56 protein-coding genes, 3 tRNA genes and 1 pseudogene (1 of these 60 running past the window's edge) are annotated in these 55232 nt (G+C 59.6%); 33 read left to right on the plus strand and 27 right to left on the minus strand.

What is annotated here, in order from left to right; all coding sequences use genetic code 11:
• Positions 1-30: 30 nt before the first annotated feature.
• Positions 31-528: pseudogene (locus GGQ66_RS23350) on the plus strand (recombinase family protein); the annotation flags it as partial.
• Positions 529-1047: 519 nt separating this feature from the next.
• On the opposite strand, the gene GGQ66_RS04000 reads toward GGQ66_RS23350, so the two are convergent.
• The 3 genes from GGQ66_RS04000 to GGQ66_RS04010 form a co-directional block, all read right to left on the minus strand.
• A tRNA-Glu gene (locus GGQ66_RS04000) sits at positions 1048-1122 on the minus strand.
• A gap of 128 nt (positions 1123-1250) precedes the next feature.
• The gene (locus GGQ66_RS04005; protein WP_183789672.1) at positions 1251-1778 is read right to left on the minus strand and encodes a hypothetical protein; all 528 of its coding nucleotides are present in this window, start codon (positions 1776-1778) and stop codon (positions 1251-1253) included.
• 98 nt (positions 1779-1876) lie between these two features.
• The gene (locus GGQ66_RS04010) at positions 1877-2317 is read right to left on the minus strand and encodes a VOC family protein (RefSeq protein ID WP_183789674.1); all 441 of its coding nucleotides are present in this window, start codon (positions 2315-2317) and stop codon (positions 1877-1879) included.
• Positions 2318-2517: 200 nt separating this feature from the next.
• On the opposite strand from GGQ66_RS04010, the gene GGQ66_RS04015 reads away from it, so the two are divergent.
• From GGQ66_RS04015 to GGQ66_RS04035, 5 genes are all read left to right on the plus strand, one after another.
• The gene (locus GGQ66_RS04015; protein ID WP_183789676.1) at positions 2518-3096 is read left to right on the plus strand and encodes a cold-shock protein; all 579 of its coding nucleotides are present in this window, start codon (positions 2518-2520) and stop codon (positions 3094-3096) included.
• A gap of 20 nt (positions 3097-3116) precedes the next feature.
• Positions 3117-3605, plus strand: coding sequence for a DUF192 domain-containing protein (locus GGQ66_RS04020; protein ID WP_183789678.1), 489 nt, complete (start codon positions 3117-3119; stop codon positions 3603-3605).
• Positions 3606-3698: 93 nt separating this feature from the next.
• Positions 3699-3775 (plus strand) — tRNA-Pro (locus GGQ66_RS04025).
• Positions 3776-3860: 85 nt separating this feature from the next.
• Complete coding sequence (locus GGQ66_RS04030; protein WP_183789680.1) at positions 3861-4166, plus strand: ETC complex I subunit; 306 nt, start codon at positions 3861-3863, stop codon at positions 4164-4166.
• 59 nt (positions 4167-4225) lie between these two features.
• A tRNA-Arg gene (locus GGQ66_RS04035) sits at positions 4226-4302 on the plus strand.
• A 40-nt stretch (positions 4303-4342) separates the two neighbouring features.
• Here the strand turns inward: GGQ66_RS04035 and GGQ66_RS04040 are convergent.
• The 7 genes from GGQ66_RS04040 to GGQ66_RS04070 form a co-directional block, all read right to left on the minus strand.
• On the minus strand, positions 4343-5284 hold the full coding sequence (locus tag GGQ66_RS04040) for a LysR family transcriptional regulator (RefSeq protein WP_183789682.1): 942 nt from the start codon (positions 5282-5284) through the stop codon (positions 4343-4345).
• 33 nt (positions 5285-5317) lie between these two features.
• Positions 5318-6562 carry an NAD(P)/FAD-dependent oxidoreductase gene (locus tag GGQ66_RS04045; protein WP_183789684.1) on the minus strand — a complete coding sequence of 415 codons (1245 nt, stop codon included), beginning with the start codon at positions 6560-6562 and terminating at the stop codon, positions 5318-5320.
• A gap of 72 nt (positions 6563-6634) precedes the next feature.
• The gene (locus GGQ66_RS04050; protein ID WP_183789686.1) at positions 6635-7423 is read right to left on the minus strand and encodes a lysine/arginine/ornithine ABC transporter substrate-binding protein; all 789 of its coding nucleotides are present in this window, start codon (positions 7421-7423) and stop codon (positions 6635-6637) included.
• 176 nt (positions 7424-7599) lie between these two features.
• Entirely contained in the window at positions 7600-8373 is a 774-nt protein-coding gene (locus tag GGQ66_RS04055; protein WP_183789688.1) for an amino acid ABC transporter ATP-binding protein, read from the minus strand.
• Positions 8374-8388: 15 nt separating this feature from the next.
• Complete coding sequence (locus tag GGQ66_RS04060; RefSeq protein WP_183789690.1) at positions 8389-9546, minus strand: amino acid ABC transporter permease; 1158 nt, start codon at positions 9544-9546, stop codon at positions 8389-8391.
• Between the two features lie 4 nt (positions 9547-9550).
• Entirely contained in the window at positions 9551-10747 is a 1197-nt protein-coding gene (locus tag GGQ66_RS04065; protein WP_183789692.1) for an amino acid ABC transporter permease, read from the minus strand.
• A 100-nt stretch (positions 10748-10847) separates the two neighbouring features.
• Positions 10848-11876, minus strand: coding sequence for an amino acid ABC transporter substrate-binding protein (locus GGQ66_RS04070; RefSeq protein WP_183789694.1), 1029 nt, complete (start codon positions 11874-11876; stop codon positions 10848-10850).
• Positions 11877-12221: 345 nt separating this feature from the next.
• On the opposite strand from GGQ66_RS04070, the gene GGQ66_RS04075 reads away from it, so the two are divergent.
• Entirely contained in the window at positions 12222-13412 is a 1191-nt protein-coding gene (locus tag GGQ66_RS04075) for a cystathionine beta-lyase (protein WP_183789696.1), read from the plus strand.
• Positions 13413-13460: 48 nt separating this feature from the next.
• On the opposite strand, the gene GGQ66_RS04080 is transcribed toward GGQ66_RS04075, so the two are convergent.
• The gene (locus tag GGQ66_RS04080) at positions 13461-14615 is read right to left on the minus strand and encodes an FAD-dependent monooxygenase (protein WP_183789698.1); all 1155 of its coding nucleotides are present in this window, start codon (positions 14613-14615) and stop codon (positions 13461-13463) included.
• A gap of 66 nt (positions 14616-14681) precedes the next feature.
• A complete protein-coding gene (locus tag GGQ66_RS04085; RefSeq protein WP_183789700.1) occupies positions 14682-14927 on the minus strand; it encodes a zinc-finger domain-containing protein in 246 nt (81 codons plus the stop codon).
• Between the two features lie 162 nt (positions 14928-15089).
• On the opposite strand from GGQ66_RS04085, the gene GGQ66_RS04090 reads away from it, so the two are divergent.
• A complete protein-coding gene (locus tag GGQ66_RS04090) occupies positions 15090-15872 on the plus strand; it encodes an alpha/beta fold hydrolase (RefSeq protein ID WP_183789702.1) in 783 nt (260 codons plus the stop codon).
• 9 nt (positions 15873-15881) lie between these two features.
• On the opposite strand, the gene GGQ66_RS04095 is transcribed toward GGQ66_RS04090, so the two are convergent.
• Positions 15882-16688, minus strand: coding sequence for an enoyl-CoA hydratase-related protein (locus GGQ66_RS04095; RefSeq protein WP_183789703.1), 807 nt, complete (start codon positions 16686-16688; stop codon positions 15882-15884).
• A 76-nt stretch (positions 16689-16764) separates the two neighbouring features.
• Between GGQ66_RS04095 and cysE the strand changes: the two genes are divergently transcribed.
• The 6 genes from cysE to GGQ66_RS04125 all read left to right on the plus strand — a co-directional run bounded on the left by cysE (position 16765) and on the right by GGQ66_RS04125 (position 22324).
• Positions 16765-17586: a serine O-acetyltransferase gene (cysE, locus tag GGQ66_RS04100; protein WP_183789705.1), complete on the plus strand. Its 822-nt coding sequence runs from the start codon at positions 16765-16767 to the stop codon at positions 17584-17586.
• Between the two features lie 242 nt (positions 17587-17828).
• Positions 17829-18032, plus strand: a complete 204-nt coding sequence (locus GGQ66_RS04105; protein WP_183789707.1) for a DUF3126 family protein — start codon at positions 17829-17831, stop codon at positions 18030-18032.
• Between the two features lie 287 nt (positions 18033-18319).
• The gene (gene clpS / locus GGQ66_RS04110) at positions 18320-18673 is read left to right on the plus strand and encodes an ATP-dependent Clp protease adapter ClpS (protein ID WP_183789709.1); all 354 of its coding nucleotides are present in this window, start codon (positions 18320-18322) and stop codon (positions 18671-18673) included.
• 10 nt (positions 18674-18683) lie between these two features.
• The gene (gene clpA / locus GGQ66_RS04115; protein WP_183789711.1) at positions 18684-21185 is read left to right on the plus strand and encodes an ATP-dependent Clp protease ATP-binding subunit ClpA; all 2502 of its coding nucleotides are present in this window, start codon (positions 18684-18686) and stop codon (positions 21183-21185) included.
• 87 nt (positions 21186-21272) lie between these two features.
• Positions 21273-21995 (plus strand): AzlC family ABC transporter permease, encoded by a 723-nt coding sequence (locus tag GGQ66_RS04120; protein ID WP_237358788.1) that lies wholly within the window; start codon positions 21273-21275, stop codon positions 21993-21995.
• On the plus strand, positions 21992-22324 hold the full coding sequence (locus GGQ66_RS04125; protein ID WP_183789715.1) for an AzlD domain-containing protein: 333 nt from the start codon (positions 21992-21994) through the stop codon (positions 22322-22324). The genes GGQ66_RS04120 and GGQ66_RS04125 overlap by 4 nt, the downstream gene beginning before the upstream one ends.
• Positions 22325-22334: 10 nt before the next feature.
• On the opposite strand, the gene GGQ66_RS04130 is transcribed toward GGQ66_RS04125, so the two are convergent.
• From GGQ66_RS04130 to GGQ66_RS04145, 4 genes are all read right to left on the minus strand, one after another.
• Entirely contained in the window at positions 22335-22769 is a 435-nt protein-coding gene (locus tag GGQ66_RS04130) for an HIT family protein (protein WP_183789717.1), read from the minus strand.
• A gap of 103 nt (positions 22770-22872) precedes the next feature.
• Positions 22873-24054 (minus strand): GNAT family N-acetyltransferase, encoded by a 1182-nt coding sequence (locus GGQ66_RS04135; protein ID WP_183789719.1) that lies wholly within the window; start codon positions 24052-24054, stop codon positions 22873-22875.
• Positions 24051-24782, minus strand: coding sequence for a glycerophosphodiester phosphodiesterase (locus GGQ66_RS04140; RefSeq protein WP_370686285.1), 732 nt, complete (start codon positions 24780-24782; stop codon positions 24051-24053). Before GGQ66_RS04140 ends, GGQ66_RS04135 begins: the two co-directional genes overlap by 4 nt.
• The gene (locus GGQ66_RS04145; RefSeq protein ID WP_183789721.1) at positions 24782-25243 is read right to left on the minus strand and encodes a RidA family protein; all 462 of its coding nucleotides are present in this window, start codon (positions 25241-25243) and stop codon (positions 24782-24784) included. Before GGQ66_RS04145 ends, GGQ66_RS04140 begins: the two co-directional genes overlap by 1 nt.
• Positions 25244-25375: 132 nt before the next feature.
• Between GGQ66_RS04145 and GGQ66_RS04150 the strand changes: the two genes are divergently transcribed.
• From GGQ66_RS04150 to lpxB, 14 genes are all read left to right on the plus strand, one after another.
• Positions 25376-26215, plus strand: a complete 840-nt coding sequence (locus tag GGQ66_RS04150; protein WP_183789723.1) for a cell envelope integrity EipB family protein — start codon at positions 25376-25378, stop codon at positions 26213-26215.
• A gap of 187 nt (positions 26216-26402) precedes the next feature.
• The gene (rpsB, locus tag GGQ66_RS04155; protein ID WP_183789725.1) at positions 26403-27170 is read left to right on the plus strand and encodes a 30S ribosomal protein S2; all 768 of its coding nucleotides are present in this window, start codon (positions 26403-26405) and stop codon (positions 27168-27170) included.
• 254 nt (positions 27171-27424) lie between these two features.
• Positions 27425-28354 (plus strand): translation elongation factor Ts, encoded by a 930-nt coding sequence (gene tsf / locus GGQ66_RS04160; protein ID WP_183789727.1) that lies wholly within the window; start codon positions 27425-27427, stop codon positions 28352-28354.
• A gap of 99 nt (positions 28355-28453) precedes the next feature.
• Positions 28454-29176 (plus strand): UMP kinase, encoded by a 723-nt coding sequence (gene pyrH / locus GGQ66_RS04165; protein WP_183789729.1) that lies wholly within the window; start codon positions 28454-28456, stop codon positions 29174-29176.
• Between the two features lie 48 nt (positions 29177-29224).
• Positions 29225-29785 (plus strand): ribosome recycling factor, encoded by a 561-nt coding sequence (gene frr / locus GGQ66_RS04170; protein WP_183789731.1) that lies wholly within the window; start codon positions 29225-29227, stop codon positions 29783-29785.
• A gap of 237 nt (positions 29786-30022) precedes the next feature.
• Positions 30023-30766, plus strand: a complete 744-nt coding sequence (locus tag GGQ66_RS04175) for an isoprenyl transferase (protein WP_183789733.1) — start codon at positions 30023-30025, stop codon at positions 30764-30766.
• A complete protein-coding gene (locus GGQ66_RS04180; RefSeq protein ID WP_183789735.1) occupies positions 30766-31593 on the plus strand; it encodes a phosphatidate cytidylyltransferase in 828 nt (275 codons plus the stop codon). The genes GGQ66_RS04175 and GGQ66_RS04180 overlap by 1 nt, the downstream gene beginning before the upstream one ends.
• Positions 31594-31681: 88 nt before the next feature.
• The gene (gene rseP / locus GGQ66_RS04185) at positions 31682-32803 is read left to right on the plus strand and encodes an RIP metalloprotease RseP (RefSeq protein ID WP_183789738.1); all 1122 of its coding nucleotides are present in this window, start codon (positions 31682-31684) and stop codon (positions 32801-32803) included.
• A gap of 195 nt (positions 32804-32998) precedes the next feature.
• A complete protein-coding gene (gene bamA, locus GGQ66_RS04190) occupies positions 32999-35335 on the plus strand; it encodes an outer membrane protein assembly factor BamA (protein ID WP_183789740.1) in 2337 nt (778 codons plus the stop codon).
• Positions 35336-35382: 47 nt separating this feature from the next.
• Entirely contained in the window at positions 35383-36447 is a 1065-nt protein-coding gene (lpxD, locus tag GGQ66_RS04195; protein WP_183789742.1) for a UDP-3-O-(3-hydroxymyristoyl)glucosamine N-acyltransferase, read from the plus strand.
• Positions 36440-36904 (plus strand): 3-hydroxyacyl-ACP dehydratase FabZ, encoded by a 465-nt coding sequence (gene fabZ / locus GGQ66_RS04200; protein ID WP_183789744.1) that lies wholly within the window; start codon positions 36440-36442, stop codon positions 36902-36904. Before lpxD ends, fabZ begins: the two co-directional genes overlap by 8 nt.
• Positions 36901-37716, plus strand: coding sequence for an acyl-ACP--UDP-N-acetylglucosamine O-acyltransferase (lpxA, locus tag GGQ66_RS04205; protein WP_183789746.1), 816 nt, complete (start codon positions 36901-36903; stop codon positions 37714-37716). The genes fabZ and lpxA overlap by 4 nt, the downstream gene beginning before the upstream one ends.
• Before the next feature lie 37 nt (positions 37717-37753).
• Positions 37754-38596, plus strand: a complete 843-nt coding sequence (locus GGQ66_RS04210) for an LpxI family protein (RefSeq protein WP_237358789.1) — start codon at positions 37754-37756, stop codon at positions 38594-38596.
• The gene (gene lpxB / locus GGQ66_RS04215) at positions 38596-39765 is read left to right on the plus strand and encodes a lipid-A-disaccharide synthase (RefSeq protein WP_183789750.1); all 1170 of its coding nucleotides are present in this window, start codon (positions 38596-38598) and stop codon (positions 39763-39765) included. Before GGQ66_RS04210 ends, lpxB begins: the two co-directional genes overlap by 1 nt.
• A 52-nt stretch (positions 39766-39817) precedes the next feature.
• On the opposite strand, the gene hspQ is transcribed toward lpxB, so the two are convergent.
• The 4 genes from hspQ to GGQ66_RS04235 all read right to left on the minus strand — a co-directional run bounded on the left by hspQ (position 39818) and on the right by GGQ66_RS04235 (position 43124).
• Positions 39818-40147 carry a heat shock protein HspQ gene (gene hspQ / locus GGQ66_RS04220; RefSeq protein WP_183789752.1) on the minus strand — a complete coding sequence of 110 codons (330 nt, stop codon included), beginning with the start codon at positions 40145-40147 and terminating at the stop codon, positions 39818-39820.
• 72 nt (positions 40148-40219) lie between these two features.
• Positions 40220-41161 carry a DMT family transporter gene (locus GGQ66_RS04225; RefSeq protein WP_183789754.1) on the minus strand — a complete coding sequence of 314 codons (942 nt, stop codon included), beginning with the start codon at positions 41159-41161 and terminating at the stop codon, positions 40220-40222.
• Between the two features lie 135 nt (positions 41162-41296).
• Positions 41297-42706, minus strand: coding sequence for a type I glutamate--ammonia ligase (gene glnA / locus GGQ66_RS04230; RefSeq protein ID WP_183789756.1), 1410 nt, complete (start codon positions 42704-42706; stop codon positions 41297-41299).
• A 79-nt stretch (positions 42707-42785) separates the two neighbouring features.
• Positions 42786-43124 carry a P-II family nitrogen regulator gene (locus GGQ66_RS04235; RefSeq protein WP_183789758.1) on the minus strand — a complete coding sequence of 113 codons (339 nt, stop codon included), beginning with the start codon at positions 43122-43124 and terminating at the stop codon, positions 42786-42788.
• Between the two features lie 344 nt (positions 43125-43468).
• Here GGQ66_RS04235 and GGQ66_RS04240 point away from each other — a divergent pair, with 344 nt between their 5' ends.
• Positions 43469-44944, plus strand: a complete 1476-nt coding sequence (locus tag GGQ66_RS04240) for an NAD(P)H-hydrate dehydratase (RefSeq protein WP_183789760.1) — start codon at positions 43469-43471, stop codon at positions 44942-44944.
• A 4-nt stretch (positions 44945-44948) separates the two neighbouring features.
• Here GGQ66_RS04240 and GGQ66_RS04245 read toward each other — a convergent pair whose 3' ends face one another.
• Both GGQ66_RS04245 and uvrA read right to left on the minus strand, forming a co-directional pair.
• On the minus strand, positions 44949-45752 hold the full coding sequence (locus GGQ66_RS04245; protein ID WP_183789762.1) for a DUF72 domain-containing protein: 804 nt from the start codon (positions 45750-45752) through the stop codon (positions 44949-44951).
• 19 nt (positions 45753-45771) lie between these two features.
• The gene (gene uvrA / locus GGQ66_RS04250) at positions 45772-48693 is read right to left on the minus strand and encodes an excinuclease ABC subunit UvrA (RefSeq protein WP_183789764.1); all 2922 of its coding nucleotides are present in this window, start codon (positions 48691-48693) and stop codon (positions 45772-45774) included.
• 291 nt (positions 48694-48984) lie between these two features.
• Here uvrA and GGQ66_RS04255 point away from each other — a divergent pair, with 291 nt between their 5' ends.
• The gene (locus tag GGQ66_RS04255; protein ID WP_183789766.1) at positions 48985-49536 is read left to right on the plus strand and encodes a single-stranded DNA-binding protein; all 552 of its coding nucleotides are present in this window, start codon (positions 48985-48987) and stop codon (positions 49534-49536) included.
• Positions 49537-49624: 88 nt separating this feature from the next.
• Here the strand turns inward: GGQ66_RS04255 and GGQ66_RS04260 are convergent, their stop codons facing one another.
• Positions 49625-50251, minus strand: a complete 627-nt coding sequence (locus GGQ66_RS04260; protein ID WP_183789769.1) for a MarC family protein — start codon at positions 50249-50251, stop codon at positions 49625-49627.
• A gap of 192 nt (positions 50252-50443) precedes the next feature.
• On the opposite strand from GGQ66_RS04260, the gene gyrA reads away from it, so the two are divergent.
• Positions 50444-53230, plus strand: a complete 2787-nt coding sequence (gene gyrA, locus GGQ66_RS04265) for a DNA gyrase subunit A (protein WP_183789771.1) — start codon at positions 50444-50446, stop codon at positions 53228-53230.
• A 179-nt stretch (positions 53231-53409) separates the two neighbouring features.
• On the opposite strand, the gene GGQ66_RS23255 is transcribed toward gyrA, so the two are convergent.
• From GGQ66_RS23255 to GGQ66_RS04275, 3 genes are all read right to left on the minus strand, one after another.
• Complete coding sequence (locus GGQ66_RS23255) at positions 53410-53544, minus strand: hypothetical protein (protein WP_272872522.1); 135 nt, start codon at positions 53542-53544, stop codon at positions 53410-53412.
• A gap of 46 nt (positions 53545-53590) precedes the next feature.
• On the minus strand, positions 53591-53800 hold the full coding sequence (locus GGQ66_RS04270) for a hypothetical protein (protein WP_183789773.1): 210 nt from the start codon (positions 53798-53800) through the stop codon (positions 53591-53593).
• 68 nt (positions 53801-53868) lie between these two features.
• On the minus strand, positions 53869-54027 hold the full coding sequence (locus GGQ66_RS04275) for a hypothetical protein (protein WP_183789775.1): 159 nt from the start codon (positions 54025-54027) through the stop codon (positions 53869-53871).
• A 195-nt stretch (positions 54028-54222) separates the two neighbouring features.
• Between GGQ66_RS04275 and coaD the strand changes: the two genes are divergently transcribed.
• Positions 54223-54717, plus strand: a complete 495-nt coding sequence (coaD, locus tag GGQ66_RS04280) for a pantetheine-phosphate adenylyltransferase (RefSeq protein ID WP_183789777.1) — start codon at positions 54223-54225, stop codon at positions 54715-54717.
• Positions 54718-54739: 22 nt separating this feature from the next.
• Positions 54740-55232, plus strand: partial view of a peptidylprolyl isomerase gene (locus tag GGQ66_RS04285; protein WP_183789779.1) — the 5' portion only. The gene runs 68 nt beyond the window's last position; the window shows 493 of its 561 coding nt (coding positions 1-493); its start codon is at positions 54740-54742; its stop codon lies beyond the right edge, outside the window.

A 55232-nucleotide genomic window follows, 5' to 3' on the forward strand; every position in this document is an offset into this window, starting at 1 on the left:
GGAACTTGACCACGACCGCAGACCCGAAACATACCTAACACGCGGGTCAATTCTCGGTGGAAACGCCGGGTCAGTTCTCAGTGGCAATCAACAGCTACCCATCTGAACGAACGCACCATCAAGCGCCGCGGTGTTCGCTTCTCGACCGGCAGCATCCACGACATTCTCACCTCGACCACCTATGTCGGACGGCACTATTTCAACAGATACGACACTCGTAACAAAAAGCCTCGTCCGCCATCGCAATGGATCGAGCTTTCCGTCCCCGCGATCATTAGCGAACAGACGTTTACATCAGTTCAGGGGCTTCTGCAGAGCCGCAGTCCGATGCGTGTGGCGCCAAGGGTTGTGAATGGTCCCACACTGCTGGCCGGTGTCGCGCGCTGTGGCTATTGTGGGGCGGCCCTGATCAAGAATACCGGAAAAGGCGGCACATACGCCTATTACTGCTGCTCCCGTAAGCTCAAGGAAGGTGCCTTGTCCTGCCGGGGCATCCGGATGCGGATGGACCGCCTTGATGACATCGTCATCGGCGAAATCCTGGAGCATGTTCTAAAACCGGAGCGCCTGATCACGCTGCTCGACGCCTATCTGAAATCTGCTGATGAGCGGGCCGACAGGAACAAGCACGAGATTGATCGTCTGCGACAGAAGCACCGTGATGCCCAGGCGGCACTGGCGAGATTGCTCTCGCTGGTCGAGAGCGGTTTGATGGAGGCGGAAGACCCCACGCTGAAAGAGCGCCTGCTTGGATTAAAGCTCCAGCGTGACGAATTGTCGGTGGAGATAACGGAGATTCAGCAGCGCCTGTCGTCCAGCGAACCGGAGATCAACTCGGAGAAAATTGAACGGATCGTCAGACTGCTTCGCGAAAAACTTACCAGTGGCACGCCGGAGTTTCGGCAAGCTTATGCCAGGATGATCATGCGGGAAGTTAGCGTGAAGGACGATGAGATCAGGATCAGCGGATCGAAATCGATCATTGCAAAGGCCACATCGCAAGGCCTCGGCAAAACGCCGCCTGCGGTTCTCTCTTTTGTTCGGGAGTGGCACGCCCTAGGGGAGTCGAACCCCTCTTTTCAGAATGAAAATCTGACGTCCTAACCGATAGACGAAGGGCGCGTGTGAGCGGCCTTATAGTCAGCCCCATGGGAGAGCGCAAGCGGCAATTTGCATCTTTCAAGAAAAAATCGCCGTCTGTGTATGGACGGCGATCAGGTGAGAACGTTCTTGGAAAACATAAGGATAGGTTAATCCAGCGGCGGCGGTGGTGCGCCGGTCGGTGCGTTCCCCTTGCCATAAACGCTGTAGAGCGTTGCGTTGACGCCGGGTGCCGGGCCATAGGCCGATGCGGGCAGAACGGCACCGTCAGGCCCATGGGGCGCGGCCTCAGGGGCTGCGATCGTGCCCGATGAAAAGATGCTGGCACGGTTGGCATTGATACCCGTCGGCTGCGTAGTCAAGCCACCGATATTGGCCGGCTCTTCCGAGCCCGGCAGCGTTTGGGGCGGCGTATCGGCGGCGACCTGCGCGCCATTGGTGGACACGTAGGGATCGACATAGGCCGTTCCGCTGCGGGGCGCTCCTTTCGGCGGTGCCTTTGCCTTGCTGTCGTCCATAGCCACGTCGACCATCGATTCCGGATCGTCGGTCTCGATCGCCGCGGTCTTGTCATTTTTGAAAGAAATTGTCTTGCAGCCGGTCAGTGGCATTCCAGCGAGCATCACCATCAGGGACAAGCGGGTGAGGGCGCGGCCTGTCGATGTCATATCGAACATGATTTTCCCCATAACGTTCCACCGCTCCGATGGACCGGAACGATTGCGGGGAAAATAGCCGGGCGTCCTTGCGCGTGGCATTCGCCCGGCGAGTGTCTTTACCAGGTGCCGGTGTTGGTCATGGAGGCCCAGGGTTCGCTCGGTGCCAGTGCCTCGCCCTGCTGTAAAATTTCAATGGAAATGCCGTCGGGAGAGCGCACAAAAGCCATGTAGCCGTCCCGTGGCGGGCGGTTGATAATGACGCCGTTCCCCTGAAGGCGGGTACAGAAGGCGTAGATGTCCTCAACCTCATAGGCGAGATGACCGAAGTTGCGTCCGCCTGTATAATCTTCCGTGTCCCAGTTATAGGTGAGTTCGAGGCAGGGTGCCTTTTCGGCCGCGGCCCGGTTCGAATCGCCGGGAGCGGCGAGGAAGACGAGCGTGAAGCGACCTTTCTCGTTTTCCACTCGCCGGACTTCCACAAGGCCGAAAACGGTGACGTAAAAGTGCAAGGCGGCGTCGAGGTCTTTGACGCGAACCATCGTGTGCAGGTAGCGCATGGCTGTTTCCCTTTGGTTTTGGGCAGTGATGGCGGAATTTATGCCCTCGACGCTAGGTCGGTGCAAGCCACGGCTGAAACCATGCGAATCGGTAAAACGGAAACTAGGGCTTGCGCTGCTCCATTAACCCGATGTTAATCTAGCGCTCAGGAATCAGTTGACCGTGTGAATGTGAAGCGTAATCGAGGGGCTGACAGGATATGGCGGATAGAATGTCATCGAAGGGGGTCGACAGTTTCGAGGATTTCGTGAGCGATCCGGTTGAACTGATCGAAATCACCGGCGTCGTGAAGTGGTTTGATGTCGCGAAGGGTTTCGGCTTCATCATTCCCGATAACGGCATGCAGGATGTGCTGCTTCATGTGAGCTGCCTGCGCCGCGACGGTTACCAGACCATTCTCGAGGGAACGCGCATCGTGGCGCTTGTCCAGCGGCGTGACCGGGGTTTCCAGGCTTTCCGCATACTCTCGATGGATCAATCGACGGCCGTTCATCCTTCTCAGCTTCCGCCAGTTCGCACGCATGTTCAGGTTACGCCGACGAGCGGCCTCGAGCGGGTGATCGTGAAGTGGTTCAACCGTACCAAGGGCTTCGGCTTCCTGACGCGCGGCGAGGGCACGGAAGACATTTTCATCCATATGGAAACGCTCCGCCGTTTTGGCCTTGCCGAATTGCGTCCTGGCCAGGTGGTTCTTGTGCGCTATGGCGATGGCGACAAAGGACTGATGGCTGCGGAAATCCATCCGGATAATCCGGCACCGATCAGCCGGGCCCACTGATCCATTCGGAGATGCCGCTTATGTTCGGCTTGTTGGTAGAGATTTATCGAAAAAGCGCCCTCGTGGCGCTTTTTTCATTGTTGTGTGCAGGCGCGTTTGCCGCCGATGATGTCACATTTGGCAAGGGCCATCTGTCGATTCGCACGAACGATGGTCGGCACGTTTCCTTTTCCGTTGAACTGGCTATCGATGATTCGCAGCGCATGCGCGGTCTGATGCACAGGAAGTCCATGCCGGTCGATCACGGCATGTTGTTCGACTTCGGCGAATCGCGATTGGTGACCATGTGGATGAAAAACACGGTCCTGCCGCTCGATATGCTGTTTATTGATGAGGCGGGGATGACGCGGCAAGTCCGGGAAAATGCCGTTCCCTTTTCTGAAGACCTGATCTCGTCCGGCGGTGAGGTTCGCTATGTGCTGGAACTCAACGCAGGCACCGCGCGACGCCTTGGAATCGGGGTCGGAAGCCGTGTTGATTTGGCCCAATTGAAAAAAGCGACTGACTGAATGTTGGATGGGGTTGAAATTCACTGCTGCAAACGGGATGTTAGGAGTTGAAGTCAAGGATCGAAGCGTGTATCTCCGCGTCATCGTCAGTGACGGAGTGTAGCGCAGTCTGGTAGCGCATCTGGTTTGGGACCAGAGGGTCGGGAGTTCGAATCTCTCCACTCCGACCACGTCGATGAAAAGGCGGTTTCGCCTGGAGAGGCAGCGAAGTCGCACGGGCGAGGTTCGCCCTTTTTGGGGTATTACGGAGCAAGAATGTCCGCCAAGATTTACAGACCCGCCAAGACAGCCATGCAGTCCGGCAAGGCGAAAACGAATCTCTGGGTTCTCGAGTTCGACCAGTCCGCACCGCGCAAGGTTGATCCGGTGTTTGGTTATACGTCGTCCAGTGACATGCTACAGCAGGTGAAGCTGACCTTCGAATCCCAGGAGCAGGCAGAAGAATATGCCAAGCGAAAGGGCATCGAATACCGCGTTATCCTGCCGAAGGAAACGACGCCGAAAAGCCTGTCTTACACCGACAACTTTCGCTTTACCCGCACGCAGCCCTGGACGCATTGAACGTTGCCGCTGCGTCTGGTTTCCGGGGCGGGGCGCAAACGCTCCGCTCGCTTCTGTTTGGCCCCTTAGCTCAGCTGGATAGAGCACCTGCCTTCTAAGCAGGTTGTCGAAGGTTCGAGTCCTTCAGGGGTCGCCAGCGCTCAAGTGTTTGATTTTAATACTCTATTTTCTTTGTTTCAGGCGCCTTCATCATCCTGTGTCTCCGATTCGCGCAGGCTTTCCAGTACTTCAATGAAGGTGGCATCCTCGCGGGTGAGTAGTTGAGTCGGGTTTGTCAGCACATAGTTTCTGACCGTCGGGAGGTCGTCGTAGGGCGGCAGGGACCAGAGACGTCCGGCTTGGACATACAGCGTGCCCATGGAGACGTTGAGCGGGCCAAAGCCGATGCCTGCCTCGATCAGGCGCAGAATTTCCTCATCATTGGCGGAGCTGGCAATGCGGTTGTCGCGAAAGCGATTACCGATACCGACGCGTGCGACTGCGTCGAGCCCGGCTTCCAGATGGTCGCTCTCGAACGAGATGTAGTTGTGGGCATCAAGATCATCGAGTGTCAGCCCTTCGCGACCGAAGAGCGGGTGGCGACGGCCACAATAGAACCCCATGCGGGTTGAGCCGAGATAGCGACATGCGAGATCGGGCAGGGCGCGATTGAGAATGCAGATACCGATCGCCACCTCGCCGCCGCGCACACGCTCGACGACGATGCCGGAGGGGGCGACCTCGATTTCGATTTTCACGCCGGGATGGCGCGCGTGAAAGGTTGCCAGTGCCTTGTCGAACAGGGGGCTATCGATCTGATTGGCCAGTAGAAGGTGCAGATAGCGATTGGGTTCGGCGGAATCGCCGGCCATCTGCGCAATCCGTTCGACACCGTGCACGACCCGCAGTGTTTCCTCACGGAAGAGTTGACCATATTCCGTGAGACGGAAGGTGCCGCGCGCGCGATGAATCAGCCGGTGGCCCACCGACGTCTCGAGACGGCTTAGCGCATTCGACACACTCGGCTGCGTGCGCAGCAGACGTTCCGCCGCTGCGGTGATGCCGCCAGCCTCAACGATTACCTGAAAGATGAAGATCAGGTTCCAGTCGAGATCTCTCAAAAATCGCTCGTTGCGCATGCCGTTCGCCCGATGGAGCCCGGCTTTGCTTTATCAGAGAAAGCGGCGGATGTCGAAAGGCCGGGGATCGGCGAAAGGCTTGCCGCCGGTCATCATTTCGGCGAGCAGACGACCCGTGGCAGGGCCGAGCGTCAGGCCGTGATGGGCATGGCCGAAGGCAAGCCAGAGACCGGGATGGCCGGGGGCATCGCCGATGACCGGTTTCATGTCCGGCATGGCCGGGCGCAACCCGAGCCACGGTTCGGATTCAACCGGTTCACCGAGTGGGAATAATTCTCTCGCGCGCGCCTCGCAGCGGTTGATCTGCACACGGTTCGCCGGCGCATCGGGCGGGGCGAGTTCAACGCCGGTCGTCAGTCGGATGCCGTCAGTCATGGGCGCAAGCACATAGCCGATCTGTTCATCCAGTATGGCGTGATTGAGCGTCGCGCCCGTATCGCTGCGATAATGAAGATGGTGACCGCGCTTCGCCACCAGCGGCACCCGCAGGCCAAGCGGCGCGAGAAGGTCGTTGGAGCGTGCGCCCAGCGCTATCACAATCCGTTCGGCGTTATGGCTGCTCTGTGCGGTGGTGACACGCCACCTCTTGCCTGACGGGGCTACAGACTTCACGGCTTCCCGCAGGATTGTGCCGCCTCGTCGTTCGAAGAGGGCGGCATAGCCTTTCGTCAGGGCCCCGGGATCGGAAACGGTGAATGGATCACGCCAGTGGATGGCACCGATGGCTGCGGCCATCAGAGCGGGTTCCAGGCGATGCAGGGCGGGACGATCCAGAAGGTCCGCGCTCAGGCCGTAGTCCGTGCCAAGGGTCGACACCCGTCGGGTTGCGTCCTCCATACCAGCGATGCTGCGAATGACCTCCACCCAGCCATCGCGCTTGAGGAGATGATTGAGCCCGGCCGCCTCCACCAGTCGTTCGTGCTCGGTAAGGCAGGCTTCGAGCAGTGGCAGGAGTTCACCGGCGATCTTCGTCAGCCGTTCGCTGCGCGACGATTGCCAGTAGGCCCAGAGCCATGGCGCAATTCTTGGGAGGAAGGAGGGTGCGTAATGCACGGCGGCGTTGCGGTTCGAGGCATGGGCGAGCAGCGAGCGCCAGTCCCGCGGAATGGCATAGGGAATGACGCTGCAGCGCTCGATCAGCCCGGCATTGCCGAAGCTTGCACCCTCACCGGGTTCGCTGCGATCAATCAGCGTCACGGTCTCGCCGCGTTCCTGCAGATGGAGAGCAATGCTGACGCCGACAATGCCCGCGCCGAGCACAAGGATATGGGATGTCATGGATGGTCGCCGTCGGGGAGGGCTGAGCAAGGTCCCGGACGGCGCGAAAACGCCGCCCGGAAGCGAATGCGGTTACTGCATCTTGTAGATGTCGAGGGAGAAGTACTTGTCGTTGATCGACTTGTAGACGCCGTTGGCGACAATGGCATCCAGCGCGGCATTCAGTTTGGCCTGAAGGGCGGTGTCTTCCTTGCGGATCGCCATGCCGACGCCTTCGCCGACATACTTCGGATCGGTGATCGGCTTGCCGACGAGTTCGCAGCAGGCGCCATCCTTGGTCTTTTCGGTCCATTCCAGCATCGGCACGAGATCGCCAACCTGAATGTCGAGACGACCGCCCGCGAGGTCGAGGTTCACTTCGTCCTGGGTCGGATATTGTTTGAGGTCGGCCTTTGCGTGCGCGGCCTCGACATAGCTGGCCTGGGTGGTCCCGGCCTGAACGCCGACTGATTTGCCGCCGAGATCCGGCTTGTCGAGCACGGAGGTATCGGCGCCCTTCTTCATGACATAGGTCATGGCCGCCTTGTAATAGGGCTTGGTGAAGGCGACCTTTTCCTTGCGTTCCTCCGTGATGAACATGGAAGCGACGATAACGTCGTATTTCTTGGCGAGCAGGCCCGGAATGATGCCGTCCCATTCCTGCGCCACGAGTTCGCATTCGGCTTTCATTTCGGCGCACAGCGCCTTTGCAATGTCGACGTCGAAGCCGATCAACTGGCCGGAGGCATCGACGGCGTTGAAGGGCGGGTAGGCGCCTTCGGTGGCAATTTTGAGCTTGAGTGTGTCTGCCTGCGCCGGCGAAACCGCCACGACGGCCGCAAAAAGGAGGTTGGCGGCAATGGCCGCAATCTTGAACGACATTATGATTTTTCCTCTGGAGCGTTGTCTTCAACGTTGCCAGATTACGCGCGTCATTCTGTCGCGCAAATTTATATAACGTATCAATTTCATAATTCTGGTGAATGTAGGCGTTGCCTTACGCGCAACGTAAAAAAGGGGGCTCTCGCCCCCTTTTCCTCGAATTATCCAGCGTTGGATCAGTGCAGGATCTGGCTGAGGAACAGTCGAGTGCGTTCATGCTGCGGATTGTCGAAGAATTCGGCCGGCGAGTTCTGTTCGACGATCTGGCCCTGGTCCATGAAGATAACGCGGTTGGCGACCTGACGGGCAAAGCCCATTTCATGCGTGACGCACAGCATGGTCATGCCCTCTTCTGCAAGGCTCACCATGGTATCCAGAACTTCCTTGACCATTTCCGGGTCGAGTGCCGAGGTCGGCTCGTCGAAGAGCATGATCTTCGGCTTCATGCACAGCGAGCGGGCGATGGCCACGCGCTGTTGCTGACCACCGGAAAGCTGGCCGGGATATTTGTGTGCCTGCTCCGGAATCTTGACGCGCTTGAGGTAGTGCATCGCGATTTCCTCAGCTTCCTTCTTCGGCATCTTGCGGACCCATATGGGCGCAAGCGTGCAGTTTTCCAGAATGGTGAGGTGCGGGAAGAGGTTGAAATGCTGGAACACCATGCCGACTTCCCGGCGCACTTCATCAATCTTCTTGAGGTCGTTCGTCAGTTCCGTGCCTTCAACGAAGATGTTGCCCGACTGGTGCTCTTCCAGACGGTTGATGCAACGGATCATGGTTGACTTGCCGGAGCCGGACGGGCCGGCAATGACGATACGCTCGCCGCGCATGACCTTCAGGTTGATATCGCGGAGGACGTGGAATTCGCCGTACCACTTGTTCATACCGATGATCTCGACAGCGACATCCGTGGATGAGACGGTCAGGTTTGCGGGTTGGACTTCTGCCATGTTTTTCCCCTTACTTTATCGTTTGTGCCCGGTGTCGAGATGGCGCTCCATGAAACCGGAATAGCGCGACATGCCGAAGCAGAAAATCCAGAAAATGAAGCCAGCGAAGATCAGGCCGGTGATCGGTGTCACGGGCGTGATCCAGCTTGGATCGCGGAAGTTGAGCTGCACGATGCCCAGCAGGTCGAACATGCCGATGATCGAAACCAGAGACGTGTCCTTGAACAGGCCGATGAAGGTGTTCACGATGCCAGGGATAACCAGCTTGATGGCCTGCGGCATGACGACCAGCCAGATTTTTTGCCAGTAGCTGAGACCAAGCGAATCGGCGCCTTCGGACTGGCCCTTCGGGATGGCCTGAAGACCGCCGCGGATTACTTCCGCCATGTAGGCAGAAGCGAAGAGGGCGACACCGACCAGTGCGCGAAAGAAGTTGTCGATCGTCCAGCCGGTAGGCAGGAAGAGCGGCAGCATGACATTCGCCATGAAGAGAACCGTAATCAGCGGGACGCCGCGGATGATTTCAATGAAGCCGATGCAGAGCATTCTCACAACGGGCATGTGCGACCGGCGCCCGAGCGCCAGAACGATGCCCAGCGGCAGCGAAACGGCAATCCCGACGAAGGACAGGATCAGCGTGACCATGAGGCCACCCCAGAGCGGGGTTTCGACATGGGCAAGACCGAAGTAATTGCCGCTCAGCAGGAAGAAGGCCACGATCGGGAATACAACGAACAGAAGAAGCGCGTTGAGACCCTTGCGCGGTGCCTTCGGAATGAGGATCGGGATCAGCAGCGCGATGAGCATGATGCCAACCAGAAGCGGGCGCCAGCGTTCTTCGAGCGGATAACGACCGAAAATGAACTGCTGGAAGCGATCGCCGACGAAGGCCCAGCAGGCGCCGGTCCATCCGTCCGGCTGGGCTCCGCCCTGGGCGATCGTGGCGCAGACGGAGCGGTCCGAACCGACCCAGGAGGCCTGCACGAACAGCCAGTTCAGCGCACCGGGGATAATCATGAACAGCAGCGCGAGGCCGACAAGCGACAGGATCGTATCCTTCGGCGACGCAAAGAGATTCTTCCTGATCCAGGCAGCGGTGCTGGTGTCATTCGTGGGCGGTGGCGAGGCCACGATCATCTGATCACGAACGAAAGCGGGTGAATGTGTGCTCATGACCTTACCTTTCCACCAATGCCATCTTGGCGTTGAACCAGTTCATGAACATCGATGACGCGATGCTGATGGACAGGTATACGACCATCCAGATGGCAACCACCTCGACGGCCTGACCGGTCTGATTCAGCGTCGTGCCACCGGTGGCGACAAGATCGGGGAAGCCGATGGCAATACCCAGCGACGAGTTCTTCGTCAGGTTGAGGTACTGGCTGGTCAGCGGCGGGATGATGATGCGCATGGCCTGCGGCACCACCACAAGGCGGGTCGTGGTTGCAGGCTGGATGCCCAGCGCCGTTGCCGCTTCCGTCTGGCCCTTCGGCACGCCGCGGATACCGGCACGGATGATTTCGGCTATGAATGACCCGGTGTAGAGCGACAGAGCGACATAGAGCGCGAAGAACTCCGGCAGGACTGTCGCACCGCCCGTCAGGTTGAAGCGGCCCGCCTGGGGAACGTCGAAGCTCAGCGGTGCGCCGAGGATCGCGAAAACCAGCAGCGGCAGGCCGATAATGAGCGCAAGCCCGGCCTTGAAGGTCGGGAACTGCTGCCCCGTTGCCATCTGTCGCTTGGTCGCCCATTTCGCGATGACGATCGTTGCGACGATGGCAAGAACCAGTGCGAGCGCTACGAACTCGGCACCCGTGCCCCAGATGGGTTTCGGGAAGACGAGACCGCGATTGTTGAGGAAGATGTGGACGCCGGGAATCTCGAGGGAATCGCGTACGTTCGGAAGTGCACGCAACACGCCAGCATACAGAAAGAAGATGACCAGTAGCGGCGGAATATTGCGGAAGATTTCCACATAGACCGTGCAGATCTTGGCAATCAGCCAATTGTGCGAAAGGCGACCGATACCAACGACGAAGCCGATAATCGTGGCAGTAATGATGCCGACGAAAGCAATCAGCAGGGTGTTGAGAAAGCCTACGAAGATTGCCCGCCCGTAGGTCGAGTCAGCCGTGTAGGGAATGAGAGAATCGCCGATGTCGAAGCCGGCGCGACTGCTCAGGAAGCCGAAACCCGATGCCGTGTTGCTGCGGGCCAGGTTGGTGGCCACGTTGTTGGAAATCATCCAGACGAGAATGATGAAGACGGCAGCGGTGAATATCTGGAAGAAAATCGATCGAACTTTGGGATCGTAAACCAGCGAACCGAACGTTCGTCCGTTCGACGGCGCATTTTTAGCGCTTTCTGTCATATTTTGCCATTTCCCCATGTGGCGGCATGTGCCGCTCTTTGTTGTTCTTATGAGGCAGAGTGCAAGGCGGCGTCATGCCGCCTTGCACCATAAGGCGTTATTAGCGAATTGGCGGTGCGTACTGGAGACCACCCTTCGACCACAGGGCGTTGATGCCGCGCTGGATCTTCAGCGGGCTGCCTTCGCCGATGTTGCGTTCGAAGACTTCGCCGTAGTTACCGACGGCCTTGATGATGTTGTAGGCCCAGTCGTTGGTCAGGCCGAGGTCGGTGCCGATCTTGGAGTCCTTCTCGATGCCGAGGAAGCGCTTGATGTCCGGGTTGGTCGTGGAACCCTTGATCTCGTCGATATTGGCCTTGGTGATGCCGAACTCTTCAGCCTGAACGAGTGCGTAGTGCGTCCAGGACACGATGTCGAACCACTGGTCGTCGCCCTGACGGACGGCCGGGCCAAGCGGTTCCTTGGAGATGATTTCCGGCAGAACGACGTGTTCGTCGGGGTTTGCCAGGCCGAGGCGGATGGAATAGAGGCCGGACTGGTCGGTCGTGTAGACATCGCAACGGCCAGCGGCGTAAGCGGCATTCACTTCTTCAACCTTTTCGAAGACGACCGGGTTGTACTGCAGGTTGTTGGCCTTGAAGTAGTCGGCAAGGTTCAGTTCGGTCGTGGTGCCGGACTGGACGCAGACGGCAGCGCCGGAAAGTTCAAGAGCCGACTTCACGTTGAGCTTCTTCGAGACCATGAAGCCCTGACCGTCGTAGTAGTTGACGGCGCGGAAGTTGAAACCGAGCGCCGTGTCGCGGCTGATGGTCCAGGTCGTGTTGCGGAAAAGCACATCACCTTCGCCCGACTGCAAAGCCGGGAAGCGGGTCTGGGCGGTCGTGGGGGTGAACTTGACCTTGGAGGCGTCACCGAAAACGGCGGCGGCCACTGCACGGCAGTAATCGACGTCGAAGCCGTTCCAGTTGCCGGCGGCATCAGGCTGGGCGAAGCCAGCAAGACCGGAGTTGACGACGCACTGGAGGAAGCCCTTCGACTTGACAGTATCCAGCGTGGCAGCGGAAGCGGCAGGCGCCATTGCGCCAAGTGCTGCTGCGCCAATCGCTGCGGACAGAAGCGTCTTCTTCATTTTTTTCCCAACCTTTATCTATTGTTTTGTTCTTAAATACGACCGCTCCCCTGCATCCAAAGCGATTGCGGTCGGCCCGCAGCCCTCCCGGCGCGAACGTTGGCTATCTCATTCACAATTTGCGGGATGGTCAAGTGTCGGCGTTTCAAATTGCCTGACTGACCTGGAAAAATAAAAATCATCGGTGAAAATTTGGGCAAAAATCTGGAAATCGTGCAGCGACTGATTATTATTCCATCCGTTCATCGAAGGTACTTTCGGGTACGCCGAGGGGCTTGACCCAGGCACCGCCGCGTCTCACAACATTAGCCGAACGGTCATAGTCTCAAAGGTTTGACACACATCATGACGGATAAACATGCCCTGCTCGATGGCGCCGGAACGGATACGCGCCTGGCTCATCTCGGTTCCGACCCTGCTGGCTTTCACGGTTTCGTGAACCCGCCGATCGTGCGCGCCTCGACGGTGCTTTTTCCCGATTGCGAGACGATGGCGACGGGAAACCAGAAATATACGTATGGCACACACGGCACGCCGACCACGGATGCGCTGTGCGATGCGCTAAACGAGTTGGAAGGGGCTGCGGGCACCCTTATCCTGTCGTCGGGACTTGCGGCGGTGACGGTACCGTTCCTGACCTTCCTGTCGCCGGGTGATCACGCTCTGGTTGTCGATTCTGTCTATTGGCCCACGCGTCGCTTCTGCAACACGGTGCTGAAGCGCATGGGGGTGACCGTCGAGTATTACGAACCGGCGATCGGGGCAGGGATCGCGGCGCTGATAAAGCCGAATACGCGGCTCGTCCATCTGGAAGCTCCGGGTTCCAATACGATGGAGATGCAGGATGTCGGGGCAATTTCGGCTGTCGCCCACCAGCAGGGCGCGGTGGTGACGATGGACAATACATGGGCCACACCGCTTTATTTCAGGCCGTTGGATCATGGCGTCGACATTTCCATCCACGCGGCAACGAAGTATCCCGCCGGTCATTCCGACATCCTCATGGGAACGGTGTCCGCCAATGAGGCGCACTGGTCAGCGCTGGAAGAGATGAACACCAATATGGGCCTTTGTGGCGCGGCGGAAGATTCCTACCTCGTTTTACGTGGCTTGCGAACGATGGGCGTGAGGCTGGAGCATCACCAGAAGAGCGCGCTTTCGATTGCCCGATGGCTGGAAAGCCATGAGGATGTCGCGCGCGTTCTCCATCCGGCGTTGCCGAGCTTTCCGGGCCACGCGATTTGGAAACGGGATTTCAAAGGCTCGAGCGGCGTGTTCTCCTTTGTGTTGAAGACGGACAAGCCTGCGGACTTCACGCCGCGTGCTCATGCCTTCCTGAACGCCCTTCGGCTGTTCGGCCTCGGCTATTCCTGGGGCGGGTACGAAAGCCTTGCCGTTCCGGTGAACCTTGCCGATCGCACCATTGCCAAGGGGCCGACCGAAGGGCCGGTCATCCGCCTCCAGATCGGTCTCGAGAATGTCGAGGATCTGCAAAGGGATCTCGAGCGCGGCTTTGCTGCGGTGAAGGCGCTCTGATCAGGCAAAAGGGCCGCCCGGTGGGCGGCCCTTTTTCAACGCGTCTTATTATGCCGCTCGGTAGCCAAAGAGCCAGTCGAAGCTCTGGCCGAGCGATTGCGGCGAACGCAACGACAGGACGATATCGCGGGCAATGCGAACCGGGCCGGTGGCATGATAGGCGAAGCGGTTGAACGCCGCCTGGTTGCGGGCACGGGCGATGCGCGGTTTGCGCCTGGCTTCGAACGTCTTCAGGGCGTCCGGAACGGTTCCCGGAACACGCACGGCCGCCGCAAGTTCAAAGGCATCTTCAATGGCCATGGCGGCACCCTGCGCGGCAAACGGCATCATGGCATGGGCTGCATCGCCGATCAGTACCGTATCGACGCCGTTGTGCCAGTAACCATCGCTAGCCTGATAGAGCGGCCAGAAGCGCGGTTCATGCGCGGCCTCCAGCATTTTACGGATATCCGGGCTCCAACCCGCGAAACGTCGCAGCAGAAGGTCGAGGCGGATGTCGCCGGGGGCGGCGTCCCATGTCTCGCCGGGTGAGTTGCCAGCGGTGATCGCGACGACATTGAAGCCGCCGATTTCCGAAAGCGGGTAGGCGACGATATGGGCATCCGGGCCGAGAAAAGCCGAGACTGCGGAAAGATCGAGGAAGGAGGGGGCATTGCCGCCGGGCACGGTGAAGCGCCAGGCGATATTGCCCGAGAAGGCGGGAATGGGGCAGGAGGGAATGACCGAGCGCATACGCGACCAGACGCCATCCGCGCCGATCACCAGTTCCGGCTTGCCGCTGCCGGGCAGAGCTTCTGCAACCGGATCGACAGTCGTGCCGAGATGTAGTTTGCACAGCGGTTCCCGCAGCACGGCGGAGAGAAGGGCCTGCTGCAATGTTGACCGGTGAAGAACGCCATAGGGCGCACCCCAGCGGGTGCGGGCATAGGCGCCGACCGGAACGCTCGCCAACCGTTTCAACGACGTGCCGGACAGAAGATCGATTCGCTCCGGCTCGTTCCAAACGGATTCGAGATCGGCCAGAACGCCAAGCGTCGAAAGGATGCGCGATGCGTTGGGGGCAATCTGCAGACCCGCGCCCACTTCCAGCAATTGCGGCGCCTTTTCATAGACGTCACAACGGATGCCGGATTGGGCGAGGGAAAGGGCGGCGCTCAAGCCGGCAATGCCGGCACCTGAAATAATGGCGTGTTCAACGGCCATAGGTCTTGCCTGTTCTGTGACGCGGCCCGCCCTGGATGCCGCGACACCTTGCATGCACGATCTGGATCAGGCGGCGTCGAAAAGGAAGGTGCAGCCGGGCGGAACGGTTTCGTCCGCCTTCAGGGCCGGGTTATAGCGATAGAGCGTCGAACAGTAGGAACAGACCTTCTCGTTCTCGTCGCCCATATCGATGAAGATGTGCGGGTGATCATAGGGAACGGAAGCGCCCGTGCACATGAATTCCTTCACGCCGATCTCGATCACGCGATGCCCGCCGTCGTTCTGGAAATGGGGAATGCTGTGGCCTGCCATTCTGGTCTCCGCAAGGTGGTGATGTCCTGAAGATTCTGTTTAGCCTCCTTCTCTGCAAATGTGTAGGGCCGTTTCGACCGGAATTTGCGATCATCGCAAAGCTTCCCGCTTGGCCCCGAATGGTGAAAGCGTTTATGGTCCGCGGCAAAAAGGACTGCATTGATGAATCTCAATCCCCCCGCCTTCAACAGCTTTCAAAATGACGGACTGACGCTTGCCTATTTCGATGAGGGCGATCCGTCCGGCCCGCCGGTACTGCTCATTCACGGGTTTGCCTCGTCCGCGACCGTCAACTGGGTTCATACCGGATGGCTGAAGACGCTCGGCGATGCCGGCTACCGCGTGATCGCGCTCGACAATCGTGGCCATGGCGCCAGTGAGAAGCCGCATGATCCGGCGGTCTACCACCCCGATATGATGGCGGGCGATGCGGTGGCTTTGCTCGATCATCTCGGCATTCCGTCCGCACACATCATGGGCTATTCGATGGGCGCGCGGATTTCGGCGTTCCTCGCCATTTCCGATCCGGAACGGGTGCTTTCGCTGGTGTTCGGCGGGCTCGGTATCGGCATGTGCGACGGGGTGGGCGACTGGGACCCGATTGCCGAGGCGCTTCTTGCGCCGTCTCTGGCCGATGTGACCCATGCGCGTGGCCGCATGTTCCGGGCCTTTGCCGAACAGACGAAAAGTGACCGCTTTGCGCTCGCCGCCTGCATCTCGACCTCGCGCGATCTGGTGAGCCGTGAGGATATCGCGAAGATCGAAGCGCCGACGCTGGTGGCGGTCGGTAGTAAGGACGATATTGCCGGTTCCGGTGAGGCACTGGCGGTACTGATGCCGAACGCCAAGGCGCTCGACATCCCCAACCGCGATCACATGCTGGCGACGGGAGATCGGGTGTTCAAGGCCGGTGTCGTGGACTTTTACGCCGGCCTTTCGAACTAGAAACAGCGATCATGCACCCTTGAAAACAGGCTTGCGGCGCTCGGCAAAGGCGGCGCGGCCTTCGGCATAATCAGCACTTTCGAAGGTCGAGGCGCCCAGAACCTCCGCCTCGCTCATCAGCACGTTGTCGTTTTCGGTCACGGCGCGAACGGCGAGCTTGGAGGCGGCGAGCGAGATTGGCGCGTTGGCGGCGATTGCTCTGGCGATGGTGAAGACCTCCTTTTCAAGTCCCTCGACGCCATCGGCAATTTGGAGCAGGAACCCGGATGGCTCCAGTTCGCGGGCGGTCAGCGGGAGGCCGGTATAGAGCAGCTTTCGGGTCGTCTGGTTGCCAAGCGCCAGCAATATGTCTTGAACGGCATCTGCCGGGTAGGCCAGGCCAAGGCGGGCGGCGGGGATGGCGAAACGCGCGGTTTCATCCGCAAGGCGCATGTCACAGGCCGCGGCAATGCCGAAGCCCCCGCCATAGCAGATGCCGCGGATCGCCGCGATTGTCGGCACGCGGGCGGCGCGGATGGCGCGGAAAGCGGCGCTATTTTCCAGTTCATAGGCGCGGGCGGTTTCCGCATCCTTGCGCACGGTCTCGAATTCGGAAATGTCCGCTCCTGCCGAAAAGTCCTGTCCGCCGGCGCCGGCGAGAATGATGACGCGGGCTCCGGCCTCGACCGTCAGGAAATGCAGGGCACGCGGAATGGCCCGCCACATGGCGGCGGTGATCGCATTCTTGCGCGGCTCGTTATGAAAAGTCAGCGTGCCGATACCTCCATCGCACGCCGCCACGAGCTTGCCTTCCGCGAAATCCTGCGTTGTGGTCATTTATTCCCGCCTCCGTTTGTGTTTTGCCCTGCTTTTCCTATATAATGCCGCACACTTGGAAAAGAGGAGACCGTCTATGGTCGCAATAACGGAACTGCGTGCCGACGACCAGATCAAGGCCATCGACCCGATCTGGGACAGTCTGCGGCAAGAAGCGCAAGCGGCAAGCGAGAACGATCCGTTGCTCGCCGCCTTTATCTACACGACCGTGCTGAATCACCGGTCGCTGGAAGAATGCGTTATTTTCCGTATCTGCGAACGCCTCCACCACCGTGACGTGCCGGCGGCGCTGCTGCGACAGGCCTTCCAGTCGATGCTGGAAGACTGGCCGGAATGGAGTGCGGTGCTGCGTGTCGATATTCAGGCCGTCTATGATCGCGACCCGGCCTGCACGCGCTTCCTCGAGCCCGTGCTTTACTTCAAGGGTTTCCACGCGATCCAGACACACCGGTTGGCGCATTGGCTCTGGAACAACGGTCGCCGTGATTTCGCGCTCTATCTCCAGAGCCGCGCATCCGGTGTTTTCCAGACGGATATCAACCCCGCAGCCCGTGTCGGCAAGGGTATTTTCCTCGATCACGCGACGGGTCTCGTGGTGGGCGAAACGGCGGTCATCGGCGACAATGTGTCCATCCTGCATGGCGTGACGCTTGGCGGCACCGGCAAGGACGATTCGGACCGCCATCCGAAAATCGGTAACGGCGTGCTGATTGGCGCGGGCGCCAAGATTCTCGGCAATATCACGGTCGGAGCCTGCTCGCGCGTCGCTGCCGGCTCGGTGGTGCTGAAACCGGTTCCCGCCTGCACGACGGTCGCCGGTGTGCCGGCCCGTGTGGTGGGTGAAGCTGGTTGTGCCGAACCTGCGCGCGTCATGGATCAGGTGATCGCAGCCGATTGAGGTGGGTTCGATTTGCCATTTTCAAAAGAAGCCCGGTGGAATGCCGGGCTTTTTTGTCGATGGGTGCGGGCTTGCCTTTACACCGCCGCTTTCTGCATGCCACAAGCACGCGGCCGGGGCGGTGATTTGCACTGCCCGACAAGATTCCGTTTGCACGGGCGCGGTGGTATACGGCTTCGGTCCTGTGGCCGGCCGGGCGTCCATCGCCGTGCAAGGTGCTAGATTTCTCATGGAGACCCAAGATGAAGCCCGATGAACTCAAGAAACTGGACGCCTATCTGAAGCGCACGCTGAACCCGCAGATCACCGTCAAGGCCCGTCCGCGCAAGGACGACTCGGCCGAGGTTTATGTCGGTGACGAATTCATCGGCGTGATCTTCCGCGACGACGAGGATGGCGACCTGTCCTACAATCTGTCGATGGCAATCCTCGCCGAGGATCTTTGATCCATCGATGGGCGTCCGGGTGAACGTGGTTTCCCGGATTTGCTTTTTCACAGGAAATCGAAACCGGCCTGGGTGCGCTCAGGGCCGGTTTTTTGTTGGTTCCCGCAGGAAAACTCCCGTAATCTACAGGCAAGCCTGATTTGCGCAGATACTCTCTCGGATCGAAATCGCGGCGCAGAGGTTAAAGGGGGCTTAAAATCTGCGGACGATTGATTACATTAGTCGTTCCTGCGGAGATTTGCAGGGCTTACCCGTGTCATGCGGGGCACTCAAGGATTGAAATGACAATGATCGCCAGGCCGGTCGTGATGCAGAATGAAAAAGACGGTGACGGCAACGGCCCTGGTCGTAGCACGTCGGTTATCACGCGCACCAAGCCGAAAACCAAGAAACCCAATCTGTATCGCGTTCTTCTTCTGAACGACGACTACACGCCGATGGAATTCGTAATCCACATTCTGGAACGGTTTTTCCAGAAGGATCGTGAAGCAGCGACCCGCATCATGCTTCATGTGCATAACCACGGCGTGGGCGAATGCGGAATCTACACATACGAAGTTGCCGAAACGAAGGTTTCCCAGGTGATGGACTTCGCAAGGCAGCACCAGCATCCGCTGCAATGTGTCATGGAAAAGAAGTGAGGAACTGAACGTGCCAACTTTCTCGCCCAGTCTGGAAAAAGCGCTTCATCAGGCTCTGACCTATGCCAATGAACGCCACCACGAATACGCAACGCTGGAGCACCTGCTGCTGGCGTTGATCGATGACGCTGATGCCGCCGCCGTCATGGGCGCGTGCAACGTCAATCTCGACGAACTTCGCAAGATCGTCACCGAATATGTCGACAGCGAGCTTTCCAACCTCGTGACGGGCTATGATGAGGACTCGAAACCCACCTCCGGTTTCCAGCGCGTCATCCAGCGCGCCGTCATTCATGTGCAGTCTTCGGGCCGCGAGGAAGTGACCGGGGCGAATGTCCTCGTCGCCATCTTCGCCGAGCGTGAGAGCCACGCCGCCTATTTCCTGCAGGAGCAGGAAATGACGCGTTACGACGCCGTCAACTTCATCTCCCACGGCATCGGCAAGCGTCCCGGTTCCTCCCAGACCCGCGCGCCGAAGGGGGCCGAGGAAAGCGAAGCCGAAAACAAGCAGCCTCGCCACGACGACGAGAGCGGTCAGAAGAAGCCGCAGGAGGCGCTCAAGGCCTATTGCGTCAATCTCAACGAGAAGGCCAAGATCGGTAAGATCGACCCGCTGATCGGTCGCCATGAGGAGGTGAACCGCACCATTCAGGTGCTGTGCCGCCGTTCCAAGAACAACCCGCTTTATGTGGGTGATCCCGGCGTCGGCAAGACGGCGATTGCCGAAGGTCTTGCCAAGCGGATCGTTGAAGGCAAGGTGCCGGATGCGCTGAAGAACGATACGATCTTCTCGCTCGACATGGGTACTTTGCTGGCCGGTACGCGCTACCGTGGCGATTTCGAAGAGCGCCTGAAGCAGGTCGTCAAGGAACTGGAAGAGTTCCCCGGTGCTGTGCTGTTCATCGACGAAATCCACACCGTAATCGGCGCGGGTGCGACGTCGGGCGGCGCCATGGATGCGTCGAACCTGCTCAAGCCGGCGCTCTCTTCGGGCGCCATCCGCTGCATCGGCTCGACCACCTACAAGGAATATCGCCAGTTCTTCGAAAAGGACCGGGCGCTGGTACGCCGTTTCCAGAAGATCGACGTCAACGAGCCGTCCATCGATGACGCCATCGAGATCATGAAGGGCCTCAAGCCTTACTTCGAGGATTATCATCACCTGAAATACTCGAATGAGGCGATTAAGGCTGCCGTCGAGCTTTCGGCCCGCTATATCTCGGATCGCAAGCTGCCGGACAAGGCGATCGACGTGATCGACGAGACCGGTGCGGCGCAGATGCTGCTTCCGGCCTCCAAGCGTCGCAAGTTGATCACTGAACGCGAGATCGAGGCCACGGTGGCGACAATGGCGCGCATTCCGCCGAAGACGGTTTCCAAGGATGACGAGATGGTTCTCGCCAATCTGGAGAAGGAACTGCGCACGGTCGTTTACGGTCAGGATACCGCCATCGAGGCGCTTTCCACCGCGATCAAGCTGGCGCGTGCCGGTCTTCGCGAACCGAACAAGCCGATCGGCTCCTACGTCTTCTCCGGCCCAACCGGCGTTGGCAAGACGGAAGTTGCCAAGCAGCTTGCCGCTTCGCTGGGCGTGCAGATGCTGCGCTTCGACATGTCGGAATACATGGAACGGCACACCGTGTCGCGCCTGCTCGGCGCACCTCCCGGCTATGTCGGCTTTGACCAGGGCGGCTTGCTGACCGATGGCGTCGATCAGCATCCGCATTGCGTGGTGCTGCTCGATGAAATCGAGAAGGCGCATCCGGATATCTACAACATCCTGCTGCAGGTGATGGATAACGGCCAGTTGACCGATCACAACGGCAAGAAGGTCGATTTCCGTAACGTCATCCTGATCATGACGACCAATGCGGGCGCATCGGAAATGGCCAAGGCCGCTATCGGCTTCGGCTCCTCCAAGCGCACCGGCGAGGACGAAGAGGCGATCAACCGCCTGTTCACGCCGGAATTCCGCAACCGTCTCGATGCGATCATTCCGTTTGCGCCGTTGGCGCCGGAAACGATCCATCGCGTGGTGCAGAAATTCGTCATGCAGCTTGAGACGCAGCTTTCCGAGCGCAATGTCACTTTCGACTTGTCGCCGGAAGCGGTCGCCTGGCTCTCGGTGCGCGGCTATGATGACAAGATGGGTGCGCGTCCGCTCGGCCGCGTCATTCAGGAATACATCAAGAAGCCGCTCGCCAACGAGATCCTGTTCGGCAAGCTCAAGAAGGGTGGCGTCGTTCGTGTGACGACCGTGACTGGCGACGACGGCAAGGAGGTTCTCCACCTTGAATGCCTGCCGGAAACGGTTCCGGTGAAGCCGAAGCCCGAAGCGGAAGTTATCGAGGCGGAGGAAATCGACGCCCGTGCCAAGGGCAAGCCGCGCAAGGGCAAGGCGGAAGCGCCTTCAGACGATAGCGGTGACGACGATGCGTCGGTCGCTGAGGTGGCCGAAGCCGTCGAACCGCCCAAGCGGCGGAGCGCTGTGCCGAAGGTACCGAAGAAGTAAGACCGATCTTCATGATCCTGCGCCGGGCCGAGAGGCCCGGCGCTTTTTTGTCCATGTGAAATCAGACCCGCCGCAATGCCAAGCCAGATGTCATCGCCAGCACTCTACTGGTTCCTGCAGGGCACGAGAGGTATCGCCTCTCTGCCAGCGCTTATCCTCATGGCGTCCTGCGCCGGCTTTGCGGCGCTTGCGCTTGAATCCGGTCTGACGCGGGGCCATGCCGTGCTGATGACGGCGGGCATCTGGGCGCTGCCGGCGCAGATCATCCTGACCGGAGCGATGCATACCGGCCTGAACATCGTCGCGGCCTTTCTGGCGGTGACGTTCTCGTCGATTCGCTTCATGCCGATGCTGGCGGCGCTGGTGCCGGAAATGCGAACTGAGCGCACGCCACTGTGGAAGTTGCTGCTCATTTCGCATTTCGTAGCCATCACTTCCTGGGTGTTCGCGCTCCGCTATGTGCGCGATGTGCCGCGGGAATACCGGCTCACATGGTTCACCGGCTTTGCCGTGCCGCTGACGGCGATTAACACGGTGATTGTCGCTTTTGGCTACGGCCTGTTGTCTGCATTTCCGCCCATTCTCTCAGCCGTGCTGGCCTTCATGACGCCGGTCTATTTCCTGCTGTCGATGTGGGGTTCGGCGCGCGATGTGATGACCCGCGTCTCCTTCATTACCGGGCTGGTTCTCGGACCGGCGGTGACGCCCTTTGCGCCGCAACTCGACATTTTCTATGCCGGTATCGGCGGCGGCACGGCTGTCTATCTTGCGGATCGCTGGCGGCGCAAGCGCAAGGAGGCCCGATCATGAGCGGTGATCTCTGGTCCTATGTCTTCGTTCTCGTGGCTGGCGTTCTGGCAACCGATGTATGGCGTTGGCTGGGCGTTCTTGCCGGGAACCGGCTCAGGGAGGATTCCGAGGCAATGGTGTGGGTGAGGGCGGTTGCGACTGCACTCGTTGCGGCCGTGATTGCCCGCCTCGTTCTGAACCCGACGGGAACGCTGGCCGAACTGCCGGCCTGGATGCGGGCCGGCGCGGCGTTGGCGGGCTTTGCCGTTTACATCCTCTCAGGTCAGCGGATTTTCTTCGGCATCGGCGTTTCAGTCGGGCTCATTGCAGCCGCGCTGCACTGGCTTTAGTCCCGGTCCTTCAAGCTTCGGCGGCCAGAACCGTGCGGATCTTCTGGGCATTGGCGGCCAGAACAGCCGGATCTTCCATCTTGCCGGAATGTGGCTTCAGGCCAGCACCTTCAACGCGCGGAATGACGTGGAAATGCAGGTGGAACACGGTCTGTCCGGCGGCGGCTTCGTTGAACTGGGCGATGGAGACGCCGTCTGCCGCAAAGGCTTCCTTGGCCGCACGGGCGATCTTCTGCACCACAGGGATGAGAGTGGCGAGCGTTGCCGGATCGGCATCGAGCATATTGCGCGAGGGCGTTTTCGGAATGACGAGAATGTGGCCCGGCGCCTGCGGCATTACATCCATGAAGGCATAGGTATTCTCGTCCTCATAGACGGAGTGAGAGGGAATGTCGCCCTTCAGGATCTTCGCGAAAATGTTTTCGGGATCATAGACCGTGCTCATCTGGGAATCTCCTTATATCCAATGCCCAAGTGTTTAGAGCATCGCGGCGCGTCATGAAAACCGTGTGATGCCGATTTTCCGCGAAAAGACGCCGCAGACGCGATCACTCCATCTCGGCGGCCTCGTTTGGTTTGCGGAAGGGACCGTGTTCTGCAAGATAACCACCAGTCGCTTCCACATCGGCGCGCTCGGCTTCCAGATAATCTGCCACGGCCCGATGAAGGCCGGGATGGGCGATGTAATGGGCGGAGTGGGTGAGGCTCGGCATATAGCCGCGCGCCAGCTTGTGCTCACCCTGGGCGCCGGCTTCGACGCGGGCAAGCTTTCGCTCCAGTGCAAAATCGATGGCTTGATGGTAGCAGACCTCGAAATGCAGGTAGGGATGATCCTCGATGCAGCCCCAGTGACGACCGTAAAGCGCATCAGAGCCGATGAAATTGATGGCGCCGGCGACATACCGTCCCGCGCGCTTCGCCATCACCAGCAGAATGTCGTCGGCCATGCGTTCGCCGATCAGGGAATAGAACGCGCGGGTGAGGTAGGGCTTGCCCCACTTGCGGCTCCCGGTGTCCATGTAGAAGGCGAAGAACTGATCCCAGATGTCTTCGGTGAGGTCGCTGCCGGTCAGCCAGTCGATGGTGATGCCGTTTTCCAGCGCGGCACGTCGTTCCTTGCGGAGCGCCTTGCGCTTGCGCGAGGCAAGCGTTTCCAGAAACTCTTCGTGGCTGGCATAGCCGCGGTTCTCGAAATGAAACTGCACATCCAGCCGATGCAGGTAACCTTCCTTCAGGAAGAACGGCAGTTCATTTTCCTGCAGGAAGGTAACATGGGCCGACGACACGTCGAGCTGTTCGGTGGCCGAGCGCAGGCCAGCGGCGAGCGCGGCGCGGGTCGCCGATGCCTTTTCTTCCGTAACGTAAAGCAGGCGAGCTCCCGTTGCGGGCGTAAAGGGAACGCTGGCCTGAAGCTTGGGGTAATAGCGTCCGCCCGCCCGTTCGAACGCATCGGCCCAGCCTTGATCGAAGACATATTCGCCGCGGCTGTGGCTTTTCAGATAGCAGGGAACAGCGCCGATCAGCGTGCCGTCGTCCTCTTCCAGCAGAAGGTGCTGGCCGAGCCAGCCCGTCCGCGCCGTCGCCGATCCGGACTCCTCCAAGGCCGAAAGATAGGCATGGCTGAGGAACGGATTATAGGGGCCGGGCGCGTGGCGCGATGCTCCGGAAAGCCGGCTCCAGCTCTCCGGGGTGATGGTCGAGAAGGATTTCTCCAGCCGCAGTCTCGTCATGCGATGAGCGCCGGGCTCTGGCGAGGATCGAAGCCCTCGAAGGTCATCTGGTCGGCGTACCTGAAGGTGTGTTCGCGCGCCGCCTCATCGCGCACCGTCCAGGTAATGACCGGAATACCCTGCTGCCGCTGGGCGGTGATGAAGGCATTCGGCAGGTGACCGTAGTGGTAGGAGATGAAGTCCAGACCAAGCTGCATCGCCTCGTCGTGCCTGAAGAACGCTTCCGGCTGGTCACCTTCGGCGGTCAGGCCGAGCGGGTAGGGCGCGCTGGCAATTTTCAGATCCCTGAGGACCCAATGATCGAAGCTCATCAGCGCGACGGGGCCCTTGTAGCCCTCAAGGTCGTCCAGCACGGTTTCAGCGAAACCGTCATCGTCGCCTTCGCGGCCCTTCAGTTCGATGACGAGCGGCACCTTGCCATCAACGAGCTTCAGAAGCTGCTTCAGGGTCGGTATCCGCTCGGCCGTGCCGCCTATGGTCAGAAGACCGAGTTCAGCGGCGGTGCGGGCACGCACGTCGCCGGTAATGCCGCAAAGCCTGTCCAGCGTGTCGTCATGGAATACGACGATGCTGCCATCGGCGACGATATGCACGTCGCATTCGATGGCGAAACCGGCCTCGACCGCGCGCTGGAAGGCGGCCAGGGTGTTTTCCCAGACGGTATGGTTCATATCATGCAGGCCACGATGGGCGATGGGTTGGGCGGTCAACCATTCGATGCGAGACATCAGGCGATTTCCATGATGGCGTCGATCTCGACGGCGGCATTGAGCGGCAGTGCGGCCATGCCGACGGCAGCGCGGGCGTGACGACCGGCATCACCAAGGACCGCAACGAGAAGATCGGATGCGCCGTTGATGACGAGGTGCTGTTCGGTGAATTCGGGCGTGGACGCAACGAAGCCCTGAATCTTCACGACGCGTTTGATGCGGGTGAGATCGCCAAGGGCTGCCTGCGCCTGGGCCAGAAGATTGATGGCGCAGAGTTCGGCGGCGCGGCGGGCGCCTGGCACGTCGACATCCTTGCCGACAAGGCCGGTCACGGCGAGCTTGCCGTTTTCCATCGGCAACTGACCGGACAGATGAAGGAGATTGCCGCTCAGCACATAGGAGACGTAGTTGGCGGCCGGGGCCGCCGCCACGGGCAGGCTAATCCCCAGTTCTTCAAGCCGGCTTTCTATGGTATTCACGTTTTACTCTCCCGCTTTTGTTGATAAGACCACAAGAATCCTGCATTCACGCAGGAGAGTTCGTTGTCGTCTGCGTCCATAACCTATTTATGACGAGGGGCAGCGGCAATAGCGACCCGGCGGGAGACGGTGATGACACGCAGGAAACTTCTCGCTGCGGCGATGATGGCGATGGCGGCTTCTGACGCCACGGCACAGGACGGACCCGTGCCGCCGCTTCAGGCGCATCGCGCCATCTATGATCTCGAACTCAAGCAGGCGTCGGAACGCTCGGGAATCGACGCCATTTACGGTCGCATGGTCTATGAGTTCACCGGCGCGGCCTGCAAGGGCTACACGACCCGTTTCCGTTTCGCGACCCGCATCAATACCGGCGATGAAGTGCGCATGAGCGATCAGCGGCTGACCTCGTTCGAGGATGCCAAGACCGGCGTTTTCCGTTTCGACAACCAGTCCTTCACCGACGAGACGCTGGACAAGCAGGTGAAGGGCGAGGCGACGATCAAGCCCGGTGGCGTCTCCGTGACTCTTGATGGTGAGAACGCCAGAAGGGTGGAACTGCCGGAAAGCGTGTTCCCGACCATGCACATGCAGGAAGTGATCGCCAACGCGCTCGGTGGCAAGACGTTGTTCGATACGCGCGTGTTCGACGGCTCGGAAGATGGCGACAAGAGCCTTCTGGTGACCACGATCATCGGCAAGCCGAATACCGATGCCGATAGCGGCGCCGATTCGGACGGCACGGCAGCAGCGGTTCTTTCCGCCAAACCCTGGTGGCCGGTGACGGCATCCTACTTCAACGAAGGGGCAGGGGGCGATTCGGAACCCGCCTATCGTCTGTCCTTCAAGCTCTATGACAATGGCGTCAGCCGCGATCTCGTGATGGATTACGGCGATTTTTCCCTGTCCGGCAAGCTGTCAAAGCTGGAACTCCTGCCGGAAGAAACCTGCGAGCCCGCGAAAGCGCCGTAAAGAGCGCTTTTCGGCCCGTTTTTCCTGTTTTTCCCCTTGCAATCACGGGGCTGGGCCTGTATGGCCACCACCATTCCACACGCAGGGTTTGGGATGAACCGGGAGAAATCCGGTCCGTTCCGCCGGTGGCGCCGCAAACGCGGTGCTGATTGCCTTGCGGGGGTTCAACCGGAAAAGGATCAAAGGCATGGCATTGCCCGATTTCAGCTTGCGCCAGCTTCTCGAAGCAGGCGTTCACTTCGGCCACCAGACGCACCGCTGGAACCCGAAGATGAAGCCGTACATCTTCGGCGAACGTAACAACATCCACATCATCGACCTGGCCCAGAGCGTTCCGCTTCTGTCGCGCGCCCTGCAGCAGGTGTCTGACACCGTTGCCCGTGGCGGCCGCGTGCTGTTCGTCGGCACGAAGCGTCAGGCTTCGGAAATCATTGCTGACGCTGCCAAGCGTTCGGCCCAGTACTACGTCAACTCGCGCTGGCTCGGCGGCATGCTGACGAACTGGAAGACCATTTCCAACTCGATCCAGCGCCTGCGCAAGCTCGATGAAATCCTGGCTGGCGAAGCTCAGGGTTACTCCAAGAAGGAGCGCCTGAACCTCGAGCGCGAACGCGAGAAGCTTGACAAGGCTCTCGGCGGTATCCGCGATATGGGCGGCGTTCCGGACCTGATCTTCATCATCGACACCAACAAGGAAAAGATCGCGATCGAAGAAGCCAAGCGTCTTGGTATTCCGGTCGTTGCGATCATCGACTCCAACTGCGATCCGGACCCGATCGATTTCCCGATCCCCGGCAACGACGACGCATCGCGCGCCATCGCTCTTTACAGCGATCTGATTGCCCGCGCTGCCATCGACGGTATCGCTCGTCAGCAGGGCGCTTCGGGCCGTGACATCGGCGCTTCCTCGGAAGCTCCGATCGAGCCGGCGCTCGAAGGCGAAGCTGGCGCCTGAGAATGAGGCCGGTGCGGTCTGAATAGGCCGCATCCCCCGTTCGCCTATTCGACAGGCCGCCGGACACTTTTTCTGTGCCGGCGGCCTTTCGCATTCAAGTACCCGCCGTGCCGCGCAGGTGGCTTCGGCATCGCGTGATGAGCCATTCATCACGCTGTTACATTTCAGGGTACATTCCCTTCCCCAGATTGAGGGCGTGGCGCTTGTTTCAAAGCCCGACGCTGCGCTGGATCGACAACACGAGAGGCAAGACAATGGCAGAAATCACTGCTGCACTGGTTAAGGAGCTGCGCGAAAAGAGCGGCGCAGGCATGATGGACTGCAAGAAGGCGCTGGCCGAAACCAACGGCGACATCGAAGCCGCCATCGACTGGCTGCGTGCCAAGGGCATCGCCAAGGCCGACAAGAAGTCGGGCCGTACGGCTGCCGAAGGCCTGATCGGCGTCGCCACGCTCGGCCACAAGGCCGTTCTGGTCGAAATCAACTCCGAAACCGACTTCGTGGCCCGCAACGACGCCTTCCAGGACCTCGTCCGCGGCGTTGCCCAGGTCGCACTGTCCACCGATGGTTCAGTTGAAGCCGTTGGCGCCGCCACCTACCCGGCAACCGGCAAGTCGGTCACCGACTCGATCAAGGACGCGATTGCCACGATCGGCGAGAACATGACGCTGCGTCGTTCCGCTGCTCTCGAAGTCGAGCACGGCGTCGTCGCAACCTACATCCACAATGCTGCCGGCGAAGGCATCGGCAAGCTCGGCGTTCTCGTTGCCCTGAAGTCTGTCGGCGACAAGGCTGTCCTGTCCTCCATCGGCCGCCAGATCGCGATGCACGTTGCTGCGACCGCGCCGCTCGCCGTTCGCCCGGAAGAGGTCGATCAGGCCGTTGCCGAGCGTGAGCGCGCCGTGTTCATCGAACAGTCGCGCGCTTCCGGCAAGCCGGACAACATCATCGAAAAGATGGTCGAAGGCCGTATGCGCAAGTTCTACGAAGAAGTCGCCCTGCTGTCGCAGGCCTTCGTCGTGAACCCGGACCTGACCGTTGCCGAAGCCGTCAAGGCTGCCGAAAAGGAAGCCGGCGCTGCTATCGAAGTGACGGCTATTGCCCGTCTTCTCCTCGGCGAAGGCGTCGAGAAGGAAGAAACCGACTTCGCAGCCGAAGTGGCTGCCGCAGCCGGCAAGGCCTAAGTCTTTCGGTCGCAGGACCGTTGAAAAATCCGGGGCATCGCGTGACAACGCGGTGCCCTTCGTGTATCCGGCTTTCAAACTGCACGAGAGGATTCCGATATGACCGCAAAGCCCATTTACAAGCGTGTTCTTCTCAAGGCCTCCGGCGAAGCTCTCATGGGTAGTCAGGGCTTTGGCATCGATGTTGCCGTGGCAGACCGGATCGCTGGCGATATCGCCGCAGCGCGCGCCATGGGTGTCGAAGTGGGTGTCGTCGTCGGCGGCGGTAACATCTTCCGTGGCGTGGCTGTCGCCTCCAAGGGTGGCGATCGCGTGACCGGCGACCATATGGGCATGCTCGCCACCGTCATCAACGCGCTGGCACTGGCAACCTCGCTGCGCAAGCTCAACATCGAGACGGTGGTCCTCTCGGCCATTGCCATGCCGGAGATCTGCGAAAGCTTCTCGCAGCGCGCGACGCTCTATCATCTCTCGCTCGGCCGCGTGGTGATCTTTGCCGGCGGTACGGGCAATCCGTTCTTCACGACCGATTCCGCCGCAGCGCTTCGTGCCGCCGAAATGGGCGCCGAAGCGATCTTCAAGGGCACGCAGGTGGATGGCATCTATTCGGCTGACCCCAAGAAGGTGCCGGATGCGACGCGTTTCGACCAGCTTACCCATTCCGAAGTGCTGGAAAAGGGCCTTGCGGTGATGGATGTTGCCGCCGTAGCGCTGGCGCGGGAAAACTCCATTCCGATCATCGTTTTCTCGATCCACGAGAAGAACGGTTTCCCGGAGATTCTCACTGGCGGCGGCCGCAAGACGATCGTTACGGACAATTGACGGCGGAACACCATACCGCCACGCGATACATATGACGGGAGTTCAATCATGAGCGATGCAACTGATCTGAAGGAACTGAAGCGCCGCATGGACGGTGCCATCAACGCGTTTACGGGCGACATTGCCTCGCTGCGCACCGGGCGTGCTTCCGCCAATATTCTCGATCCCATCTCGGTCGAAGCCTACGGTTCGCGCGTGCCGTTGAACCAGGTGGCGAACATCACCGTGCCCGAGCCGCGCATGCTGTCCGTCTCGATCTGGGACCGTTCGATGGTGAACGCTGTCGATCGCGCTATCCGCGAATCGCATCTCGGCCTGAACCCGATCATGGATGGCCAGACGCTGCGTATTCCGCTGCCGGAACTGAACGAGGAGCGCCGCCGTTCTTTGGTGAAGGTGGCTCACGATTACGCCGAGAAGGCCAAGGTTGCCATTCGCCATGTTCGCCGTGACGGTATGGAAAGCCTCAAGAAGGCCGAGAAGGATGGCGATATCGGGCAGGATGAAAGCCGCGCGCTTTCCGACAAGGTTCAGAAGATGACGGACGACACGATCACCGAGATCGATAAGCTGCTCGCCGTCAAGGAAAAGGAAATCATGCAGGTGTAAGCCTGTCTGGTCGCCGGTCGATACTCGTCCGGCGACTTTTGCCGTCCATACTCAGGCGTTCTCGAGGCGCGTTCGCCGCTTGTGAAAATGCTGAACGCCAAATTCCCTGCAAAATTTCCCGGTGCAACTCGCTACCCGGTGAAAGAACGGTGGCGGCACTGCCGAGAGTCGGCTAGCTTTCCTACTCCCAATACTGCGTTCGTCTGGAACGTATCTGTTACCTACGCTGGAAGAACCATGGCACACCCCGAACGGTCGTCGTTACCAAAGCATGTTGCCATCATCATGGACGGGAACGGGCGCTGGGCCCAATCTCACGGCATGACGCGGACCGCCGGTCATCGCAAGGGCATGGAAGTTGTCCGCGAGATTGTGCGTGCTGCGAGCGACTTTGGTGTCGGCTATCTGACCCTCTTCGCCTTTTCCTCGGAAAACTGGCGCCGGCCGGAGACGGAAGTCCGTGACCTGCTGGGTCTCCTGAAGCTTTTCATCCGCCGGGACCTGTCCGAACTGCACCGCGATAACGTGCGGATCCGTGTGATCGGCGAGCGCAACAATCTGCGCAGCGATCTTCTGCCGCTTCTGATCGAGGCCGAGGAGACCACCCGAAACAATACCGGCCTGACGCTTGTCATTGCCTTCAACTATGGTTCGCGCGACGAGATGGCCCGGGCCATGGTGTCGATTGCCCGCGATGTGGCCGATGGTCGCCTGCGGTGCGAAGACATCACGCCGGGCCTGATCGACAGCCGTCTTGACACCGCCGGGATACCTGACCCTGACCTCATCATTCGAACGAGTGGCGAGGAACGGCTTTCGAACTTCCTCCTTTGGCAGGCGGCCTATTCCGAGCTCATGTTCGTCAACGATCTCTGGCCGGACTTTAACCGCGCGATGTTTTGTGCCGCGCTCGAGAAATTCGCGATGCGTGAACGTCGCTTCGGTGGTCTTTCCGCCGCTCAGGCGGCAGTGGGCTCGTGATGTCGGAAGAACTCAGGCTTCGGATCATTTCCGGTATCGTCATGGCCGCAGTGGTGCTCGTCGCCACCTGGTTCGGCGGGCTTTCGTTCCGGCTCCTCTCCGCAGCCATTACCTTGCTTGTCTATTACGAATGGTCGACGATCTCCCGGCTTGAGCGCAACGAGCGTCTGCTCGGCTGGTTCATGGTTGGCGTTCTGGGGCTGATGATCCTCGCAGGCTGGACGGGTGTAGCCGTCGTTCTCCTCGGCTTCTTCCTGCTCGTCGCCTTTCTTGTCGCTATTGCCTCGACAGAAGCGAAGGTCTGGCTGCCGGCCGGCCTGTTCTATGCCGGGCTTTCGGGAATTGCTCTCGCCGCCGTGCGCGGTGACGATCCAACCGGCTTTGCGGCCATGCTGTTCGTGTTCGCGCTTGTCTGGGCAACGGATATTCTGGCCTATTTCGTCGGTCGAGCCATCGGTGGTCCGAAGCTCGCGCCGAAGATTTCGCCCGGCAAGACGTGGTCGGGCGCTATCGGCGGCACGATTTCGGCGGTGATTGCCGGTTCGGCCGTTGCCTTGTCAATGACGGATGCCTCTCCCATATGGATCGTGCCGGCGGCGTTCGTGCTGTCGGTCGCCAGCCAGGCGGGAGACCTGTTCGAATCCTTCATCAAGCGCCGTTTCGGCGTGAAGGATTCGAGCCACCTCATTCCCGGCCATGGTGGCGTGATGGACCGCGTTGATGGTCTTGTCGTTGCCTGTTTCGCGGCCTTCCTGCTGATGGCTATCCGTGCTTTGTCGGCTGGAGGCTCATTCGCGCTTGACGGAGGCGCCCTGCTTGGGCTCTAGGGAACGACAGGTCCGCTGTCGGAAAAGGGGTTTCCTCTTTTCCTGACAGACACCAGACCCGCTCCGACATGATGGACAGGAGATATGCATGGCAATTATCGGTTTGATCACGGGCTATATCGTTCCGTTCCTCTTCGTGCTGACCCTGCTCGTCTTCGTTCATGAAATGGGGCACTATCTCGTCGGGCGCTGGTGCGGCATTCGTGCCACCGCTTTCTCCATCGGTTTCGGTCCTGAAATCGTCGGCTTCACGGATCGCCAGGGTACGCGCTGGAAGCTGAGCGCCATTCCTCTCGGCGGCTATGTGAAGTTCTGGGGCGATGAGGATGCGTCGAGCCGTCCTGGCCAGGATGCTCTTGCCGGACTGTCGGAGGAGGAGAAGGCCCATACGCTTGCCGGTGCAAAGTTGTGGAAGCGGGCAGCCACCGTCGCGGCCGGCCCCATTGCCAATTTCCTGTTGGCGATCCTCATCTTCACCTCTCTTTTCGCGCTTTACGGCAAGCCGGTTTCCGATCCTGTCGTCGCCGAGGTAAAGGCGGGATCGGCGGCCGAGGAAGCTGGCGTGAAGCCCGGCGACGTGCTGGTTTCACTCGATGACACGATCGTGAAGACCTTCGATGACGTGCGCCGCTACGTCAGTATTCGTCCGGGTACGTCGATCATCGTGAGGATTCGCCGCGACGGGGTGACGCAGGCGCTACCTATGGTTCCGCGCGCTACGGTCATCGACGATCCCTTCGGCAACAAGGTCGAAGTCGGGCTTATCGGCATCGTGACCACGCAGGCGGCCGGTAATTTCCGCGTCGAGAAGATGGGGGTCGGGCAGGCATTGGCCGAGGGTGTCGCCGAAACCGGCAATATCGTCACTGGCACGTTTCATTACATCGGGAATCTCGTGACCGGGAAGATGAAGCCCGATCAACTCGGCGGCCCTGTGCGAGTGGCGCAGGCTTCCGGGCAGATGGCGACGCTTGGCCTCGCTGCCGTCATTCAGCTTGCGGCTGTGCTTTCGGTCTCGATCGGGCTGTTGAACCTGATGCCGGTGCCTGTTCTGGATGGCGGTCATCTCGTTTTTTACGCCATTGAAGCTGTGCGCGGCCGTCCACTTGGCGCCGGTGCACAGGAAATTGCGTTCCGTATCGGGCTGGCAATGGTGCTGTCCCTGATGGTTTTCGCAACATGGAATGATATTGCCGCATTGATCGGCTGAGGACGGCTTGCGCCAAAGGTAAGCTTCTGTTTACCTTAACCGAAAATTCGGCGTGGCGATTGGGCCACGCTTGGGCACGAAGTAAATGGAATTTAACGTTGCCGCTTGCTTGTAGAGTAAAAGCGGTTAAAACGGCTCACGTAGCTGGAGTCGGTTAAACCCGCTCCGGAACGGCGAAAAAAGGTAAGATGTGAAATGAAGGCTGGTTCAAAATTTTTGAACGCTGTATCGGCGGTTGCAATTTCTGCCGGTGTCGCTGCTTCGGGTGCGGGTGCTGTCCTGCTTGTGTCTGCAGGCTATGCCGAGGCCGCCGTCGTCAAGAGAATTGACGTCAAGGGCGCTGCGCGCGTCGGCGCAGAAGCAGTCCGGTCAAACATCACGATCCAGCCGGGTAAGACTTTTTCCAATGCCGATATCGATGAGTCCGTGAAGCGTCTCTACGCAACGGGTTACTTCTCCGATGTTCGTATTTCGGTTTCCGGTGGTGCGCTGGTCGTCAGCGTCAATGAAAACCAGCTTGTCAATCAGGTCGTATTCAACGGCAACCGCAAGCTCAAGGACGAGAAGCTTCAGGCTGTCGTGCAGACGCAGGCGCTGTCGCCTTACAGCCAGAGCCAGATCGACTCCGATATTGCTCGCATCAAGGAAGCTTATGCTGCCATCGGTCGTAACGATGTTCAGGTCACCACTGAGACCTTTGCCGTCGCCAACGGTCGAGTGAACCTTGCGTTTGTCGTGAATGAAGGTGATCGCACGAAGATTGGCAAGATCGAGTTTGTCGGCAACAACGCCTACAGCGATGGCCGTCTCGCATCGGTGATCTCCACCAAGAAGTCGAACTTCCTCTCGTTCCTGACTCGCCGTGACATTTACAGCGAAGCCAAGATGCGCGCCGATGAAGAGACGCTGCGCCAGTTCTACTACAATCACGGCTATCCTGATTTCCGTATCGTGTCCGGCGATGCGACGTTCGATGCGAACACCAATGAATACACGCTGACCTATACGGTCGAGGAAGGCCCGCGCTACACGTTCGGCGCTGTTGGAGTTGAATCGACTGTTTCCGGGGTCGATGCGAATGAACTGCAGGGTCTGGTCTCCACTCGTGAAGGTGCGACCTATAATGCTCGCAACGTTCAGAAGACGATGGAAGCCATTTCGACGCGTGTTGCTGCTGAGGGGTATCCCTTTGCTCGCGTCACGCCGCGCGGCAACCGCGATTTTGGCTCCAACACGGTCGGTGTCTCCTACATTGTCGACCAGGGCGAGCGTGCCTATGTCGAGCGTATTGAAATTCGCGGTAACACGCGTACCCGTGACTATGTCATTCGCCGCGAGTTCGATCTCGCCGAAGGCGACGCGTTCAATCAGACAATGATTACGCGCGCCAAGCGTCGCCTGGAAGCGCTTGGTTACTTTGAGTCCGTAAATGTGTCGACCGCGCCCGGTAGTTCACCGGATCGGGTGGTGATCGTTGTCGATGTGAAGGATCAGTCCACCGGCGCGTTCGGTGTGGGTGCCGGTTACTCTGCGGGAAGCGACAGCATCCTTCTCGAAGCGTCTGTAGAGGAAAAGAACTTCCTCGGTCGCGGTCAGTACATTCGTCTTGCCGCCGGTGGCGGCACGGATGATGCCCGTAGCTTCAATCTGTCGTTCACTGAGCCGTATTTCCTTGGCTATCGTCTCGCTGCCGGTTTCGATCTGTTCCGTTCGTCCAGCTCGAGCGAAGACTACTATGACTACGAGGAAACCGGTGGCACGCTGCGCGTCACCGCGCCGATCACCGAAGACCTGTCGACGACCTTCAGCTACACCTACAAGCAGATGAAGTATGACGGCACGGGCGCTTGGAACGTGGGCGATAATCTGTCGTATCCGTATGAAAGCCTGATCGGCAAGGATTGGGTTCAGTCCTCCGTCGCAAACAAGCTGAACTACAACACGCTCGACAGCCAGACTGCGCCGCATGAAGGCATTCAGGCGCAGTTGACGCAGGAATTTGCCGGTCTCGGTGGCGACTCCGACTTCTACAAGATTTCGGCCAAGGCCCGCGCCTATTATACCCTGTCTGACGAAGCGGACCTGATCGGCTCGCTCACCGTTCAGGCTGGTCATGTCATGCCGACGAGCGGTGATCTCAAGGTGTTCGATCAGTTCATGATCGGCGGCAAGCAGATCCGCGGCTTCGAAAACAGCGGTATTGGCCCGCGCATGAACAATGGTGATGCGCTGGGCGGCACCAGCTACATAACGGCTTCTGCCGAGACGACGTTCCCGATGCCCGGCATTCCGCAGGACTTCGGCCTGCGCGGCGCACTGTTTGCCGATGCTGGTACGCTGTTCGGCAATGAAGTTGACACGGGTGGTGAAGGTCATTCTTCGACTTCGGCCAAGATCCGTGCATCTCTTGGTGTCGGTGTTACCTGGGCATCGCCCTTCGGCCCGCTGCGTTTCGACTATGCCGTTCCTGTCATGAAGGAAGACTACGACAAGACGCAGAATTTCCGCTTCAGCATTGCCAACCAGTTCTGATTTTTCGATCCAGAACTGTTGTCTGAACTCGTTCTGGAGCTCTGCTGATGACGCATAACGAATTCTATCCACCCCATCCGGGTATTTCCCTTTCGGCTCTGGTCGAAAAACTTGGGGTGGAGCTTGTCGATCCCAAACATGGTGATATTGCCATTCATTCGATCGCGCCTGCTGCGCGGTCGAAGAGCGGTGACATTTGCTATATAGCGTCTCGCAAGAACCGGCAGGATCTCGAGACGTGTCAGGCGTCAGCTATTTTTTGCACGTCTGCTTTCAAGTCACTGGTTCCTGAGGGGGTTGCGGTTCTCCTGACCGACAATCCCCAGAAGTCGTTTGCCGAAGCCGGTGCGCTTTTACATCCGACAGCGATGCGTCCGGCTCCAATTGTGTCCTATCTTTCGGAAATTCATCCATCGGCATTTATTGATCCGACAGCGCGCCTCGAGGCTGGTGTTACCGTTGAACCCTGTGCGGTGGTTGGCGCTGGGGCCGAGATCGGCACGGGCTCCGTTATCGGTGCGGGTGCCATTATCGGCGCGCATGTCAAGATCGGTCGTGATTGCTCGATTGCTGCCGGTGCAAGCATCCTGTCGGCCTATCTCGGCAACAACGTGATCATTCATAATGGCGCCCGTATCGGGCAGGACGGCTTCGGTTATGCACCCGGCCCGAGAGGCATGCTGAAGCTGGTGCAGATCGGTCGCGTCATCATTCAGGACAATGTCGAGATCGGTGCGAACACGACAATCGATCGCGGTGCAATGGACGATACGGTCATTGGCGAAGGCACGAAGATCGACAATCAGGTACAGATCGGCCACAACGTTCATATTGGCCGGCATTGCGGCATTGTCAGCAAGGTCGGCATTGCCGGTTCGACCAGGATCGGCAATGGGGTGATGATTGGCGGTGCGGCTGGCCTCAACGGTCATATTACCATCGGCGATGGCGTCCAGATTGCTGCGATGAGCGGCGTTGTTGCGAGCATCCCGGCCGGTCAGGTTTATGGCGGCGTTCCGGCGCGACCGATGAAAGATGTGTTGCGCGATTGGGCGGAACTGATGGCCCGCTCGGATGAGCGCACGACGAAGAAAGGGGAGAAGAATGGCTGAAGAGACCAAAGCGACGCTGGAAACGGCTGACATCCTCGAAATCATGAAGCTTCTGCCGCATCGTTATCCGTTCCTTCTCGTGGATCGGATCATCGAGATCGATGGCGACAATTCGGCGATCGGCATCAAGAACGTGACCGCGAACGAGCCTCAGTTCATGGGGCATTTCCCTGGCGCGCCGATCATGCCGGGCGTTCTGCTGATTGAGGGCATGGCACAGACGGCGGGTGCTATCTGCGCGCGCGCTAGCGGCCAGAGCGGTAACCTCGTCTATTTCATGACGATCGACAATGCACGCTTCCGCAAACCCGTTGTTCCGGGCGATCGCGTTGAGTTCCATGTTGCCAAGGTCAAGCAGCGTGGCAACATCTGGAAATTCCATTGCGATGCGAAGGTCGACGGTGTTCTCGTGGCCGAAGCCGACTACAGCGCTATGATTCGTCAGGGTGGGGAATGAGCGCGTTTCCCGATTCCGCCCGTGTTCATCCGCTTTCTGTCGTGGAGGAGGGAGCGATCATCGGCGAGAATGTCGTGGTCGGGCCGTTCTGCCATGTTGGTCCGAAGGTCGTGCTGAAGGACGGCGTTCAGCTTCTGAACAATGCTTGCGTTGAAGGCAAGACCGTGATCGGCGAAGGGACTGTGATTTTCCCGATGGCCGTGATCGGCGGGCCGCCGCAGGCTATCCGTCACGATGGTTCTGAGACGACACTTGATGTCGGTTCGAATTGTACGATCCGTGAAGGCGTGACGATGAATACCGGTAGCTCGGATGGAGGCGGCAAGACGGTTGTTGGTAACAACAACCTGTTCCTCGCCAATTCGCACGTTGCCCATGACTGCATTCTTGGAAACGGTATTATCCTCTCCAATAATGTCATGCTGGCAGGCCATGTCAGCGTCGATGACCATGCCATTCTTGGCGGCGGGTCGGCCGTTCATCAGTTCAGCCGTATTGGTCGCCATGCCTTTGTCGGCGGTCTCGCCGGTGTTCCGAACGACGTGATCCCTTATGGCATGTTGAACGGCAATCCGGGTGTTCTGAGTGGCCTTAATGTCGTCGGCATGTCGCGTGCTGGCATCTCGCGCGAAACGATCCATCGGGTTCGCCGCGCCTACAAGCAGATCTTCGAAGGCGAAGGTGCTGTCCGCGCCAATGCCATCGCCATTCGCGATGAATATGCGGACTGCCCTGAGGTGCTCGAAATTCTCGACTTCATCGGAACGGAAAGCGACCGCGCGATCTGCGCTCCGGCACGCGGCAAGAACTGACGTGTCGGGCGGCGCCGATAGCGGGCGCGGGCGCCTGATGATCATAGCGGGCGGCGGCAAGCTGCCCCTCTATGTCGCCGAGGCGGCGCGAGCTGCCGGCGAAGACCCGTTCATCGTCTGCCTGTTCGGCGAGTCCGATCTGGATTGGGCCGGTTTTGAACATGCCGAGATTTCGATCGGCGATGTGGCAAAACTTGCTTCCATCAAGCGTGCGAAGAATCTGACTCGCGTCGTGTTGTCGGGCAGTGTTCGCAAACGGCCGGAATTGCAGCAATTGCGGCTGACATTTTCCTCCCTTCTGAAACTGCCCGCGATTATCCGTCGCCTGATCGCGGGCGGCGACGATACTGTGCTGCGCATGGCGATCGGTCTTCTGGAGAGCGAGGGGCTTCGCGTTGTCGGCGCGCATGAGATCGTGCCCGATCTGCTGGCGACCGTCGGTCCGCTGGCCGCGGGCTCGCCGTCGGGCGATGATCTGCGCGATGTGAAGGCCGGCGTTGAAGCGGCCGAGGCGCTGGGGCGGCTCGATATCGGGCAGGGAGCCGTCGCTGTTGGCGGACGTGTCGTTGCACTGGAAGGTGCGGAGGGAACGGACCGCATGCTTGAGCGTGTGGCCGAGTTGCGGCGCGAGGGACGCATTTCCGCTCGTCGCCGAGGTGTTCTGGTCAAGCTTTGCAAACCTCAGCAGGATATGCGCGCGGATCTGCCCACCATCGGGCTCTCGACCATTGAGAATGCCCGTAAGGCTGGATTGGCGGGAATTGCCGTGGAGGCCGGTCGAGCCCTTGTATTGGAGCGTGATGCGGTCATTCGCGCGGCCGATGCAGCGGGTTTGTTCGTCGTTGGCGTTGATCGCGCCTTGCCCGGAGGATTGGGCTGATGGACCGCGCTCTTAAAATCGCGGTTGTGGCCGGGGAAGTCTCAGGTGATCTCTTGGGCGGCGATCTGATTGCTGCACTCAAGCGGCAACACGGCGGTCCGGTCGATCTGGTCGGTGTTGGCGGGGAGGCGCTGGAGGCCGAGGGGTTGGTTTCTCTCTTCGATTATTCCGAACTTTCCATCATGGGGTTCACTCAGGTTATCGCGCGCTTGCCGCGGATGATTTCGCTTATTCGCCAGGCAGCCGATGCGATCATTGCCTCACGGCCGGATGCACTGCTGATCATCGATAGTCCGGATTTCACCCATCGTGTCGCCAAACGTGTGCGTAAGGTCCTGCCCGACCTACCAGTGGTGAAATATGTCTGCCCCAGTGTGTGGGCCTGGAAGGAATACCGCGCGCGAGCCATGCTCGCCTATGTCGATCATGTTCTCGCGGTTCTGCCCTTCGAGCCGGACGTGATGCGTCGGCTCGGTGGCCCGCCGACGACCTTTATCGGCCACCGGTTAGCCAGCGACCCATCATTGCTCGCCGTGCGCCACGCGCGCGCCAAGCGCGGTTGCGAGCCTGTTGGCCCCCAGCGAACCATCATGCTGCTGCCCGGCTCGCGCGCCTTCGAAATCCGCAAATTACTGCCCATCATGGGCGAGGCGATGCGGGAATTGCTGGCGCGTAACGGTGCGTTGCGGTTTGTTCTGCCGACCGTGCCGCGCCGGGAAGCGCTCGTTCGGGAAGTTATCGCCGAATGGCCGGTGAAGCCGGAGGTGATTGTTGGCGATGATGGCAAGTGGCAGGCATTTTCGGAGGCCGATGCAGCCCTCGCGGCATCCGGGACCGTTATTCTCGAACTGGCGCTTGCAGGCGTACCGAGTGTTTCGGTGTATCAGACGGACTGGATCATCAAGCTGCTGGCCTCACGTATAAAGGTCTGGACCGCCGCCTTGCCCAATCTGATCGCCGATTATTGCGTGGTGCCGGAGTATATCGATCACACGTTGCGTGCTGGCAGCCTGACGCGCTGGGCGGAACGGCTTTCTGTCGACAGCCTGCAACGGCAGGCGATGATCGAGGGGTTCGATCTCGTCCAGAGACGATTGACGCCGGAGGTGCCGGCGGGTGAGGCAGGCGCGCGTATCCTGCTCGAAACCCTGCGGAAGAAATCCCCCTGAAACAAAAGGCCCCCCGAACGCCGGGAGGCCAGATTGTCTTAAATGCCGTACTTCAATTGGCGAAGACGGATTTGGGGCGGAGGCGACCGACCGAAGCCGGTTCGAACAGCCGGGCCACATTGGGGTTCCGCAGTGGTTCGTCGCTGTCATCATGTTCCAGATTTTGTTCTGAAACATAAGCGACATATTCCGACTCGTCGTTTTCCGCGAGCAGATGGTAGAAGGGTTGGTCCTTATCCGGTCGGATTTCCGCTGGGATGGCATTCCACCACTCTTCCGAATTGGCGAATTCTGCATCCACATCGAACACCACGCCTCGGAAAGGGAAGTTCTTGTGGCGGACCACTTCTCCGATATTGAATTTGGCTATGCGTTGTTTCATGGCGCGAGCATCCTTTCGTATCCAGACGTGGGAATGCCGACCGCGGACATCAAGGGGTAGGGCGTCCTCTAGTCACATATTTGTCACACGTCGGAGACGCTGCCAGAAGGCAAGCGGCGCGGTGGCAAGAATAACGCCGCCGGTGACGAGAAGAATGCCGGCGAGATGATAAGCCTCAAAGCGCTCTCCGAGGAACACTACGGCCATGACGATCGAGACCGGTGGCATCATGTAGAGCGTGACGCCGGCGGTGGCTGGGCCGAAAACGCGGACGGCATGCTGGAAGCAATAGAAGGCCGCCAGCGAGGCAAAGAGAATGATACCGCCGAGCTTCAGCCAGTCCATGCCGGAATCCGGTACGGCACCACCCGTCATCAACTCATAGGCGGCCGGTGGCGCCAGAATGATGGCGCCGGAAAAGGCGATCAGACCGAACAGAGCGATGGGCGGCATGACGGCGACCGCCCTTCTGCGCAATAGCAGGGAATAGATCGCAAAGGCGATCGCCGCGCCCAGAATGCCGAAATCGCCGAGATTGAAATGGAAATGCAGCAACGCCTGCGGATCGCCCTTCAGAACGATGGCGACGACACCGATAAAGGCGATGGCCATGCCCACACCTTCCCGCAGAGTGATGCCCCGCCCCTGAAACAGCCACTGGAACAGGATGATGAAGAGTGTCGATGTCGTGTAGATCAGGGTCGCGTTCGAAGCGGTTGTTTCCGTCAGCGACCAGTAGACGAAGCCGCCACAGATGCCCATGCCGAGAAAGCCGAGAACAAGCCATAGCAGGGTGTTGTCTCGCACGAACGCAATGCAGACCCGTCGCTGCGCATAAAGAACCGGCAGCATGATGAGCGTGGAGCCTGCCCAGCGAATGAAGGCCGTGATGAAGGGGGCGATATCGCCGATGACGCCGCGTCCAAAAATGAGATTGCTCGAAAAGAAGAAGGGCACGAGCAGAAAAATCATCCAGTCGACGGTGCGGGGAGACGAGGGCGTGGAAGCAGACATGCGGGCAACCGGTAGTGGGGGCGAGAAATGGTTCGGACCTGCACAGTGCGCCCAAAAAGAAAAACCGGCAAACGTGGTTTGCCGGTTTTCCAAGGGAGAAAGGGCCCCGGTGAAGCCGGGGCCAAATTCCGCAACTTAGCAGGAGTAGTACATATCGTACTCGACCGGGTGCGGCGTTGTTTCGTAACGCATCGTTTCGGCCATCTTGAGCTCGATGAAGGCGTCGATCTGGTCGTCATCGAACACGCCGCCAGCGGTGAGGAACTTGCGATCCTTGTCGAGGCTTTCGAGCGCTTCGCGCAGGCTGCCGCAAACGGTCGGGATCTTCTTGAGCTCCTTCGGCGGCAGATCATACAGATCCTTGTCCATGGCCTTGCCCGGATGGATCTTGTTCTTGATGCCGTCGAGGCCGGCCATCAGCATCGCGGCAAAGCCGAGATAGGGGTTCTGGGCCGGATCGGGGAAGCGAACTTCAACGCGCTTGGCCTTCGGGTTCGAGCCGAACGGAATCCGGCAGGACGCCGAACGGTTGCGTGCCGAGTAGGCCAGCAGAACCGGTGCTTCATAGCCCGGTACGAGACGCTTGTAGGAGTTCGTCGTCGGGTTTGTGAAGGCGTTGATGGCCTTGGCGTGCTTGATGATGCCGCCGATGTAGTACAGGCAGGATTCAGACAGGCCGGCATATTCGTCACCGGCGAAGGTCGGCTTGCCGTCCTTCCAGATCGACTGGTGAACGTGCATGCCCGAGCCGTTGTCGCCGAAAACCGGCTTCGGCATGAAGGTAGCCGTCTTGCCATAGGCATTGGCGACCTGGTGCACGACGTACTTGTAGATCTGCATCTTGTCGGCATTGCGAACCAGCGTGTCGAACTTCACACCCAGCTCGTGCTGGGCGGAGGCGACTTCGTGGTGGTGCTTTTCAACGACCACGCCCATTTCGCCGAGAACGGTCAGCATTTCGGAACGCATGTCCTGCAGGCTGTCGACCGGGGGAACCGGGAAATAGCCGCCCTTGACGCGCGGACGGTGGCCGAGGTTGCCGGTTTCATAATCGGTGTCGTCGTTGGACGGCAGTTCCGTGGAGTCCAGCTTGAAGCCCGTATTGTACGGATCGGCCTTGTACTTCACGTCGTCGAACACGAAGAATTCCGGTTCCGGACCAACGAAGACGGTGTCGCCGATGCCCGACGCCTTGAGGTAGGCTTCGGCCTTCTTCGCCGTGCCACGCGGGTCGCGGTTATAGGCTTCGCCCGAGATCGGGTCGAGAATGTCGCAGACGATGACCATGGTGGACTGGGCGAAGAACGGGTCCATGTGGACCGTCGCCGGGTCGGGCATCAGCACCATGTCGGATTCGTTGATGGCCTTCCAGCCGGCGATCGAGGAGCCGTCGAACATGACGCCGTCGGCGAACATGTCTTCGTCGACGCAGGTCACGTCCATGGTCACATGCTGCAGCTTGCCCTTCGGATCGGTAAAGCGCAGGTCCACGAACTTGACGTCGTTGTCCTTGATCTGTTTCAGGATGTCATTTGCGGTCGTCATAAACGTTTCCCTTGAGTGAGATGACGAGTCTTTTCATCCGGCGGCGGTGCAAGAGACCGCCCGCCGAATGTTTTATAAATCAGATGGCGTCCACGCCCGTCTCCCCGGTGCGGATTCGGATGACCTCTTCCACGTTGGAGACGAAAATCTTGCCGTCGCCGATGCGGCCGGTCTGGGCGGCGTTGCGGATCGCGTCGATGACGGCTTCGACGTTCTCGTCAGCAAGCACGACTTCAACCTTCACCTTCGGCAGGAAATCCACGACGTATTCAGCGCCGCGATAGAGTTCGGTATGACCTTTCTGTCGGCCAAAGCCCTTGGCTTCGGTGACAGTAATACCCTGCAGGCCAACTTCCTGAAGGGCTTCCTTCACTTCGTCCAGCTTGAAGGGCTTAATGATCGCTTCGATCTTTTTCATGAGGAAATTTCTCTCCGCTTCTCCCATTTGAGCGGATTTTGGCCCGCTTGGCCTAAATTAATGCACAACCCGTGCCAATTCAGTTCGCAATTGCGGAAAGTGCACCGCTAATTTGCCGCACCCAGCGAAACACCCACCTTTTCGAGTGGAATTCTCTCTTTTGGAGAGACTGCCCTTCGGCACCTCACCGGTGCTTTCGGACGTGTGCGCAAACACGCAGCAAACTTCGCCTACTATATCGCGCGTTACAGGTATGTAAATTGGGCAAATGATTAATATGAGGGCATAAATGCCGAATTTATAAACGTATTGTCATTGCTCACGCTTTTCGATTGAATGTGTTCATGACCAAAAAAGAGGCCTCTCCCATTCTAACCCCAAACGCCATGGCAGCCGTTGACCGGGCAGCTGCGGAGACGGGAATCGACAGCTATGGCTTGATGATCAAGGCCGGTTGGGCCGTCGCAGCAACGGCTCTTCGTAGTCATCCCGGAGCGATACGTTTCGTGGTTCTGGCCGGTCCCGGCAACAATGGTGGCGATGGCTATGTGGCGGCTCGGGCGCTTGTTGAAAGCGGTGCTGCGGTCGTTCTTTTTCATCTCGGTGAACAGGGGCGTCTCAGGGGCGATGCGGCACGCGCCTGTGCGGATTGTCCGGTGCGAGGGGCGCCGCTGGATGACTATCATCCGCGCGCAGGCGATGTCGTGATTGACGGGCTGTTCGGCGCTGGGCTTGACCGGGCGGTCCCCGAAAGCGTTGCGGCGATTATCGGGAAAGTCGGTGCGCTGGGGCTGCCGGTGATTGCGGCAGATCTGCCGAGTGGGCTGTGCGGTCGCACCGGGCAGGTGCTGGGGGCTGCTTTTCAGGCGACGCACACCGTGACCTTCATGACGCCAAAGCCCGGTCATCTGCTTTTGCCGGGGCGTGCTTTGTGCGGCGCTCTGGAGGTTTTTGATATCGGCATTCCCATGCGCCTTGTTGAGGCGCAGGCGGAAAACCTGTTCGAAAACGGTCCTGCGCTATGGCAAAATTGGCTGCCACGTCTTGGCGCAGAGAGCCACAAATTTCGGCGCGGACATCTCGGCGTGTTTTCAGGTGGTGCGACGGCAACGGGCGCGGCGCGGCTCTCCGCTATGGCGGGTTTGAAGGCCGGGGCAGGGCTGGTGACGATTGCCGCGCCGCATGCCGCCCTTGCCGCCAATGCCGCGCATCTGACGGCTGTCATGCTGAGGGAGATCGACGACCTTGCCGGTCTTCAGCAATGGGCGACCGATCCGCGTCTCACCGCGTTCGTGCTTGGTCCGGGCTTCGGCGTGGGCGAGAGGGCGAGGGATTTCGTGCTGGCTCTCAGCGATCGATCGCTTGTGCTTGATGCCGACGGCATAACATCCTTTTCTGGCGAAACCGACCTGTTGTTTTCCGCTTTCGTCACGGGTGAACCGCATCTGGTGCTGACGCCCCATGAGGGCGAGTTTGCACGGCTGTTTCCCGATATCGCCGCCGATGGCGTGATGAGCAAGGTCGACAAGGCGCGCGCCGCCGCACAACGCGCCAATGCCGCGATCATCTACAAGGGCGCGGACACTGTGATTGCCGCACCGGACGGACGCGCCGCCATCAACACCAACGCGCCACCCTCTCTCGCCACCGCTGGATCGGGCGATGTGTTGGCCGGAATTGCCGGCGGGTTGATGGCGCAGGGCTTGCCGGCTTTCGAAGCGGCGGCAGCGGCGGTATGGATTCACGGCGACGCTGGAAACCGCGCGGGGCGGGGCCTTACGGCAGAAGACCTGCTCACCGCAATCCATCTGCCGGCATGACCCGTTAGGCGGTGCGCTTCTGGAGTTCCCGCGCACCGTTCGGCGCGTTCACCTTGCCCTCGGTGATAAAGAAGGCATAGACATCTCGGGGCTTGGTGTCCGGTGTGTGGCCTGGATCGATCCGGGGCAGATCGCGCGGTTGGCTGCCGTTGGCCCATGTTTTCAGCCGGTCGGCCCAGCCGTCGAGCGCCTCGGGCGCATAGCAGGTTTCGATTTCGTCCGAGCCCTTCTGCAGGCGCGCATAGACAAAATCGCCAGTGACGTCGGCAATTTCCGGATAATCCGCGTGGTGTGCATAGACGATGGCCACGCCGTGCTTGCGGGCGAGTGCGGCGAATTCCGGCACCATGAAGGATGGGTGGCGTACCTCGATGGCGTGACGAAGCGACAGTCCGTCACGTTTTTCCGGCAGGAGCGCCAGAAAGGCCGCGAAATCATCGGGCTCGAACTTCTTCGTCGGCATGAACTGCCAGAGGATGGGGCCGAGGTGATCACCGAGTTCCGTCAGGCCCTGGCCAAGAAAGCGATCGACGGATTCGCCGGCTTCCGCGAGCACCTTCTTGTTGGTGGCGAAGCGGCTGGCCTTGAGCGAAAAGACAAAACCTTCCGGCACTTCGGAGGCCCATTTTGCAAAGGTTTCCGGCTTCTGCGAACCATAATAGGTGCCGTTGACCTCGATCACCTTCAACTCACGGCTGGCGAATTCGAGCTGGCGCTTCTTCGGCAAGGTGGCCGGGTAGAAATGCCCCTCCCAGGGATCGAAGGTCCAGCCGCCAATGCCGGTGCGGATGATGCCGGATGTGCTCATGGTGCGACCCTTCCCCTCATTATTCTGCGGCGGCTTCGCGCTTCGGCGGATGGCGGACGAGCAATTCCTTGAGGAAGCGGCCCGTATGCGAGCGCGGCTCTTCCGCCACCTTTTCCGGCGTCCCGGTCACGACGATCTCGCCGCCGCCATCTCCACCCTCCGGACCTATATCGATCACCCAATCGGCGGTCTTGATGACTTCGAGGTTGTGCTCGATAACCACGACAGAATTGCCCTGATTGACCAGTTCGTGCAGCATTTCCAAAAGCTTGGCAACATCGTGGAAGTGAAGGCCGGTCGTCGGTTCATCAAGGATGTAAAGCGTGCGGCCTGTGGAGCGCTTGGAAAGCTCCTTGGCCAGCTTGACGCGCTGCGCCTCGCCGCCCGAAAGCGTGTTGGCCTGCTGGCCGACCTTGATATAGCCGAGGCCGACATCCTGAAGCGCCTGCAGCTTGTCACGCACGGCTGGTACTGCGGCGAAGAATTCGACGCCTTCCTCAACGGTCATGTCCAGCACGTCGGCAATCGACTTGCCCTTGAAGGTTACATCCAGCGTTTCGCGGTTGTAGCGCTTGCCGTGACAAACGTCGCAGGTAACATAGACATCCGGCAGGAAGTGCATTTCGATCTTGATGACGCCATCGCCCTGGCAGGCTTCGCAACGGCCGCCCTTGACGTTGAAAGAGAAGCGACCCGGCTGATAGCCGCGCGCCTTGGCTTCGGGCAGGCCGGCGAACCAATCGCGGATCGGCGTGAACGCGCCGGTATAGGTTGCCGGGTTGGAGCGCGGCGTGCGGCCGATGGGCGACTGATCGATATCGATCACCTTGTCGATATGTTCGAAGCCGTCGATACGGTCGTGTTCCGCCGGAATTTCACGGGCGCCCATGACGCGCCGCGCCGCCGACTTGTAGAGCGTCTCGATGAGGAAAGTCGATTTGCCACCACCCGAAACGCCGGTAACGGCGGTGAAGAGGCTGAGCGGTACCGATGCTGTGACATTCTTCAGATTGTTGCCGCGGGCCCCGACAACCTTGAGTTCTTTGCCCTTGGTCGGTTTGCGACGCTGGGCGGGAACAGGCACGCCCATTTCGCCCGACAGATACTTTCCGGTGAGCGACTTCGGGTTGGCCATGACTTCGGCGGGCGAACCGCTGGCGATGACCTGACCGCCGTGAACGCCCGCTGCCGGGCCGATATCGACCACGTAGTCGGCGGTCAGGATGGCATCCTCGTCATGCTCCACCACGATCACGGTGTTGCCGATGTCACGCAGGTGCTTGAGGGTTTCGAGCAGGCGGGCATTGTCGCGCTGGTGAAGGCCGATGGAGGGTTCGTCCAGAACGTAGAGAACGCCCGTCAGCCCCGAGCCGATCTGTGAGGCAAGACGGATTCGCTGGCTTTCACCACCCGAAAGCGTGCCGGAATTACGCGACAGCGACAGATATTCGAGCCCGACATCGTTGAGAAAGCGCAGGCGCTCGCGGATTTCCTTGAAGATACGGGCCGCGATCTCGTTCTGCTTGGCCGTGAGTTTGGCCGGCAGCGCCTCGAACCAGTCCCTCGCCACGCGGATCGACATATTGGTGACTTCGCCGATATGCAGACCGTTGACCTTGACGGCCAGCGCTTCCGGCTTCAGTCGGAAACCGTTACAGGCCGGGCAGGGGGCCGACGACATGAAGCGTTCGATTTCCTCCCGCGCCCAGGCGCTATCCGTTTCCTTCCAGCGGCGCTCGAGGTTCGGAATGATGCCCTCGAAATTCTTGACCGTCTTGTAGGAGCGAGCACCATCGGCATACTGGAACTCGATCTTCTCCTCGGTGCCGTGAAGAATGGCTTGCTGCGCTTCCTTCGAAAGTGCCGACCAGCGGCTCGACAGCTTGAAGCCGAAGACCTTGCCAAGCGATTCCAGTGTCTGGTTGTAGTAGGGAGAGGTTGATTTCGCCCAGGGCGCAATCGCGCCATCCTTCAGCGTACGCTCAGGCTCGGGCACGATCAGGTCGGGATCGATCTTCTGCTGACTGCCGAGACCGTCGCAGGTGGGGCAGGCGCCCGATGGATTGTTGAAGGAAAACAGGCGTGGCTCGATTTCCGGAATGGTGAAGCCGGAGACCGGGCAGGCGAATTTTTCCGAAAACAGCACCCGTTCATGGGTCTCGTTCAGCGACTTGTTGGCCGAACCGCCGGCTGAGGTCTCTTCAGGCGGCAGGGGTTTGTCCGCGAATTCGGCAACGGCGAGACCATCGGCCAGACGCAGGCAGGTTTCGAGACTGTCCGCGAGACGCGCGCCGGCATCCGGGCGCACCACCATGCGGTCCACCACCACGTCGATATCGTGCTTGTATTTCTTGTCGAGAACCGGCGCTTCGACGATTTCGTAGAACTGGCCGTCCACCTTGACGCGCTGGAAGCCCTTCTTCATCAGTTCGGCGAGTTCCTTCTTGTACTCGCCCTTGCGGCCGCGCACGATGGGCGCGAGGATATAGAGCCGCGTGCCTTCCTCCAGCGCCAGAATGCGGTCGACCATCTGGCTCACCGTCTGGCTTTCGATGGGAAGTCCGGTCGCGGGAGAATAGGGTACACCGGCGCGCGCGAAGAGGAGGCGCATGTAATCGTAGATTTCGGTGACGGTCCCGACCGTCGAGCGCGGGTTCTTCGAGGTGGTCTTCTGCTCGATGGAGATGGCCGGAGATAGGCCCTCTATCAGATCCACATCGGGCTTCTGCATCATTTCGAGGAACTGGCGCGCATAGGCCGAAAGGCTCTCGACGTAGCGGCGCTGCCCTTCGGCGTAGATCGTATCGAAGGCGAGCGAGGATTTACCCGAACCGGACAGACCCGTCATCACGATGAGCTTGTTGCGCGGGAGGTCGAGATCGATGCCCTTGAGGTTATGCTCGCGTGCACCGCGAATGGAAATCGTCTTCAGTTCAGTCATCGCTCAATCACCCGGCGCCGTTGGATCGCCCTTATGTAATCATCGATACCTCGGTGTCGAGGCTCGTTCATTCGCTTTTCGATTCGCTTGACAGGATCATAGAGAATTTATAGAACAAAAAAAGAACGAATTCGTTGTGGATGATCGAGCAAGCGGGGCATACCCATTCTGCGCGATGGTTTAGAGTGACGCGATTTTTGAACCGTATGAGGCGGTTCTATTTTGTGTTGGCCTGTTTGAAGGCATCCGGCTGTGCCGGGTCTGCAAAGGGCTGCGGGAAAGGTGAGAGATATGGCAGGCAGCGTCAACAAGGTCATCCTGGTCGGGAATGTCGGGGCTGACCCGGAAATCCGGCGCACCCAGTCCGGCGCTCCGATCGCCAACCTGCGCATTGCCACGTCGGAAACCTGGCGCGACCGCAACAGCGGCGAGCGTCGCGAGAAGACGGAATGGCACAATGTCGTCGTCTTCAACGAAGGTCTCTGCAAAGTCGTCGAACAGTATGTGAAGAAGGGCGCCAAGCTCTATATCGAGGGCGCGCTCCAGACCCGCAAGTGGCAGGACAAGGACGGCAACGACCGTTATTCCACGGAAGTCGTGCTGCAGGGCTTCAACTCGACGCTGACGATGCTCGATGGCCGAGGTGAAGGTGGCGGCGGCGGTCGGGGCGGTGATTTCGGCGGTAGCTCCGGCGGTGGTTCGTTTGGCGGCTACGACGATTACGGCAGCGGTCCTTCCGGCGGTGGCCGTTCGGCTCCGCAGCGTGGTGGCGGTGCGGCTTCCGGTGGCAATCAGGGTGGCGGCAGCTTCCCGCGTGACATGGACGATGATATTCCGTTCTGATTCGTGGTGATCGCCGCAAAGGTTCAGGTTTTGCACTGAGCCCGATATTCGAACCGTTTCGCGCACAGGCCGGAGCGGTTCTTTCGTTTCAGGAGAAGGCGGACTTGATGCCATCCACTACGAACTGGACGGAGAGGGCGGCAAGAAGAACGCCGAGCAGGCGAGTGAGGATGGCGCGACCGGTAATGCCGAGAAAGCGATCCAGACGTTCGGCAATCACGAGAACCGCGAACATCAGCCCTAATACGAAGGCGATGACGAGGATGAGCTGCATCCGTTCCCACGCACTCGGCATGGAGCCGGCGAGCAGAATGGTGGCGGAAATCGCGCCGGGGCCGGCTATCAGTGGCAGGGCCAGTGGGAACACGGCAATATTGTGCAGGTGGTCCTTGGTGATCGCCGCTTCGGAGGTCTTCTCCTTCCGTTCCTGACGCTTCTCGAAAATCATCTCGAAGGAGATCCAGAAGAGCAGCAATCCGCCGGCGATGCGGAAGGCGCCCATGGAAATGCCGAGCAGGCTTAGAATACCCGAGCCGGTGATTGCGAAGGCCGCCAGAATGAAGAAGGCGATGAGTGAACCACGCAAAGCAACCTGCTTGCGCTGAAGTCGCGTCAAGCCGTGGGTGAGGCCAATGAAGATTGGCGCAAGGCCTGGCGGGTCGATGGTGACGAGCAGCGTCGTCAGGGCATTGATCAGCATATCGTTGGCGGACATTGCGTCTCCATTCGGGCTTTTGTGGGAGAATGGTATGCGAGAGGCCGGGCCTTGAGAAGGGTTTGACGCCAAAACGATTCAATGCCAGCGAAATGCCTGCAAAACCTGTTCAAAACGGGCTGTCAAATTGGCGCCGCCTCATTCTTTCGGCTATAAAAAGCACAGTGATTCTAGAAAAGATCGTGATCCGTCTTGACTGAACAAACGACATCCGGCGGCGGGAAGCTCCCGCCTGGCATCGAACCTGTTTCCATCATCGAGGAGATGCAGCGCTCCTATCTCGATTACGCCATGAGCGTGATCGTGTCGCGCGCCCTTCCTGATGTGCGCGACGGCCTCAAGCCCGTCCATCGCCGTATTCTTTTCGGCATGTCGGAACTTGGCATCGACTGGAACAAGAAATATGTGAAATGCGCCCGTGTGACCGGTGACGTGATGGGTAAGTATCACCCGCACGGCAATGCCGCGATCTATGACGCGCTTGCCCGCATGGCGCAGGACTGGTCGCTGCGCTTGCCGCTCATCGACGGGCAGGGCAACTTCGGCTCCATCGATGGCGATCCGCCCGCGGCTGAACGTTACACCGAATGCCGTCTGGAAAAGGCCGCTCATTCGCTGCTCGACGATCTCGACAAGGACACGGTTGATTTTCGCGATAACTATGACGGCTCGCTCAATGAGCCCGTCGTGATTCCCGCGAAGTTCCCGAACCTTCTCGTCAACGGCGCCGGCGGCATCGCCGTCGGCATGGCGACGAATATTCCGCCGCACAATCTTTCCGAGGTCATCGACGGCTGTATCGCGCTGATCGACAATCCCGCGATCGAACTGCCGGAACTGATGCAGATTATTCCCGGACCGGATTTTCCGACAGGCGCACTGGTTCTCGGTCGCTCCGGCATCCGCTCGGCCTACGAGACGGGCCGCGGTTCGGTCATCATGCGCGGTCGTGCCCGCATCGAACCGATGCGCGGCGACCGCGAACAGATCATCATCACCGAGATTCCCTATCAGGTGAACAAGGCGACGATGATCGAGAAGATTGCCGAACTTGTGCGCGAGAAGCGCATTGAAGGCATTTCCGATCTGCGCGACGAGTCTGACCGTGAAGGCTATCGCGTCGTCATCGAGTTGAAGCGCGACGCCAATGCCGAAGTCATCCTGAACCAGCTTTACCGCTACACGCCGCTGCAGACCTCGTTCGGATGCAACATGGTGGCGCTGAATGGCGGCAAGCCGGAACAGATGACGCTACTCGACATGCTGCGCGCCTTCGTTGCGTTCCGCGAAGACGTGATCAGCCGCCGTACGAAGTATCTGTTGCGCAAGGCACGCGACCGCGCCCATGTCTTGGTCGGTCTCGCTATTGCCGTTGCCAATATCGATGAAGTGATCCGCGTCATCCGTCAGGCGCCGGACCCGTCTGCCGCGCGTGAGGAACTCATGACGCGCCGCTGGCCGGCAGCGGATGTGGAGTCGCTGATCCTTCTGATCGACGATCCCCGCCACAAGCTGAACGAGGATGGCACGTACAACCTCTCGGAAGAGCAGGCACGCGCCATTCTTGAACTGCGCCTGGCCCGCCTGACGGCGCTTGGCCGCGATGAAATCGGCGATGAGCTGAACAAGATCGGCGACGAGATCAAGGATTACCTCGAAATCCTGTCTTCGCGTCTGCGCATCATGACCATCGTGAAGGACGAGATGCGTGCCGTGCGCGACGAGTTCGGCACGCCGCGTCGCACCGAGATCGTCGATGGCGGTCCGGATATGGACGATGAGGACCTGATTGCCCGCGAGGACATGGTCGTCACCGTGTCCCATGCCGGTTATATCAAGCGTGTTCCGCTCGCCACCTATCGCGCCCAGCGCCGCGGCGGCAAGGGCCGTTCCGGCATGGCGATGAAGGACGAGGATTTCGCGACGCGGCTCTTCGTGGCCAACACGCATACGCCCGTTCTGTTCTTCTCTTCGCGCGGTATCGTCTACAAGGAAAAGGTCTGGCGTCTGCCGATCGGCACACCGCAATCGCGCGGCAAGGCGCTTATCAACCAGCTTCCGCTGGAGGCCGGCGAGCGTATCACCACGATCATGCCGCTGCCCGAGGACGAAACGACCTGGGATAACCTCGACGTGATGTTCTCCACGACGCGCGGCACCGTGCGCCGTAACAAGCTCAGCGATTTCGTTCAGGTGAACCGCAACGGCAAGATCGCCATGAAGCTTGAGGAAGAGGGTGATGAAATCCTCTCCGTCGAAACCTGCACCGAACATGACGACGTCCTGCTGACGACGGCGCTCGGTCAGGCGATCCGCTTCCCTGTGGATGAGGTGCGCGTGTTCGCGGGCCGTAATTCCATTGGCGTCCGCGGCATTTCGATGGCAGAGGGCGACCGCCTCATTTCCATGACCATTCTCGGCCATGTCGATGCCGAACCATGGGAACGGGCTGCCTATCTGAAGCGCGCCGCCGCCGACCGTCGCCTGAGCGATGCCGAGGAAGAGGAAATCGCGCTGGTTGGCGAAGACGTGACCGAAGGTGGCGAGCTTTCCGAAGAGCGCTATCAGGAACTGAAGGCGCGCGAACAGTTCGTGTTGACGGTTTCTGTCAAGGGCTTCGGCAAGCGTTCATCCTCCTACGACTTCCGCACCTCCGGTCGTGGCGGCAAGGGCATCCGTGCCACCGACACATCCAAGACCGCGGAAATCGGCGAACTCGTTGCGGCCTTCCCGATTGAGGACGGCGACCAGATCATGCTGGTTTCGGACGGTGGTCAGCTTATCCGCGTGCCGGTGGCGGGTATCCGCATCGCCAGCCGTGCGACCAAGGGTGTGACGATCTTCTCCACGGCCGCTGATGAAAAGGTCGTGTCCGTCGAGCGCATCAGTGAGCCGGAAGGTGACGAGGACGTTGGCGATGAAGCAGTCATCGAATCCTCTTCCGAAGGAGATTCTCCGTCACAAGGTGACGCTGTTTAACACCGGCGTTTTATCCCGAAAATCAAAGAAGCGGTCCGGTCATTCGGGCCGCTTTTTGTTTGCGTCGCTCGCCTCTTCCCAAGGCAAACCGCAAACGCGAAAAAACCGGATGGCAGGGAACCATCCGGTTTTATTCGATGCCGGCGGACTGGAGGTCGGCGCCAGTTATGTGATCTGGATCAGAACGCCTGCGAACGGCGGGTCATCTCGTCCATCTCCTTCGCTTCTTCGCGAAGCGCGGCGATGCTGGAGACGATGGAACCGACAAACATCACGGAGATGAGGGCGGTCAGTACAGTCAACGTGGTAAACATGCCCATTCCCTTTCTGCGTTGTGCCGCTTCAGGGAGGCTGGCCTGCTTACTGCTGGCTGCTGTATCCCATCCGGTTGTAGTCGTAATACCGTGCGGCGGTTACCGAAGGCTTAGTAGCGGTGAAGCCGGCGGCTTTATCGTTACTATTGTCGTAAAGAACTGCGGTTGCCGTCAGCATCCCGGTCACAACGGTCATCCATACGAAGTTGATGACGGTGATGGCGTTCGGCGCGCTCAAATTGCCCTTGGAGGACATCTTCATTCCCTTTCAGAAACCTAAATGCAGAAACCGTGTCATCGGTTCCCCATATTGTGATTTTGGTTTTAGGCCATCGCGCCTGAAGCATCCTTGAATGCCTTGTTCATCTGGCGTTCAGATTTCCCCTCAAGTTCAGCATCCCAAACATTGCCGTCGAACAGGAAGAGGACGAAATCCAGCGCAACGGCGGTAAAAATCGCAATCAAAACAAGAAGAACCAGCATGATGCACTCCATTTCAGTTTGCGGTGGCCCGAAGGCTCCGTTCATGAATGGCAATAAACAGTATCGCGTCTGAAACGGTCTTGAATGGCCTGTTCATCTTTCATTCAAGCAAGAAGTTCACGCACCAGCGGGAACGCGCTTTTGCTTGCGATCCGGCGTCTTCCGTGACAAAAGGCGGAAAACGGTTTGGAAGCGATGACGACAGCCTTTTACCCCGGTTCCTTCGATCCGATGACGAACGGTCATCTGGACATTCTCGTGCAGGCGCTGAACGTTGCCTCGCGGGTAGTGGTGGCCATCGGCATTCATCCGGGCAAGGTGCCGATGTTCAGCTTTGAGGAACGGGCCGATCTCATCCGTCTGTCGCTTGGGGAGGTTCTGCCTGATCGCCTCGCGGATATCGAGGTCGTGTCTTTCGACAATCTTCTGGTCGATGCGGCGCGCGAACACGGCACATCGCTCGTTATTCGCGGTCTGCGCAATGGCACGGATCTCGATTATGAAATGCAGATGGCCGGGCTGAACCAGAAGCTTGCGCCCATGCTGCAAACGGTGTTTTTGCCCGCGATCCCGGAATCGCAGCCCATTACTGCCACATTGGTGCGTCAGATCGCCTCCATGGGTGGCGATGTCAGCGCTTTCGTTCCGAAAGTCGTGCGGGACGCCCTAAGACGGAAACTCGGCCGCTAACCGGCCACTCATGGAGACACGAATGAAACTTCTCGGTTTCGCTCTTGCCGGAGCGCTCACGCTTTCGGCCTTTACGACGGCTTTCGCTGCCGACGACTTCCTGACGATCCAGCTCAAGGACGGGCCGGTTGTGATCGAACTTCTGCCGAAGATTGCGCCGAAACATGTCGAGCGCCTGAAGGAACTGGCGGCCAGCGGTCAGTACGACAACGTCGCCTTCCATCGGGTCATCGATGGTTTCATGGCCCAGACCGGCGATGTCGAATATGGTAATATGAGCAAGAATTTCGATGCCCGCCGCGCCGGCATGGGCGGTTCGGACAAGCCGGATCTACCTGCCGAGTTTTCCAAGACGCCGTTTGAACGCGGCACGGTGGGCATGGCCCGCTCGCAGGACCCGAACTCCGCGAACTCGCAGTTCTTCATCATGTTCGATCAGGGCAGCTTCCTGAACGGTCAGTATACGGTGGTTGGCAAGGTTGTTTCCGGCATGGAAGCCGTGGACAAGATCAAGC

The organism is Allorhizobium borbori (genome assembly GCF_014196535.1).
In the GTDB taxonomy this organism is placed as follows: Bacteria; Pseudomonadota; Alphaproteobacteria; order Rhizobiales; family Rhizobiaceae; genus Ectorhizobium; species Ectorhizobium borbori.

Coding starts and splice junctions, on each gene's coding strand:
- GGQ66_RS04005 (WP_183789672.1), bottom strand. CDS start 1,778: ATGTTCGATATGACATCGACAGGCCGCGCCCTCACCCGCTTGTCCCTG.
- GGQ66_RS04010 (WP_183789674.1), bottom strand. CDS start 2,317: ATGCGCTACCTGCACACGATGGTTCGCGTCAAAGACCTCGACGCCGCC.
- GGQ66_RS04015 (WP_183789676.1), top strand. CDS start 2,518: ATGGCGGATAGAATGTCATCGAAGGGGGTCGACAGTTTCGAGGATTTC.
- GGQ66_RS04020 (WP_183789678.1), top strand. CDS start 3,117: ATGTTCGGCTTGTTGGTAGAGATTTATCGAAAAAGCGCCCTCGTGGCG.
- GGQ66_RS04030 (WP_183789680.1), top strand. CDS start 3,861: ATGTCCGCCAAGATTTACAGACCCGCCAAGACAGCCATGCAGTCCGGC.
- GGQ66_RS04040 (WP_183789682.1), bottom strand. CDS start 5,284: ATGCGCAACGAGCGATTTTTGAGAGATCTCGACTGGAACCTGATCTTC.
- GGQ66_RS04045 (WP_183789684.1), bottom strand. CDS start 6,562: ATGACATCCCATATCCTTGTGCTCGGCGCGGGCATTGTCGGCGTCAGC.
- GGQ66_RS04050 (WP_183789686.1), bottom strand. CDS start 7,423: ATGTCGTTCAAGATTGCGGCCATTGCCGCCAACCTCCTTTTTGCGGCC.
- GGQ66_RS04055 (WP_183789688.1), bottom strand. CDS start 8,373: ATGGCAGAAGTCCAACCCGCAAACCTGACCGTCTCATCCACGGATGTC.
- GGQ66_RS04060 (WP_183789690.1), bottom strand. CDS start 9,546: ATGAGCACACATTCACCCGCTTTCGTTCGTGATCAGATGATCGTGGCC.
- GGQ66_RS04065 (WP_183789692.1), bottom strand. CDS start 10,747: ATGACAGAAAGCGCTAAAAATGCGCCGTCGAACGGACGAACGTTCGGT.
- GGQ66_RS04070 (WP_183789694.1), bottom strand. CDS start 11,876: ATGAAGAAGACGCTTCTGTCCGCAGCGATTGGCGCAGCAGCACTTGGC.
- GGQ66_RS04075 (WP_183789696.1), top strand. CDS start 12,222: ATGACGGATAAACATGCCCTGCTCGATGGCGCCGGAACGGATACGCGC.
- GGQ66_RS04080 (WP_183789698.1), bottom strand. CDS start 14,615: ATGGCCGTTGAACACGCCATTATTTCAGGTGCCGGCATTGCCGGCTTG.
- GGQ66_RS04085 (WP_183789700.1), bottom strand. CDS start 14,927: ATGGCAGGCCACAGCATTCCCCATTTCCAGAACGACGGCGGGCATCGC.
- GGQ66_RS04090 (WP_183789702.1), top strand. CDS start 15,090: ATGAATCTCAATCCCCCCGCCTTCAACAGCTTTCAAAATGACGGACTG.
- GGQ66_RS04095 (WP_183789703.1), bottom strand. CDS start 16,688: ATGACCACAACGCAGGATTTCGCGGAAGGCAAGCTCGTGGCGGCGTGC.
- cysE (WP_183789705.1), top strand. CDS start 16,765: ATGGTCGCAATAACGGAACTGCGTGCCGACGACCAGATCAAGGCCATC.
- GGQ66_RS04105 (WP_183789707.1), top strand. CDS start 17,829: ATGAAGCCCGATGAACTCAAGAAACTGGACGCCTATCTGAAGCGCACG.
- clpS (WP_183789709.1), top strand. CDS start 18,320: ATGATCGCCAGGCCGGTCGTGATGCAGAATGAAAAAGACGGTGACGGC.
- GGQ66_RS04120 (WP_237358788.1), top strand. CDS start 21,273: ATGTCATCGCCAGCACTCTACTGGTTCCTGCAGGGCACGAGAGGTATC.
- GGQ66_RS04125 (WP_183789715.1), top strand. CDS start 21,992: ATGAGCGGTGATCTCTGGTCCTATGTCTTCGTTCTCGTGGCTGGCGTT.
- GGQ66_RS04130 (WP_183789717.1), bottom strand. CDS start 22,769: ATGAGCACGGTCTATGATCCCGAAAACATTTTCGCGAAGATCCTGAAG.
- GGQ66_RS04135 (WP_183789719.1), bottom strand. CDS start 24,054: ATGACGAGACTGCGGCTGGAGAAATCCTTCTCGACCATCACCCCGGAG.
- GGQ66_RS04140 (WP_370686285.1), bottom strand. CDS start 24,782: ATGTCTCGCATCGAATGGTTGACCGCCCAACCCATCGCCCATCGTGGC.
- GGQ66_RS04150 (WP_183789723.1), top strand. CDS start 25,376: ATGACACGCAGGAAACTTCTCGCTGCGGCGATGATGGCGATGGCGGCT.
- rpsB (WP_183789725.1), top strand. CDS start 26,403: ATGGCATTGCCCGATTTCAGCTTGCGCCAGCTTCTCGAAGCAGGCGTT.
- tsf (WP_183789727.1), top strand. CDS start 27,425: ATGGCAGAAATCACTGCTGCACTGGTTAAGGAGCTGCGCGAAAAGAGC.
- pyrH (WP_183789729.1), top strand. CDS start 28,454: ATGACCGCAAAGCCCATTTACAAGCGTGTTCTTCTCAAGGCCTCCGGC.
- frr (WP_183789731.1), top strand. CDS start 29,225: ATGAGCGATGCAACTGATCTGAAGGAACTGAAGCGCCGCATGGACGGT.
- GGQ66_RS04175 (WP_183789733.1), top strand. CDS start 30,023: ATGGCACACCCCGAACGGTCGTCGTTACCAAAGCATGTTGCCATCATC.
- GGQ66_RS04180 (WP_183789735.1), top strand. CDS start 30,766: ATGTCGGAAGAACTCAGGCTTCGGATCATTTCCGGTATCGTCATGGCC.
- rseP (WP_183789738.1), top strand. CDS start 31,682: ATGGCAATTATCGGTTTGATCACGGGCTATATCGTTCCGTTCCTCTTC.
- bamA (WP_183789740.1), top strand. CDS start 32,999: ATGAAGGCTGGTTCAAAATTTTTGAACGCTGTATCGGCGGTTGCAATT.
- lpxD (WP_183789742.1), top strand. CDS start 35,383: ATGACGCATAACGAATTCTATCCACCCCATCCGGGTATTTCCCTTTCG.
- fabZ (WP_183789744.1), top strand. CDS start 36,440: ATGGCTGAAGAGACCAAAGCGACGCTGGAAACGGCTGACATCCTCGAA.
- lpxA (WP_183789746.1), top strand. CDS start 36,901: ATGAGCGCGTTTCCCGATTCCGCCCGTGTTCATCCGCTTTCTGTCGTG.
- GGQ66_RS04210 (WP_237358789.1), top strand. CDS start 37,754: ATGATCATAGCGGGCGGCGGCAAGCTGCCCCTCTATGTCGCCGAGGCG.
- lpxB (WP_183789750.1), top strand. CDS start 38,596: ATGGACCGCGCTCTTAAAATCGCGGTTGTGGCCGGGGAAGTCTCAGGT.
- hspQ (WP_183789752.1), bottom strand. CDS start 40,147: ATGAAACAACGCATAGCCAAATTCAATATCGGAGAAGTGGTCCGCCAC.
- GGQ66_RS04225 (WP_183789754.1), bottom strand. CDS start 41,161: ATGTCTGCTTCCACGCCCTCGTCTCCCCGCACCGTCGACTGGATGATT.
- glnA (WP_183789756.1), bottom strand. CDS start 42,706: ATGACGACCGCAAATGACATCCTGAAACAGATCAAGGACAACGACGTC.
- GGQ66_RS04235 (WP_183789758.1), bottom strand. CDS start 43,124: ATGAAAAAGATCGAAGCGATCATTAAGCCCTTCAAGCTGGACGAAGTG.
- GGQ66_RS04240 (WP_183789760.1), top strand. CDS start 43,469: ATGACCAAAAAAGAGGCCTCTCCCATTCTAACCCCAAACGCCATGGCA.
- GGQ66_RS04245 (WP_183789762.1), bottom strand. CDS start 45,752: ATGAGCACATCCGGCATCATCCGCACCGGCATTGGCGGCTGGACCTTC.
- uvrA (WP_183789764.1), bottom strand. CDS start 48,693: ATGACTGAACTGAAGACGATTTCCATTCGCGGTGCACGCGAGCATAAC.
- GGQ66_RS04255 (WP_183789766.1), top strand. CDS start 48,985: ATGGCAGGCAGCGTCAACAAGGTCATCCTGGTCGGGAATGTCGGGGCT.
- GGQ66_RS04260 (WP_183789769.1), bottom strand. CDS start 50,251: ATGTCCGCCAACGATATGCTGATCAATGCCCTGACGACGCTGCTCGTC.
- GGQ66_RS23255 (WP_272872522.1), bottom strand. CDS start 53,544: ATGTTTACCACGTTGACTGTACTGACCGCCCTCATCTCCGTGATGTTT.
- GGQ66_RS04270 (WP_183789773.1), bottom strand. CDS start 53,800: ATGTCCTCCAAGGGCAATTTGAGCGCGCCGAACGCCATCACCGTCATC.
- GGQ66_RS04275 (WP_183789775.1), bottom strand. CDS start 54,027: ATGCTGGTTCTTCTTGTTTTGATTGCGATTTTTACCGCCGTTGCGCTG.
- coaD (WP_183789777.1), top strand. CDS start 54,223: ATGACGACAGCCTTTTACCCCGGTTCCTTCGATCCGATGACGAACGGT.